This window comes from Streptomyces sp. GQ60, from assembly GCF_059758875.1.
This window is the reverse complement of the sequence record NZ_JCAXEG010000001.1, coordinates 848,111-905,781: the sequence shown is the minus strand read 5'-3', so window position 1 is coordinate 905,781 and position 57,671 is coordinate 848,111. Positions and strand designations below refer to the sequence as shown.

The following is a 57,671-nucleotide window of genomic DNA, read 5'->3' as shown; positions in this document are numbered from 1 at the left end:
GTCACCTCGACGCCGCCGAGCTTGTCGATGATCTCCTTGAAGCCCGTGAAGTCGACTTCGAGGTAGTGGTCCATGCGGATCCCCGAGAGCTTCTCCACGGTCGCGACGGCGCAGGCGGCCCCGCCGACGGTGTACGACTCGTTGAACATCCTGCGCGGGCCGCCCGGGTCGCTCTTGCCGTTCGAGAGCTTGCAGGAGGGCCTGGTCACGAGGGTGTCGCGGGGTATCGACACGACGGTGGCCTTGGTGTGGCCCTCGTTGAGGTGGACGATCATCGCCGTGTCGGAGCGTGCGGAGCCGCCGTCGTCCTGGCCGTACTCCCCGTTGGCGCCGCCGCGGGAGTCGGAGCCCAGGACGAGGATGTCCATCGAGCCGTTGTCCACGTTCTGCGGGCGGTCCTTGCCGAGGGCCGCGTCGATGTCGACCGTCTTGAGGTTGCCGTTGAACTTGAAGTAGAAGTAGCCGAGCCCCGCCCCGCCCAGGAGGACCACGCCGGCGGCGGTCCACGCGGCGATGACGACGGCCCTGCGGCGCGCGGCCGGCTTCCGTCGGCGTCGGCTCGCGCCGGCCCTGCGGCCGTGGCTCCTGTTGTCCTGGCTCATGCTCTGCTCTGCCCGCCTGTCTGTGCTCGGTATGCTCCCCGCTCCCTCAGACAAGGACGGGCGGAAGCCGTCTAGGGTTCCACGGCCCCGGGCGAGCGGAAACCGACCGCCCCGTCGGGCCGCACCGAACGAACACCGCGCGACCGCACCCCCCACCTGCGGTTTTCCCCCGGGAATGCGGGGTGACTCCGAGGGGTGACCGGTGTACGGAGTGTGGCAAAGGTCGCATCGGCGCACGAAGCGGCGTAGACCGCGCAAGGCCCCGCAGACCGCTGCGGGCACCGCAGACCGCGCAGGCCCCGTAGGCGCCGTAGGCCCCGTAGGCCCCGTAGGCCCGGGTATGACGCGACCGCCCCCGTCGCGGGTGCGGCGGGGGCGGTCGGCGGTCACGCAGGTGGTGCTACGGGGAGACGTCAGTCGTCGTTCTTGCCCGACGGGGTCGTCTTCGCGATCTGCATGAGGAACTCGGCGTTCGACTTCGTCTGCTTCATCTTGTCGAGGAGCAGCTCGATGGCCTGCTGCGAGTCGAGCGCGTGCAGCACCCGGCGCAGCTTCCAGACGATGGCGAGCTCCTCGCTGTTGAGGAGGATCTCCTCCTTGCGGGTGCCCGAGGGGTCCACGTCCACGGCCGGGAAGATGCGCTTGTCGGCGAGCTTCCGGTCGAGCTTGAGCTCCATGTTGCCGGTGCCCTTGAACTCCTCGAAGATCACCTCGTCCATGCGCGAGCCGGTGTCGACCAGCGCGGTGGCCAGGATGGTCAGCGAGCCGCCGTCCTCGATGTTGCGCGCGGCACCGAAGAAGCGCTTCGGCGGGTACAGCGCGGTCGAGTCGACACCACCGGACAGGATGCGGCCGGAGGCGGGGGCGGCGAGGTTGTACGCACGTCCCAGGCGGGTGATGGAGTCCAGCAGGACGACCACGTCGTGACCCAGCTCGACGAGGCGCTTCGCGCGCTCGATGGCCAGCTCGGCGACGGTGGTGTGGTCCTCGGCCGGGCGGTCGAAGGTCGAGGAGATGACCTCGCCCTTCACCGACCGCTGCATGTCGGTGACCTCTTCCGGACGCTCGTCGACCAGGACGACCATCAGGTGGCACTCGGGGTTGTTGACCGTGATCGCGTTGGCGATCGCCTGCATGATCATGGTCTTGCCGGTCTTCGGCGGGGCCACGATCAGACCGCGCTGGCCCTTGCCGATCGGCGACACGAGGTCGATGATGCGGGTGGTCAGCACGCCCGGGTCGGTCTCCAGGCGGAGCCGGTCCTGCGGGTACAGCGGGGTCAGCTTCTGGAACTCCGGGCGGCCGCGGCCGGATTCGGGCGCCATGCCGTTGACCGAGTCCAGGCGCACGAGCGCGTTGAACTTCTCGCGGCGCTCGCCGTCCTTGGGCTGGCGGACCGCACCGGTGGTGTGGTCGCCCTTGCGCAGACCGGCCTTGCGGACCTGGGCGAGGGAGACGTACACGTCGTTCGGGCCGGGCAGGTAGCCCGAGGTCCGGATGAACGCGTAGTTGTCGAGGATGTCCAGGATGCCCGCGACGGGGATCAGGACGTCGTCGTCGGCGACCGGCGTCTCGACCGGTGCGAACTCGTCGCGTCCGCGACGGCCACGGCGGTCGCGGTAGCGGCCGCGACGGCCGCGACGGCCGTCCTCGTCGAAGTCGTCCTGCGGGCCGTGGTCCTGACGGTCCCGGTCCTGGCGGCTGCCCTGCTGGCCCTGGCCGCCCTGGTTCGAGCCCTGGCCCTGGCCGCGGCCGCCCTGCTGGCGGTCCTGACGGTCGGTCCGGTCCTGGCGGCCGCCCTGCTGGCCCTGGCCGGCCTGACCGGCCTGGCCCTGACCCTGGGCGCCCTGGCCCTGGCCCTGGTCGTCGGCCTTGGCACCGCGCTCACGGCGCTCGCGGCGGCCGTCGGCGCGGTCGTTGCCCCGCTCGCGGCGGTCGCGACGGCCGCGGCCCTCGCCGTCCTGGCCCTGGGCCTGGCCGGCGGGAGCGGTGGCGGCCTCGGCCTTCGCTTCGGCCTGTGCGGCCGGAGCGACGGTCTCGGGCTTCTGCTCCACCTGTACGGCGGCGGGGGCCGAACCCTCGGGGCTGCCGGAGGGGGCGGTGGCACGCCGGCGGCGGCGCTCGCCGACCGGGGCGTCCTCTGCCCCGCGCTCTGCTTCGCTCGCGCGGGAGGGGCCCCCGGCGGGCTGGCCCGGGATGTCGATCTGGGCCTGCGCGGCGGTCTTCTCGGCGGGCGCCTCGGCGGCGGCCTCACCCGTACGGGCCTTGCTGGTGGCGCGGCGCTTCGGCTTGGTCTCGGTGCTGCCGGCGGGCGCGGCGGCCGGCGCGGAGGCCGCGGCCTTGGGGGCGCCGCTTCCCGCCTGCGCCTCCTTGATGACCTCGATCAGCTGGCCCTTGCGCATCCGCGCGGTGCCCCTGATGCCGAGGCCCGACGCGACCTGCTGGAGCTCGGCCAGGACCATGCCGTCAAGGCCGGTGCCGGAGCGGCGGCGCTTGGTCGGCGCGGCGCCCTCGGCGGGGGCACTGGTGTCGACGTTGGTGTCGGCAGCGCCCATCAGATCGGTGGTGTCGCTCACGAAGGGTCCTTCCCTGGAGCGGACGTCGGCCTGTCTGGCTCGGCGACCGGTTGTGCTGTCCGACGGCAGTCCGTGATGAGGTGCGGGCTGCAGCCGGGGCGGTGGTCCGCCGATAGAGATACGGCGGAGAGAAACGTGCGAACGTGCATGTGCGTGGGTGTTTCCGGCGAGAAGCCCCCGAGCTGGGAAGCGTGGGAATATCACGCCGATTCCGGAGCGTGCTCGAAACTGCTGGCAGCGATCAAAGCAGTCGGGGAGGCTCCCGGAAGAAAGGTGGTCCCTGATAGGGACACTGAGCACCAAGCCATGGCGGCTTCGGATGCGCACTTGAGACTAACACTACCGGATCCAACAGACATTCCCCCTCTCCATCACCGGCTATCGAGCCCATCCGCGCGGGTTTCGCGCGGGCTCCGCGCGGGCGGCCTGCCCTGGCCGCCCGCCCCTGGCCGGCTGTGTCCTCTACTGCACGGATCAGCCGCCCTGGGTTCCCAGCGGAAGTACGCTCGCGCCCGCGGCGTCGAGTGCGAGGCGGTTGGCCGCCCACCCCTCGCCCGCGAGCCGTGCGACCTTGTCGGCCGCACCGTTGTCGACCAGCGCGAGGACCGTGGGGCCCGCGCCGGAGATCACCGCGGGGATGCCGTCCGCCCGCAGTCTGGCCACGAGCGCCACGCTCTCGGGCATGGCCGGGGACCGGTACTCCTGGTGGAGACGGTCCTCGGTGGCCGGCAGCAGGAACTCGGGACGCCTGGTCAGGGCCTCTACGAGCAGACCCGCGCGGCCCGCGTTGACGGCCGCGTCCACATGCGGGACGGTGCGCGGCAGCAGGCCGCGCGCGGTCTCCGTCAGGACCGGCTTGGAGGGGACGAAGACCACCGGAACGATGGAATCGGCGGGCTCCATGCGGATCGCCTTGGCGCTGCCGCCGTCCATCCACGCGAGGGTGAAACCGCCGAGCAGACAGGCGGCGACGTTGTCGGGGTGGCCCTCGATCTCGGTGGCGAGCTCAAGCAGCGCCGTGTCGTCGAGCTTGGCCTCTCCGCCTATCGTCACCGCGCGGGCGGCCACGATGCCCGCGCAGATGGCGGCGGAGGAGGAGCCGAGACCACGGCCGTGCGGGATGCGGTTGGCGCAGACGACTTCGAGGCCGCGCGGCTGGCCGCCCAGCAGGTCGAAGGCGGTGCGCATGGAACGTACGAGGAGGTGGCTCTCGTCCCGCGGCAGGGTGTCGGCACCTTCGCCCGCGATGTCGATGTTCAGGCCTGAATCGGCCACGCGAACGACGACATCGTCATAGAGCCCCAAGGCCAGCCCGAAGGCGTCGAAGCCCGGGCCGAGGTTGGCACTGCTGGCGGGAACGCGCACCCGTACGGCGGCGGCGCGGAACGCTGGACCGGCCATCTTCCGATGACACTCCTTGTGACTGTGCGAGACGGGATCTTCGCTGGCTCGCTGTGAATGTACTGGAGAACGTACGACACCCGAAGGCCCTGTGGGCAGCACCGCGGACATATGCGCGGCGGCGGATGTAAGTACAGCCTATCGAAGGAAGGTTCTTCTCCGACATAGGGCGCACAGCAGGCGCACGATGCGTGTCGCGGGATCCGGCCGGATCCGGCCGGTTTTCTGCCGGCTTTCCGCCGGTTTTCGGGCCGTACGGCCCGAGTTGCCGGATTCCTCAGCCTTCGAAAGACTTCCGGAATCCGGCAACCCGGTTACTGCGGTACCGCTGGGAGCGACGGCCGGCCGCACTTCCTGGTCGGCCCTCCGCGGCTCCCGGTCAGACGAGACCGAGGCGGATGGCGGCGGCCTCGGCGTCGACCGGAATGGTGATCGGCTGCGGAGCGCCGGCGACCGCCCAGTCGGGGTCCTTCAGGCCGTTGCCGGTCACGGTGCACACGATCTTCTGGCCGGGGTCGACCAGACCGAGGTCGACGGCCTTGAGCAGGCCGGCCACCGACGCGGCCGAGGCGGGCTCGACGAAGACACCCTCCTGGGCGGCCAACAGGCGGTAGGCGGACAGGATCTGGCGGTCCGTCACCTCGTCGATGAAGCCGCCCGACTCCTCCCGGGCCTGCAGGGCGTAGTCCCACGAGGCCGGGTTGCCGATGCGGATCGCGGTGGCGATGGTGTGCGGCTCCTTGACGACCTCGCCGCGCACGATCGGCGCGGAACCGGAGGCCTGGAAACCCCACACACGGGGCGTACGGGAGGCCAGGCCGTCGGCCTTGTACTCCTTGAAGCCCTTCCAGTACGCGGTGATGTTGCCGGCGTTGCCGACGGGCAGCACGTGGATGTCGGGGGCGTCGCCGAGCGCGTCCACGATCTCGAAGGCCGCCGTCTTCTGGCCCTCGATGCGTACCGGGTTGACGGAATTGACCAGCGCCACCGGGTAGTTGTCGGACAGTGCGCGGGCCAGATCAAGACAGTCGTCGAAGTTGCCGTCGACCTGAAGGATCTTGGCGCCGTGGATCAGGGCCTGGCCCATCTTGCCGAGCGCGATCTTGCCGCGGGGCACGAGGACGGCGCAGACCATCCCGGCGCGCACCGCGTAGGCGGCGGCGGAGGCCGACGTGTTGCCCGTGGAGGCGCAGATGACGGCCTTGGCGCCGTCCTCCTTGGCCTTGGTGATCGCCATGGTCATGCCGCGGTCCTTGAAGGACCCGGTGGGGTTGGCCCCCTCGACCTTGAGGTGTACCTCGCAGCCGGTGCGCTCGGAGAGCACCTGGGCGGGGACGAGAGGAGTGCCGCCCTCGCGGAGCGTGACCACCGGAGTCGTGGCCGTGACCGGCAGGCGGTCCCGGTACTCCTCGATGATGCCGCGCCACTGGTGGGTGCGATTGCTGCTCATGGGTCCTTACTCCCCTTCAACACGCATGATGCTGGCGACACCGCGGACGGTGTCCAGCTTCCGCAGCGCCTCGACGGTCCCGGAGAGGGCCGCGTCGGGCGCACGGTGAGTGACGACGACGAGGGAGGCCTCGCCGTCCTTCCCCTGCTGGCGGACGGTGTCGATGGAGACACCGTGCTCCGCGAAGGTGGTCGCCACCTGGGCGAGGACGCCCGGCTTGTCCGCCACATCGAGGCTGATGTGGTAGCGGGTGACGACATCCCCCATGGGGCTGACCGGCAGCTGGGTGTACGCCGACTCGCCCGGCCCCTTTGCCTCGGCGAGCTTGTTGCGGCAGACGGCGACGAGGTCGCCGAGGACCGCGGACGCGGTCGGCGCACCGCCCGCGCCCGGACCGTAGAACATGAGCCGCCCGGCGGCCTCCGCCTCGACGAACACCGCGTTGTACGCCTCGCGGACGGAGGCGAGCGGGTGGGTCAGCGGGATCATCGCCGGGTGGACGCGGGCGGTGACGGACTCGCCGTCGGCGGCGCGCTCCAGGATGGCGAGGAGCTTGATGGTGCAGCCCATGCGCTTGGCGGACGCGAAGTCGGCGGAGCTGACCTCGGTCATGCCCTCGCGGTAGACGTCGTCGAGGCGGACCCGGGTGTGGAAGGCGATGCCGGCCAGGATCGCGGCCTTGGCGGCCGCGTCGTAGCCCTCCACGTCGGCGGTGGGGTCGGCCTCGGCGTACCCGAGCGCGGTGGCCTCGTCGAGGGCCTCCTGGTAGCCGGCGCCGGTGGAGTCCATCTTGTCGAGGATGAAGTTCGTCGTGCCGTTGACGATGCCCATCACCCGGTTGATCTTGTCGCCCGCGAGGGACTCGCGCATGGGGCGGACCAGCGGGATGGCTCCGGCGACGGCGGCCTCGTAGTACAGGTCCAGCCCGGCCGCCTCGGCGGCGGCGTGCAGCGCCGCGCCGTCCTGGGCGAGCAGCGCCTTGTTCGCCGAGACGACCGAGATGCCGTGCTCGAAGGCGGTGGTGATCAGCGTGCGGGCCGGCTCGATGCCGCCGATGACCTCGATCGCGACGTCGATGTCGCCGCGTTTGAGCAGCGCGGTCGCATCGGTGGTGACCAGGGCCGGGTCGATGCCCTCGCGCACCTTGGAGGGGCGGCGCACGGCGACGCCCGCGAGCTCGACGGGCGCGCCGATCCTGGCCGTCAGATCGTCGGCGTGCGTCGTCATGATGCGGGCAACTTCCGAGCCGACCACTCCACAGCCCAGCAGCGCCACCTTCAGCGGACGCGTACGCATCATTCGACCTACGCCTTTCGATCTTCACATCAGTACCTGTTGCGCGGTTTGCACCCAGGTGTGAACCAGTCTCACTCAATGGACAACAGTTTCCACCCTCGGTCCATTGAGTGAGACACCTATTCCGGGGTCCGGGGGGCCTCCCCCAGAAGAATGCGTATCAGCCGACGTCGAGACGCAGGAGATCCTCCTCCGTCTCCCGCCGGACGATGACACGCCCCTGGCCGTCGCGCACGGCGACGACGGGCGGGCGGAGCACGTGGTTGTAGTTGCTCGCCATCGAACGGCAGTACGCGCCGGTGGCCGGGACCGCCAGGAGGTCCCCGGGGGCCAGGTCGGCGGGCAGGAACGCGTCCTTGACCACGATGTCGCCGCTCTCGCAGTGCTTGCCCACGACGCGCACGAGCATGGGCTCGGCGTCGGAGGTCCGCGAGACGAGGGTGACCGAGTACTCGGCGTCGTAGAGGGCCGTCCGGATGTTGTCGGACATCCCGCCGTCGACGGAGACGTACGTCCGCAGGCCCTCCAGCGGCTTGATCGTCCCGACCTCGTAGAGGGTGAAGGCCGTCGGCCCCACGATCGCCCGTCCGGGTTCGACGGAGATCCGCGGGGCGCGCAGGCCGGCCGCCTCGCATTCGCGGGCGACGATCTCGTGCAGGGCCTTGGCGATCTCGTGCGGCTCGCGCGGGTCGTCGGCGGGGGTGTAGGCGATGCCCAGCCCGCCGCCGAGGTCGATCTCGGGCAGCTCCACCCCGTGCTCGTCGCGCACGGCGGCGAGGAGGCGTACGACGCGCTTGGCGGAGACCTCGAAGCCGGCCATGTCGAAGATCTGAGAACCGATGTGGGAGTGGACGCCGAGCAGCTCCAGGCTGTCGTGACCCAGCGCGCGCCGTACGGCCTCGGCGGCCGACCCGTCCGCGACGGCGATCCCGAACTTCTGGTCCTCGTGCGCGGTGGCGATGAACTCGTGGGTGTGCGCCTCCACGCCCACGGTGACGCGGATCTGCACCGGCTGGCGCACGCCGAACTCGCGGGCGATGTGCGCGACGCGGGCGATCTCCTGGAAGGAGTCGAGCACGATCCGGCCGACGCCGGCCTCGATGGCGCGGGTGATCTCCGAGGTGGACTTGTTGTTGCCGTGGAAGGCGATCCGCCCGGCCGGCATCCCGGCGGCGAGCGCGGTGGCCAACTCCCCTCCGGAGCACACGTCGAGGTTGAGCCCCTCCTCCTCGAGCCACTTCACGACGGCCTTGGAGAGGAACGCCTTGCCCGCGTAGAAGACGTCGGCGTCCGGCCCGAAGGCGTGCGCCCAGGCACGGCAGCGCGCCCGGAAGTCCTCCTCGTCGAGGAAGTAGGCGGGCGTCCCGAACTCCTCGGCGAGACGGGTCACTTCGACGCCGCCGACGGTGACGACCCCCTCGGCGTTGCGGCTGACCGTGCGCGCCCAGATCTTCTCGTCGAGCGCGTTCAGGTCGGCGGGCGGCGGGGAGTAGTGGCCCTCGGGCATGACGTCGGCGTGGCGGGGCCCAGCGGGGTGTGCGGAACGGCTCATCTCGACATTCTCTCTTCGCAAATCATCCGGAACGCAGGCGAATCACATCGGATCCCATCCGATCACATGCGGTTCGCGGCATCACAGGTGGTGGTCGGGCACGTCTATGCCGAGCAGGGCCAGGCCGCCGGCCAGCACCGTCCCGGCGGCTTCGGCAAGGGCCAGCCGGGCACGATGGGCGGCCGAGGGTTTCTCGTCCCCCTGGGGCAGGACGTGGTGCTGGAAATCGAGCAGGGCGTCGGCGATCACGACGAGCTGCCGGACGAGCCGCTCGGGCGCACGGTGGTGCGCGGCGGCTTCGAGCACGAGGGGGTGGTCACGGAGGGCGCCGAGCAGCGCACCGGCGATGGCGGCGGGCACCTGCGCGGGCGCACCGGGCTCAGCGCACTCGCCGGGCTCACCGATCTCGCCTCGGAACCCCAACTGCCCGGCATTACGGGTCAGCGCCTGCGCCCGGGAGTGGGCGTACCGCACCCGGAAGAACTCGCTCGACTCGTCCTGGACGAGCAGCGACGCGGAAAACACGGGGGTCTCGGCGGCGGGAACGCTGAGCATCGCCCAGGCGGCGGCGCCGGCCCCGTACGCCGCGACCACGTCCCCGTCCCGCTTGGCGACGGGTGCGACGCGGGCACCGGCGGCACGCTCTCCCCCCAGGCCCTGACTGCTCGCGATGCGCTGCACGGCCGCGTGCACGACGCGCTCGCGCAGGGCCGCGCCGGGGGCGTCGAGGAACTCGGGGGTCTCACGCCCCTGGGGGGCGAAGCCGTACAGCTCCCCACCGGCCCGAATGCCCCGCACCAGCTCTCCGACCGAACTCTCGGCGAGTACGAAGTTGAGGAACCCGGCGCCGGTGATCTCCACCCGCTCGATCCCGGGCAGGTCCGCCAGCCGCGGGGCCAGTACCTCGGCCACTCCACGGGGCGCGACTCCGGCACCCTTCGCCACCCCGAACGCGACGGGCGAGGCGTAGTCCCCCGCTCCCCCGGGCCGGGTCCGCTCGACGACGACCCGCTCGGGTACGACCACACCCGCGGGCAGCTCCCCGTCCGCGACGGCGCGGCGCAGGGCGCGCACGACGGAACGGGAGAGGTCAACGGGGGTCACGTGACCAGCCTAGGGGAGAACCCCCCACGTCACGCGAAGGGTTTCGCCATGTGAACAGCGGGCCCCGACGAAAGGGTCGGAAGGGCCGGAAGCACCTGCGGGGTCATCCCCTGCCCCTCCCGGCGGGAGCACCCTCCCTCTCCCTCCGGTCGCGGCGCTCGATGAGCCGGTGCACGACCCGCACGAGCTCGGCGGGCTCGAAGGGCTTGGCGAGGAAGGCGTCCACGCCGGCCGCGATCCCGGCCTCGACCTCGTTCTGCGTACAGGCACTCACGATCGCGACGGGCAGGTGCCGCGTCCTCGGGTCGGCCCGCAACTGCGCGGCAGCCCCGAACCCGTCCAGGCGGGGCATGACCACATCAAGGGTGATCACATCGGGGCGCACGTGATGAACGACGTCCAGGCACTCGGCACCATCGTTCGCGGTCACGACCTCGAAGCCCTCCAGCTCGAGATTGACCTTGATCAGCTGCCGGATGACCTTGTTGTCGTCGACAACAAGCACCCGGCCCGAGGCGCCCGACACAACTCGAGAGTAGGTCCGCCCCGGCCCCCGCGTCCGGGTTTTTGCCACTTCCACCCCCTCCGGGCGACCCACGTCCCCCTCCCCGTCAATCCGTTCCTGATCACCGTCCGGAAGCTGGTAGTGTTCAACCCGTCGCCGCAACACCAGCGACAGCGCCCCCGTAGCTCAGGGGATAGAGCAACGGCCTCCGGAGCCGTGTGCGCAGGTTCGAATCCTGCCGGGGGCACTTCGCAGGAAGTGCCCAAAGACCCCGCCATCAGCCCTAACGCTGAGAACGGGGTCTTCGCGTATGCGCAGGCAACTGGCCTGCTGCGCACCCGTATGACGACCTCTGCGGCCCATTCGTGGACAGGATCTTGGCGGTCGCCCCAGGTCAGCGTCGGGAACTCCGAAGGCCCCCGGACGGCTCCAAGAGCCTCGCAGCGTTTACTCGCTCACGCTCATTCGGGTCGCGGGAGACAGGTCCTCGATCCGGCGATTGGCCGCCTCCGGGCGCCCGTCGAGGCCCTTCGTGTATCGACTGAGCAGCACCTCCACGCTTTTGCCCGCGCGCTCGGCGATCTCGGTCGGGTCGACCTCGGCGTTGAGCCACGTCGGGAGCGGCGAGCGCCGAAGGCCGTAGAGCCCGAGGTGGCCGCGGCCGACGACAGGATCCGCGCCTCCTGCCACACCCCAGTGTTAGGTGGAAGTGGACGCTCCCCGGCCTCGCTGAAGAACAGCCTGCAGTCCTCGGCGGTCTCGAAGTTGCCGGGGGGCGCCTGGAGAATCACACGCGCTGCAGAGGGATCCGCACCCGGCGCACGTCCTCCGTGAGCCTGATCTTCAGCCCAGGGTCGTCCTGGCTCTCCCCCGAAGCGGTCCACTGCTTGGCCGAGTCCGGTGGAGGAGTCCCCTACCGCACCCGGCAACTGGAAGATCAGATCCAACCCGCACCCTGCGCTGGAACGGCGGTCGGTGCTTGCCTGTACGTGGCAGCCCTACGGGATCGCCGCGGGCGAGGATCCTTCCGGCGAGCCGACGGGGCAGGCCGTCTTGCCGCAGAGCATCCGGTGGTACTCCACGTACTTCTCGCCGATGGCGTGCTTGGGGTCTTGCCGCAGCCTGAAAATGACCTCGTCGCTACCTGTCTTGCGCACATCCCACTGCGTGTCGATGTAAATGGCCAGCCGGTCGAACTGCTTGTGGTGATTCGGGCACAGGCACAGCATGTTCTGGACGGTGTCCGGCCCGTCGTGCGGGCTACCGAGCCCCTGAATGTGGGCCGCTTCGCTGTAGTTGCCAGAGCGTAGTTCCACAGGTTCGGAGCAGACCTGGCAGATGTCCTCGTGGAGGTCTTTGACCGCCTTCACCCATTCCTGATTGCGTGCGATGCGGGTACCGCTCACCGGTCGACGCTCTGCCGGGCCGGCCACACCGTCGGCTTCGCCCGGCTCGCCGACTCCTGGCTCCTCATCGGATTCGCCGCTCGCCGTGAGGTAGCCACCGAGTCCGGCTCTGGCCAGGAGCCGGGCACGGTCCATGTCGGCGAAGTACGTTTCGCAGAGGACGTTCACCGCTTCCGCGCGGACCCGTGCCTGCGCAAGCAGACGAGCCGCCTCGCTGGTAAAGCCGGCCATCACCCCAGCGTCGCGCAGAGCGCCGGGGGGCGGCGTGGAGCCTCCCGTCTCGATACCGTGCACCTCCCAGATCCCACTGGTGCGCAGGTGCCAGAACGGGTACTCGGGACTCACTTGCGAGCCTGGGCGGCCGAATTCACCGAGCAGCGGTCCGACCCCCTCCTTGAAGAGGCCCCAGTCCGCAAGGCGGTGCTCCTTCGCCGTCGCCCGACCGATGGCCCAGAGCAGCGCCAGCGGCTTGTGCAGGGAGGGCCCCTGCGACTGGGTGGCCGTCCGCAGGCTCCTGAGGGCGCGTATGAGCTCCCTGCTCCCCAGCTTCGTAGGCGGCACAGGCGGCCGAGTCTTCGACTCCCGAGGGTTGGGCAGGACGATGGGTTCGGCTTCCGCAGCGGACCATGGCTCGCCATTGCTCCCGATGTACCGAAGCCGATCGGGGGCAGTGACCAGGGTGAGGCTGCGGAGTGGTGACTGGACGCCGAGATCCTCGAGTACCGGGCCCGCCTCTGCCTTGAACTCGACCACATCGCCGAGAGCAATGATGTGCTCCCAGGTAGCCCCGGTCTCCTCGTCCTTCCCCCACAGGGCTTCGGCCAGAGGTGCGTGCCGGAGCCGCGCCAGAATCGTGGCCCTGGCGATGAAATTCCAGCTGGAGTAGAAGAGCACCTGGTCGCCGACGCGGTGCTCGCGAATCGCCCTGGCCTTGTCATTGCCTTGCACCGCGGCGGGAGTCGCCCCCCAGAACTTCGCGGGGCCGTCCGAGAAGATCTCTCGCAGTACGGCGGCGTGCTCGCCGAGCACGTGCTCGTACTCGGCGAGCTTCACCCCCGTCTGCACCGTCTTCCGGAAGTGCGTTGGTCCCCCGTTCCTGCTGCCACGGGGCTGCAAGAGCCACTGCACCCCACCCGCACCAGCCACTCCATCGTCGGGCCGCCCCACCTCATGAATCGACATGATGATCAGATTATGTGGCGGGTCTGACGGAGCAGCCCGCCTTGATCGAATTCCCCCGACAGGCACCCCTCCCGAACCTCACCCGTTACGATTTGAGTCGAGGCTTACACCCCCGAACAGCGAGAAAACCACCAAATCGACACAAAGAGGGAATCGCATATGCGGGACGGCCGGTGGGTGACGGTCACCGAATCCGAGTTTCCGCATGAGCGTCGGGGCCTGGAGGCCATCCGCGAGCAGCTCCGGGACCATGACCCGTGGCGTGCCTGGTCGAACTTCACCTTCACTGCCGCCAGCGGGCACGTCCGCGAAGTGGATCTCCTCGTCGTCGCCCCCGGCGGCGTCTATCTGATCGAGCTGAAGGACTGGCACGGCTCGGTCGAGTCCCACAACGGCACCTGGCTGCAGACCCAGCCGGGCGGCCGTCAGCTCGCCCACAGCAATCCCCTGCACCTGGCCAACAAGAAGGCCAAGGAGCTCGCCGGCCTGCTCCGGCCCCAGGTCGACCGGGTGTGGGTCTCGGAAGCGGTCTGCTTCACCGACTCCTCCCTACGCAACCGGCTGCCCGCGCACGACCAGCACGGCGTGCACACCGTGCCCCAGCTCATCCAGATGCTGGAGAAGCCTCCGGCCGAGGAACGCCGCCGCATCGACGCCCCCAAATCGCGCGAAATCGCGGCCGCCCTCGAGCGCATCGGCATCGCGCGCAGTGACGCCGAGTTCAAGGTCGGCCCCTACCTGTTGAACCGGAAGTCCTTCGACTCGGGTCCCACCTGGGCCGACTACCTGGCCCGGCACACCGACCTGCCGGAGGCCGCCCGGATCCGGGTGTACCTGCGCGAGCGCGGCTCCGGCTCCGAGCTCCGTGCCTCCGTGGAGCGGGCGGCCCGGCGTGAGGCGGCCGTACTGCGCCGCTTCCGCCACCCCGGCGTCGTCCAGCTCAAGCAGTACGACCCCACCGGCCACTCGGCCGGCCCGGCACTGATCTTCGACTACGACCCGCGCACCCTGCGCCTGGACGAGTACCTGATCCAGTACGGCGACAAACTGGACGTCCTGACGCGCATCGCCCTTGTTCGCCAGCTCGCCGAGACCCTGCGCTCAGCGCACGGCCGCAAGCTCTACCACCGCACGCTGGCCGCCCGTGCGATCCACGTGATGCCCGGCGGACGCGCGCCCCGCAAGGACGCCGAGGAGTCCGGCTGGCTCACCCCCCACCTGCAGATCTCGGACTGGCAGGTCGCTGTCCAGCGCAGCCGCGAGCAGAGCGGTGGAAGCGGCGGTGGCGCAGAGCGGTTCGCCCCTACGACGTTCTCCCTGGCCGGCGGGCACATCGCCGAGGGTGCCGACCCCTATCTGGCGCCCGAGCTGACCGCCCCCAAGGCCGACCCCGTCGCGCTCGATGTGTACGGCCTCGGCGTGCTCACGTACCTGCTCGTCACCGGGAAGGCCCCGGCGGCAAGCCAGGCCGAACTGATGGCGCGCTTCGAGGCGGGCGAGGGCCTGCGCCCCAGCGCGGTGGCGGACGGGCTCTCGGAGTACATCGACGAGCTGGTGCAGGCAGCGACCGCGTACAAGGCCACCGTCCGGCTACCCTCCGTTGACGACTTCCTGGAGATGCTGGAGGTCGTCGAGGAGTCCCTCACCGGGCCCTCTCCGAGCACCCAGCCGGTCCTCGTACGGCCTGCCGTACCAGCGGAGCCCGAGAAGGACCCGCTGGAAGCCGTGGCCGGAGATGTACTGGCCGGACGCTGGCGGGTCCACCGCCGCCTCGGTACGGGCTCCACCAGCCGCGCCTTCCTCGTACTCGATCTCACCGCGGACCCCGATATCCGCTTCGCCAAGAAGCTGGCCGTACTCAAGGTCGCCGTGTCGGAGCGCAGCAATGCGGTGCTCCGGCGCGAAGCCGAGGTCATGTCGAGCCTGCGCCCCGATTCCCGGGTCATCCGGCTGATCGACCCGGAACCGCAGGAGATCGGCGGCCGGACGGTCCTCGTCATGGAGTACGTGGGTGATGAGCGTGAGGTCGGAAGCGCCCCGGCGGAGCCCGGCGCGTCCAAGAACCGCCGCCGCGAGGAGACCGTCGCCCGCCAGCTGCGCGAGTTCGGCCGCCTGTCGGTGGACCAGCTCGAGGCCTACGGCGACTACCTGTTCGGGGCGGTCGACTTCCTCGAGGGCGAGGGCGTCTGGCACCGCGACATCAAGCCGGACAACATCGCGATCCGCGTCCGGCCCAACCGCACGCGTGAGCTCGTACTGATCGACTTCTCGCTCGCCGGGTACCCGGTGAAGGAGACCGAAGCAGGTACGGACGGCTACCTGGACCCCTTCATCGGCACGCTCACCGACCGCTCGGTGTACGACGCGCACGCCGAGCGGTACGCGGTGGCCGTCACCCTGCACGAGATGGCCTCGCGCGAGCTCCCTGTCTGGGGCGGGGGCAAGCTCCTCGCCCGGCAGACCGATGCGGAAGAGGAGCCGTACCCGACGATCGCTGCGGACGCCTTCGACCCGGCGGTCAAGGACGGCCTGGTGGCCTTCTTCCGCAAGTCCCTGCACCGGGATGCGGCGGAACGCTTCAGCGACCTCAAGCCGATGCGGGACGCCTGGAAGAAGATCTTCCTGGCGATGGACGAGGCGAAGCCCTCGACCAAGCGGTCACGGCATGAGACAACCGGGGCGGGTGCCTCCGCCGATGCCACGATCGCCGAGGCCGAGGACGAGACGGCGGAGGAGCAGCGCGAGCGGCTTGCCTCCCAGGTCGAGCGCGGCACCTTGATCTCCGGTGCCGGGCTGAGTCCGGCCGCCGAGTCCTTCGTGTACAACAGCCTGCAGGTGAACACGGTCGGCGAGCTGGTCGACTACAGCCAGCGGACCCTGGTCAACGCGCCGGGCCTCGGCGCGAAGACCCGCAAGGAGGTCCTCGGCCGGATCAAGCAGTGGCGGCAGAAGCTGACCGCCCAACCGGCCGCGCCGCTCACCCCCGAGGGCCGCAAGGCGGCGAGGGAAGAGCTGTCGGCCGCGGAGGCCGCGGTCGCCGTGGCGGCCGCGGAGGGCGGGGCCGCGAACGAGCTCACCACGCGCGCACTGCGGACGGTCAGTCTCGACACGCTCGCCACCCTCTTCGTACCGGAGCTGAAGAAGGACGGCTCGAACCGCAACGAGTGCGACATGGTGCGCCTGCTGCTGCGGCTGCCGGACGAGCGGGGCTCGATGCCCGAGATCGGGGTCTGGCCCAAGCAGAAGGACGTCGCGGAGGCCCTGCACCTCTCGCCGGGCCGTATCCCGCAGATGCTGAAGGTTCAGCGGGGCCGCTGGAAGCGCCACCCTGCCGTGCAGGCGCTGCGCGGCGAGATTCTGGAGCTGCTGGGCGAGCGCGGCCGGATCGCCTCGACCGCCGAGATCGCGGACGCGCTGGCAGTTCGGCGTGGCACGGAGTTCCAGGAGCGCGAGCTGCGCCGGGCGATGGGACTGGCGGCGGTGCGCGCCGTGGTCGAGGTCGAGCAGCTCATCCCGGACGAGAGCCACTTCCGCAATTCCCCCAACCGGGATGCGACGGACAAGGGCATGCGCGGCGGCCTGCTGGCCCTGGAGGTCATGGACGAGGACGACCCGGAGACCCCGTCCGCCCCCGGTCTGCTGGACTACGCGCAGCGGCTGGGCAAGCAGGCCGACCGCCTGGCGAAGCTGGACACGCTGCCGACGGCGGCGACGGTGCTGGGCGCGCTGGGCGACGTACCACTGCCGAGCGGGCTGGTGGAGTGGGACGACCGCCGTACGGTGGAGCTGGCCGCGGCGGCTTCGACCGACGCGGCGGCAACCCCGCGCCTGGAGCTGTACCCGCGGCGGCTTCCTCTGGTACGGGCGCTGCGGCTGACCCAGGCGGGCCTGGTCCGGCTGATCTCGGGGGTTCCGTGGGAACGCCAGCCCGGCCTCACCGGCGACGAGATCCACGAACGGGTGCGGGCCCGGTTCCCGGAGCTGCTGGACGCGAAGGGCGGCCACTCGCTGCCGACGGCCGGCCCGCTGACGAAGGCGCTGCAGGGCGCAGGCTTTGACCTGGAGCTCTCCACCCGACAGGGCACCCGGACCCTGCGGTACCTGCCGAAACAGCGCAAGGACGCCACGACGTTCATCTCGGTGGGCGACCAGCGCCAGCCGACGGCTCTGCTGTCGGCCCACAAGTACGCCGACGACTTGCAGCTCGCGGAGGCCTTCGCGTCGGAGGAGCGGCTGCTTTCGTCGGCACAGCGGGACGGTTTCCGGGTGCTGACGGTCCGGATGAGCCGTACGCCGGATGCGGTGCGGTCCCTGATCGCGGAGCGGCTGGGCGCCGAGCCGGTCTCTGTGACCGAGTTCTTCCTGGATGCTCTGCACGAGCTGGTGGATCCGCGTCCGAAGCCCTCGTGGGAGACGATCCTGCGGGCGGATGCGGCGGAGCCTGGTTCGAAGGCGGCGCTGAAGTTCGCGGAGTACTCCCGTACGGCGTGGGGCACGGTCGAGCCGCGGCTGTCGGAGCGGCTGGCTGCCGATGTGCGGGTGCCGCTGCTGCTGACCGATGCGGGTGCGCTCGCGCGCTACGACGCGATGGCGGTACTGGACCGGCTGGCGGAGCGGGCGCGGGGCGGCGGGCGCGGGCTGTGGCTACTGTGCCCGCAGAGCGACCCGGCGCGGGCGCCGCGGCTGGGGACCACGTCCGTGCCGTATCAGGCCGGACTGGGTGAGTGGATCCCGCTTCCGGATGAGTGGGTGGACAACCTGCACAGGTCTGGGGCACGGTTTTCTGTTGGTGTTGGCGAAGGAGACGAGGCGCAGTGATCGACCGCAAGGCGTTGTTGGCTGACCTGATCAAGCAGGTCAAGGCGGTCGAGGCGGACCTCGCCGAGCAGGTCAAGGACGGCGAGGCCGTCCTGAAGCCGCTGAAGGCGGAGCACGCGAAGGCGGCGAAGGCCGACGCGGGGGGTACGCCTGCGTGGCCAGTCTGGCTGGAGTCGCGCGCCGCCGGCATGCAGGAGGACCAGGCGGACCGGGTCCGGCTGGCGGAGTCGGGTGCCGGGCGTCTGCGTGCCGAGTACGACCGCGCGCGGGAGCTGGAGCGCACGGCCGCGACCTGGAACGCGTGGCTGGACGAGCGGGTCACGCAGGTCGCGGTGGCGTGGGTGCTGGGCACCGTCTTCGTCCGCTTCTGCGAGGACAACCGGCTCATCCCGGACCCGTACCTGACAGGTGCGGAGCCGGAGCGGCGCGACCTGGCGGAGGCGCGGTACGCGCAGTACGTCGAGGAGGAGTCGAACCCGACGTTCCGTGGGTGGCTGGAGCGGGCCTTCGCGGAGCTGGGTGCGGGCGAGGCCGGCAAGCTGCTGTTCAACACGCGCCGGAACCCGCTGTACCAGATCCCGCTGTCGCACGACGGTGCGCGGAAGCTGGTGGAGTTCTGGCGCGAGCGGGACGACGCGGATGTGCTGGTGCACGACTTCACCGACCCGCTGAACGCGGACGGCACGGAGGGCTGGGACACCCGCTTCCTGGGTGACCTGTACCAGGACCTGTCGGAGGCGGCGCGAAAGACGTACGCGCTGCTGCAGACGCCGGAGTTCGTGGAGGAGTTCATCCTCGACCGGACGATGGACCCGGTCGTACGGGAGATGGGCGGCCGCCTCCCTGAGCTGAAGATGATCGACCCCACGTGCGGGTCGGGCCACTTCGTGCTGGGCGCGTTCCGCCGGATGGTGCGGCTCCTGGCGGAGAAGCAGCCGGGCATGGAGCTGCACAAGCGCGTACGGATCGCGTTGAACGCGGTGCACGGCGTCGACATCAACCCGTTCGCGGTGGCCATCGCGCGGTTCCGCCTGCTGATGGCGGCGATGGCAGCGGCGAACATCCGCACGCTGGCGGAGGCTGGGCGTTACGACTGGCCGGTGCACTTGGCGGTGGGCGACTCGCTGATCAAGGCTCGGCAGCTTGAGTTCGGGCTGCGGGGCGGGACTGGGCAGGGCGAGCTGGAGCTCGTTGCGGAGCAAAAGGACGAGCTTGCAGAGTTCTCGTACACAACAGAAGACATACACGAACATAAAGGAGTTCTCAGCCCAGGGCGATACGATGTAGTGGTCGGTAACCCTCCTTACATCACAGTGAAGGATCGGAAGCTGAACGCCCTCTACCGGGATCTCTACAAGTCCTGTGCGGGGAAATATGCACTATCCGTGCCATTTGCTGAACGATTCTTCCAGCTAGCCAAGGTGGGCGACCCGAACGGCCAGGGGTACGGGATGGTCGGACAGATCACATCCAACTCGTTCATGAAGAGGGAGTTCGGAGCCAAGCTAATCGAAGAATACTTCGCCCACAAAGTGGAACTGGCCGAAGTTATCGACACATCCGGCGCCTACATCCCCGGTCATGGCACACCCACGGTAATCCTCGTGGGTCGACGACGATCTGGCCGCGAGCGCACGGAGACAATTCGCACAGTCAGGAGCGTCCGCGGCGAGCCTTCCGCGCCGACCAGCGGCGAGAAAGGGCTGGTATGGCAGAGCATCGTCAAGCAGGTGGATTCTCCGGGGGCGGTCAACCAATGGGTATCGGTTGACGACCTGGCAAGGGATCGCTACTTCGGGAAGCAGCCCTGGATTGTCACAGATGGCGGCTTGGAGCTCTACGAAGAGATTACAAAGAATAGCGCAACCAAGCTATCCGGACTACTCTCTCGAGATATTGGATTCGCCAGCTTTCCCGGGCAAGACGATGCATTTATCAGCACTCCGGGGGCACTTCAGAGGCTTCAAATCGTCAGCCCCGTCGCCAAGCAGATCATCATCGGTGAAGTAGTTCGCGATTGGGATAGTCACTGCGTCGAGAGCGCGATCACTCCCTACGGAAACGACCTCAAACCCCTACCCTTCGATCCCCAAAGTGCTTGGGGACGCGTTCTGTGGACGACAAAGAGTTTGCTCCGCTCAACCGTCGACTTCGATGGCCAGTCACAGCAAGCTCTCGGAAAGGCTTGGTGGACTTGGTATCGCTGGGTAGCCGAGCGATACGAAACGCCACTATCGATCACGTTCGCTTTTGTGGCATCCCACAATCATTTCACCCTGGACCGCGGCGGAAAAGTATTCAATCGCTCCGCTCCCGTAATTAAGCTGCAAAACCCCGCCCAGGAGGATCATCTCCGGCTAGTCGGCCTTCTGAATTCCTCAACCGTCTGCTTCTGGATGAAGCAGGTTAACTATGCCAATGGCGGGGATCCCATGGGGGGCGACGGGGCACGCGTCAGCGCGCAGCCCTGGTCTGAGCGCTACCAATTCAATTCTAATCCACTTAAAGAATTGCCTCTCCCTGGCACATTTCCTCAAAAGCTCGCAACAGAACTCGACGGCCTCGCGCAAGAGCTTGCAAGTAGCAGCCCGCTGGCCCTTGGTTCAGCCATCAGCCCAACTGCCGCCAAACTCCGTGAAGCCCGAGCTAATTGGAAGTCCACACGCAGTCGGATGATCGCATTGCAGGAGGAGCTGGACTGGCAGGTGTACTCGCTGTACAAGCTGCACTCCGAGGATCTGCGCGCGCCCGAGGCGGACGTGCCCGAGCTGGCGCTTGGGGAGCGGGCGTTTGAGATTGTGCTCGGGCGACGGGTTGAGGCTGGCGAGGCTTCCTGTGAGTGGTTCAAGCGGCATGGGTCGACGCCCATCACTGAAATCCCCTCCCACTGGCCGGACTCCTACAAGGCCGTGGTGCAGAGGCGAATCGACCTCATCGAGAGCAGCCGCGCCATTGGCATGGTCGAGCGGCCCGAGTACAAGCGTCGTTGGGCGACCGAGGGCTGGAACGTGCTCCAGGAGCGCGCCCTGAAGTCCTGGCTGCTTGACCGGATCGAGAACCGGGACCATTGGTTCGACGAGAACGGTCAGCCGGCCATCCTCGCCCTGCACCAGCTCACCGATGTCCTCTCCCGCGACGAGGACTTCGTATCGGTCGCCGAGATCTACGCTCCCCGCAAGGAGCTGGCGACCGTCGTCTCCGAACTCCTCGCCGACGAGCACGTCCCCTTCCTCGCCGCTCTGCGCTACAAGCCCGCCGCGCTCAAGAAGCGTGCGGACTGGGAGCACGTCTGGGATCTTCAGCGGCAGGAGGACAACGCCACAGAGGAGTCCGAGAAGCGGAAGATCCGGGACTCGATTCCGGTGCCTCCGAAGTACACCTCGGCCGACTTCCTCAAGGCTTCCTACTGGAAGGCCCGCGGCAAACTCGACGTGCCCAAGGAGCGCTTCATCTCCTACGCGACCGGCGCGATTTCTGGCACGCCCACCCTCTTCGGCTGGGCCGGCTGGGATCACCGTGAGCAGGCTCAGGCGCTATCGACGTACTTCACTAACCACGACGAGTTGTCCACCGAGGAACTCACCCCGCTCCTCGCTGGCCTCCTCGAGCTCCAGCCCTGGCTCACCCAGTGGCACGACGAGTTCGACGGCCTCTACGGCGGCTCGCCCGCAGCTTTCTTCGAGGGCTACCGATCCGCAAAACAGGGCGAGCACGGGCTGACCGACGACGACCTGCGCGTATGGCGGCCCCCGGCCGCCGTACGCCGGACTCGCAAGGCCGCCAAGGGTTGATCAATCCGGTGCGTCCTCCCCGCTGCTCCTCGGGGAGGACGCACCGCAGCCCCGCACCGTCAACGGTTCCGCGGCAGGCACCCTGAGCGATGGGCCCTCGTCCAGGCCGAGTACGACCGCCAGTCCGCCCGTTGCATACCGCTCCGCGCGCACGCTCCGTACCGTGCGCCACTCGCCCCACACGCGGACCGACTGTCCCGTTCGGACCGTGACGGCCGCCATCTGCGTCACCTCCGGTCCGGCTCTGAGGTCCGGCGCCTTCAGCTCCGCCCAGATCGTCTTCCCGATTCCGCCCGGGCGAGGGCTGACACCCCAGCGATGCGTGAGTGCGTCCACGATCAGCAGGCCTCGTCCGTCTGTGTCGTTCGGGTCCGGTGAGCGGATTTCGGGCCGTCCCTCCCCTGCGTCGCTCACCTCCAGCCGGAGCAAGCCGTCCGCCGTGGAGTGCGCGATTCGAACGCCCACCTGCCGGTCACTTGGCACACGCACGCGCAGCGCGTTGGTCAGCAGTTCCGAGAGGACAAGCTCCGCGGTCTGCAAAGCCTCCTCGCCCGCGCCCCAATCCAGCAGCACCGCATGCAGCGCTGCTCGCGCTCTCGGCACGCTGCGCGGACGCCGGGACAACCGGAATGCAACTTCGTTGAATGTGGCCATGGTGCAACCCCCTGAGGGTCGGCGAGCCACCGGCGCCCAACGGCCGGTGCCATGGCTAGCAGAATGGACGAGCACCTCACGAATCTGCAACGTTGCAGAGCGACTTCACATCAATCTTCGCCCTTTCGAGTTAAGCGCACTCCCTGGAGGCGGCAACTCTGCTAGACGTGTTGCCATGCTGACGAAGAGCACGACCACCAGCCCCTCGACCGTCCTCGGGCGCCAACTCGGCGACGAGTTGCGTCGTTTGCGCGAGGCAGCCGGACTGACGACTGCGGAGGCCGCAGAGGCACTCGACTGCACCAAGGGCAAGATCAGCCGTATCGAGAACGGCCGAGTGGCCGTGCGGCTGCCCGATCTGACCGCGATGCTGCACGCGTATCGGGTCTCGGATGCAGACACGCAGACCAGGCTCAGCACGCTGGCCCGAAAGGCCAACCGTCGGCGCAGGGAAGGCTGGTGGAACCAGTACGGACCCGTCCTTGCCGACACCTATCGCGACTACATCGCGCTGGAAGCAATGGCAGGATCAATTCGGACCTTCCAGGCGCAGCTCATCCCTGGCCTTCTGCAGACACCCGACTACATCCGCGCAGTCACTGTCGCCTCCCAGCAATGGCAGACCGGGGACGAGATCGAGCAGTTCGTCCAGGTGCGGCTCGCCCGCCAGGAGCGTCTCGGCGGAGACTCCCCGCTACACCTGTGGGCCGTGCTGTCGGAGGGCGTACTCCTGCAGCAGGTTGGCGGAGGAGCGGTCATGCGCGCACAACTGGAGCGCGTACTCGCCGCATCCGAGGCGCCCAACGTGACCGTCCAGGTACTGCCGTTCGCACGCGGGGCCCATGCGAGTATGTTCGGCCCATACGTAGTGCTGGGCTTCCGCGAGGAAGGTGCGCTGGACGTAGTGCTGGCGGACAACCCAACCGGATCCATCTGGCTGGAGCGGGAAGCTGAGGTCTCTCGCTATCAGGACCTGTTCGACGCCGCACGCACCTCCGCACTCTCGCCCTCGGAATCCCGTGCTGTCATCGAGCGCAGGGCCAAGGAGCACAGAACATGATCAACGGACGCCACAAGACGCCCGATCTGACAGTCGCGAACTGGCGCACGAGCACGTTCAGCGGCGGCAACAACGAGTGCGTCCAGGTCGCCGACAACGTCCCTCACCTCATCCCCGTCCGCGACAGCAAGCGTCCCGCCGGCCCCGTGATCGGCTTCGCGCCCGCCGCCTGGTGCGCCTTCGTCGCGCACCTCCGCGACTGAGCCGCCTACAGAACCCGGCTTCACACCACCCACCGGTTACGATCGAGGGTGGGCCGCAGGCCGTCACCGCGTCAACACCGGTCGACCGACACTCCCCGATGTCCCGTGCACACCGCACGTGACATCTCGCGTGCTGCCGCCCGCACGAGGACGACGTAGGCACCGGATAACAGGAGACGCGAGACAGACATGGCTTCGACCGCCCCCACGGCCCCCATGCTCCGCGACGTCATCGACATCAAGACGTCCATCTCGACCTCCGACTTCGTCCTGAAGCTGGCCGAGGCGGTTACCGATGAGGGCACCGAGAGCGCGCTGCGCGACTACGTGGTCACCGAGCGGCTCCTCGAGAACTTCGACGACGCCCTGGGGCTGATCAAGGCCGCCCTCGACGGGCATACCTCGAAGGCTGCCTACCTCCACGGTTCCTTCGGTTCCGGTAAGTCGCACTTCATGGCCGTCCTGCACGCCCTCCTCCGTCGTGCCCCGGCCGCTCTCTCCCGGACCGACTTCGATCCGATACTGGCCAAGCACGAGTGGCTGAGCGTCGACCGCAAGCAGTTCCTGCTCGTCCCGTACCACATGCTCGGCGCGAAGTCCCTGGAGCAGCGCGTTCTCGGTGGGTACGTCACCCACCTCAAGCGGCTGCACCCGGAAGCCCCCGCTCCGCAGGTCTACCGGACCGACTCGCTCTTCGCCGACATCCGCTCCCACCGGGTACGAATGGGCGACGAAGCCTTCATCAAGGGCCTGGCCGGCGCCGACGGGGACAGTACAGCGGTAGCTGCCGACGACGACGGGGACGACTGGGGCGACGCCTTCGCCTGGACACCCGAGCTCCTCGACACTGCCCTCGATGCCGAGGAGTTCGACGGCAGCGAGGAGGGTCTCAACCTCGTCAGCCCCTCCACCCCCACCGAGCTGCGCGCGAAGCTGGTCCACGACGCGAGCGTCACCTGGTTCCCCGGCTTCACCCAGAACGCCGGCGAGGACGAGCACGGGTTCATTTCCCTCGACGCAGGTCTCGCCGTGATCGCCGAGCACGCGAAGTCGCTCGGCTACGACGGCCTGATCCTCTTCATGGACGAGCTGATCCTCTGGCTCGCCAACCGCATCCACGACGAGAAGTTCATCTCCCGCGAAGTCGACAAGATCACCAACTTCGTGGAGGGTGCGGACGCCCGCCGGGCCATCCCGATCGTGTCCTTCATCGCCCGCCAGCGCGACCTGCGCGAGCTGGTCGGCGAGGAGACCTCCGGCGTCGCCGAAGCCGCGATCCAGGCCAGCCTGAACCTGGCCTCCGGCCGGTTCGACAAGATCACGCTGGAGGACCGAAACCTCCCGCAGATCGCGAACGCCCGCCTCCTAAAGCCCAAGGACGCCGAGGCGGCCGCCAAGCTTGACGCGGCCTTCGCGAAGATCAAGCGGGTCGGACCGCAGGTGTGGGACGTCCTGCTCGGCTCCGACGAAGGGACCACCGGGGCGGACGAGGACTCGTTCCGGCTGACGTACCCCTTCTCCCCCGCCTTCATGGACACCCTCGTCCACATCTCCTCAGCTCTCCAGCGCTCCCGTACCGGTCTGAAGCTGATGGGCCAGCTCCTCGCCGATCACAAGGACGACGCGACCCTCGACCAGCTCATCCCCCTCGGTGACCTCTACCCGGTGATCGCTGACGGCGGCGACAAGCCGTTCGTGGACAGTCTGAAGGCCGAGTTCAAGGCGGCCGACAAGCTGTACCGCAGCAAGCTCCGTCCGCACCTGCTCGCCACGTACGACGTCACCGAAGAGGACATCGAGCGTTACCGGCACCGGCCGACGAGCTTCACCGACCAGCAGCTGATCAGCCGCTGCAAGGGCTTCATCGGGGACGACCGGCTGGTCTGTACGCTGCTGCTGTCCTCCCTCGCCCCCAGCGTCCCCGCCCTGCGCGATCTGACCATTCGCCGCCTCGGCGCGCTCAACCACGGCTCCGTGGTGTCTCCCATCCCGGGTGCCGAGGTCGGAGTCATCAAGGCCAAGGTCGACGAGTGGGCTGCCCGCTTCGCCGAGATCACGGCCACCGGAACCAAGGCCAACCCCGGCGTACGGCTCGAGCTGGCCGGCGTCGACGTCGACTCGGTCATCGCCAACGCCAACATCAACAACAACCGGTCCAACCGCCAGGCCCTCGCCAAGCGGCTCCTGGCGGAAGAACTCGGCCTGAACCGCCTGGACCAAATGGGCGCGGACGAGCTCCGGCTGATCTGGCGCGGCTCGAACCGGACAGCCGAGGTGGTCTTCCTCAACCTCGCGGACCCCGAAACGCCGGATCACGAGTTCGCCCCCGGTCAGGAAGGCCAGTGGCGGTTCGTCATCGACCTTCCCTACGACGAGGGCACCTACCGGCCGCGCGACGATTCCAACCGCATGCAGAAGCTCCGAGAGCGGCCCGGCGTACCGGCGCGCACGGTCGCCTGGATCCCCACCCACCTCTCGAACGCGCGGTACCAGGACTTCCAGCGCCTGGTCACCATCGACTACGCACTTGCCGACCAGCGGCGCTTCGACCAGTACGCCCAGCACCTCAACGCCGACAACCGGGCCCGCGCCAAGGGCCTGCTCGAAGGCCAGCGGGAGGCCCTCAGCAAGACGGTGAAGGCCGCCTTCAAGCAGGCGTACGGCTGCGCGCAGAAGACTTCCGCCGATGTCGACGTGTCCTTCAACGACCACTTCGAGTCGCTGATCGAGATCCCCGAGCTGCGCGTCTCCATCGGTCAGTCCCTCGGCGACGGCGCCCGCCACATCGCCGCGAAGCTGCTGGCCCAGCAGTACCCGGCTCACCCCGACCTCGACCCCGACGGCACCGGCACCGCCGTGAAGCCCTCCGACGCGAAGACCGTCTTCGGCTACATCCGCGCCGCCGTCGAGGCAGGCGACCGACAGGCCGAGATTCCCGCCAAGGACCGCACCGCGATGCGGCGCATCGGCGTGCCGCTGAACCTCGGGCAGCAGAAGGAGGCGTACTTCCGGCTGTCCACCCGCTGGGTCGAGCACTTCGCGCTCCAGGCCAAGACCAGCGGCGGTCCCGGGGACCTGAGCGTCGTCCAGCTCACCGACTGGATCGACCGGCCCGAGGCGATGGGGCTGGACACCTTCCTGGCCAACCTCATCATCGCGTCCTACGCGGAGATGGACGACCGGGTGTGGGTCCGGGGCGGATCTCCGCTCGACCCCTCCCCCGGCCCCCTGGAGATCAAGCCGGTCGACGGCCTTCGGTCCCAGCCGCTGCCGGATGTGGAGACCTGGGAAGAGGCCGGGCGCCGGTACTGGGAGATCTTCGGCGAGAAGCCTCCGACCTTGCGGCGAGGCCGGATCGTCAGCCAGTTCTCCCGGCAGATCAACGCACAGGTGCGCCGCTTCGGGGAGCATGCGGCAGCGCTCGTCGACGAGCTGGAGAAGCACTCCGTGCTGCTCGGGCTGGACGCTACCGACGAGTCCGGCCGACTGGCCATCGCCCGGCGCTCGCGCGATCTGCTCGACCAGCTGAAGAGCCTGGACATCGGGGCGGCCGGCGGTACGGCCCAGGCGAAGAAGATCATCACGGCCTTCGCCACCTTCGAACTCGGCCAGGTGACGGCCAGCCGCTACGGCGCCTCCATCAAGCAGGCCGAGTCGGTGGCCGACGCCCTGGCCCGGGCCGCCTGGGACATGCTGAAACTGGCCCCCAAGTACGGTGCCCAGGGCGAGGCCGTCCTCGAAGCGCTGCGCGGAGCCGCGCAGGCCGACCAGCGCACCTCGAACCTCAAGGACGCCCTGCTAGAGGCGCGCCGCGCGATCGTGAGCGTGATCGACCGCAGCGAGACCGCCAACGCTCCGGCCCGCCAGCCCCAGGCTCCGGTAGAGCCCTCGCCTGGGTTCCCGGCCAGCCCCAACGAGATCGACCTCAACACCGAGACCAGCCACCCGCCGGTCCCGACCTCGCACCCCGAGCCCGGCAAGGCCTCCCGGCGCTCCGGTGGTGGCCGTACCAAGGCTGCCCAGGCCGCCGCCCAGCTGCGCGCCGAGCTGGCCGAGCTGCTCGCCGCCGAGCCGGACGCCACCGTAGAGATCACCTGGCGGGTGGTGGAGTGACCCCGCCGGGCGACACCACCAGTGCGGTACGCCTCAACAGCGCCACCATCACCCAGTACCTGGCCTCCCAGGCCACCCGCCTCAGGCCCGGCAAGCGCCGGAGCGTGCTCCTGCGCGCCGCTGCCGTGTGGGACGGCCCTGCGGTGCTGACCTGGGCGGATACGCGCAAGGCTCAGGTCCGGACCGCCCCCTCCGCGCTCGCCGTGTACGAGCTGGTCCTCGGGCACGTCGCCCCGGAAGCCGCCGGGCCCGAGGTGCTCGTCGTCCTGACCGACCGCGAGGAGGCCGAGCTCGGTCCCGACCTACTGGCCAAGGTGCACCGGCAGCGGGTCAACGCGGTCGACACCTGGGACGTCGTACGCGAATCCTTCGCCGCCCGCGGCACGGACACGCGACTGCTCGAGGACAACTGGGCGGCCGAATCCCTGCTGGACGCCACACCGCCAGGCGGTTGGCCGGCGCTGCGCGGAGGCATGCTCTCCCGGCGCGACGCACTGACCTCGCTCGCCCTGCGCAGGCTCGGCATCGGCCGGTACGACCCCGACCTGGACCTCGACACCTCAGGATCGGTGGGCAACGACGACACCCTGGACGTACCGGCCCTGCTCACCTGGTCCCTCGTACCTGGCGGGCCGGACCGCTTCCTTGCTCTCCGTCCGCCCGAGCGTGACGGCCTGAAGCGCTTCCTCGGCGGCGACGACCAGGCCGGCGAGGCCGGACAGGCGCTGTTCGCGCTGGTCTCGGCCGAGCACGGTGCTGACGCGGTCGCCTTCGGTCTGCTGTGCGCGGCGCTGTGGGAACATGCCGACGCGGCCGCGGACGCCGATGTCTACCGGGCCCGCGGCCGTGCCGAGCGCTGGTTCGGCGAGGACTTCGCCGTACGCGAGGACGCCTTCGACTCGCTCGCGATGAAGTTCGGGCGGGCCTGCGAGGCCTTCGTGTCCGGACTGCTGATCGCCGGTCGCACGGGCACCCCGGAGGGCGACGCGTCTGCGGCCCGGGCGCGCCGGCTGCACACCATCGTCCTGGACCGGGCTGCGGCCCTGGTCCAGCAGTTCGGCGCCGAGATGGCGGAGCGCAGGAGTCCGCTCTTGCGAGCCGGGCTGGAAGCCCGGTTCGCAGCGGTCGGCGAGGCGCTGCTCTCCGGTTCGCCGGAGCAGACGAGCACGGCGCTGGACGCACTCGACGCCCACCGCCTGGCTCCCGGCACGGACGAGCAGATCCGCATCGGCCGGGCCCGGATGGCGCTCCGGCTGATGCAGTGGCTTGCCATGGCTCCGAAGAGCACGGCGCCGACCGTCTCGGCCGCGGTGAGCCGTCACATGGCCGAGACCGGCTGGGTGGACATGGCGCTGGAGCACGTCCAGGCCGGCGGGGATCCGGATCCGGTGCTGAAGTCCTCGTACGACCGGCTGTGTGCCTCGGTGCGCACCGCGCGGCGCGAGATCGACCGGGAATTCGCCCTCGCGCTGTCCGAATGGACCGCGAGCGGCCGGGATCCCGGTGCGATGCTCACGGTGGAGACCTTCCTCCCGCGCGTGGTGGCGCCGGTGGCCAAGACCGGGAAGCAGCGCGTGCTCCTGCTCGTCCTCGACGGCATGAGCGCGGCCATCGCAGCCGAGCTGGGTGAGGAGCTGCGCAAGCACTGGTCGGAGTACGACCCGCTGCCCGGCACCCACGACGAACCCCAGCGCCGCGCGATGGCGGCCGCGCTGCCCACCGTCACCGCGGTGTCCCGGACCTCGCTGTTCGCGGCCCGGCTGATGCGAGGCACCCAGGCCCAGGAGAAGCAGCTCTTCCCGGCGCACCGGTTCTGGGGCGACGGCGACGCCGCGGTGTTCCACAAGGACGACCTCCGGGCGGACACGGGGGGCGAGTGGCTGGGGCCTGAGCTGCTCGAATCGCTGTCGAGCGAGCGGACCCATGTGGCCGTCGTCCTGAACACGGTCGATGACCGGCTGTCGAGCGAACAGAAGCTGGGCGACGGTGCCTGGAGGCTGTCCGACATAGGGGCTCTGCGGGCCCTGTTGCGACACGCGGCCGCCCAGGGACTTGCCGTGATCCTCACCAGCGACCACGGGCATGTCATCGACCGGTACGGCGTACGGATCCACGCGACCGGTGTGGAATCGGCACGGCACCGCGCACCCGGAGAGCCGGTGTCCGACGTCGAGGTGCGGCTGGCCGGGCCCAGGGTGGTGGCGCCGGAGTCGGGCGGTGAGATCGTCGCACTGTGGGATCCGGATGCGCGTTACAGCGCTCAGCGGGCGGGGTACCACGGTGGCGCGGCGCTGGCCGAGTTCACGATTCCCGTGCTGGCGTTCCTACCGTTCGGGGCGACCCCGCCCAAGGACTGGCGGGAGCTCGGCAACCAGCAGCCGCCCTGGTGGCAGCTGGGTGCACAGCCCCCCGCGCTGCAGCAGCCGACGATGGTTGCCCCTGCCCAAGCAGCGGCAAAGAGGCCGACGAAGCGCACGAAGGGCGAGGCCGAGCTCGCCAAGAGCCACGACTCGCTGTTCGATATGGCGCCGGTGCCGGACACGACGGGCGAAGCACTGTTCGGTGTCGCGCCCGTCTCCCCGGACGATGCGCTGGTGGCCGCGCTGCTGACATCCGAGGTCTTCGGGTCGCAGGTGGAAATGCTGGCCCGCAAACCAGATCTCGGACGCGTGGAGCAGGCGGTACGGACGCTGCTCGACGCAGGCGGCACGCTGCCGATGACGGCGCTGGCGCAGCGGGTGAATCTTCCGTCTTCGCGCCGGGTGGAGGGCTTCGCGGCGGTGCTTCGGCAGCTGCTCAACTACGACGGTGTGCAGGTACTGGAGACGCTGCCGGACGGACGGACCCTGCGACTGAGTACTGCCCGACTGCGGGAGCAGTTCGAGCTGAAGTGACGGGGTGGGGTCACCAGTGATCTGGCGACCCCACCCGCCTCAGATGTCCTGCACGTAGTGGCGGAGCAGCTGGCAGAACTTCCGCAGTTCCTCGTGGTGATGATCAGGCAGTGGCTGCGGGTCGAAGTGCGCAATCTTGTTCCGGATCGCTCGCACCCGGTCGAGCTTTCGAACGAACTGAACGCGGTCCTCACCGGGCCACTGGAGGGCGTGCCAGTTGAGGTCTGCCTGCGGGCGGAGCGACTCCTTCTGCTGCTGTCCGTCGAGCAGTTTCACATAGTCGCCGAACATCAGGTCCGAGATCTGTCCGGTCTTCCGGTTGTTCGGCTGGATGGCTCGGATGGCATCGGGGTCGATGGCCTTCCCGAGGCATTTGCGCAGCCGCATCTCGATCTCGCCGATGAGGAAGAACGGCCTCGCAGTCGCGGCGAAGCGCTCGGTGATGTCCGCGGCCGTGACGATCCCGCGGATCGCGCCGTCGTTCCCGCGGATCAGGGCATACCCATGCTCACTGATCATGGGCAGCAGAGAGAAGAAGTCCTGGTTGTCCTGGGCGACGGACCAGTCACCGGGAGCCTCGGACGCATTGGCCACGGTCGGCGGCAGGCCGAACTCGTACATCCTGGCCACCGACCTCCAAGTGACCACTCCGTGGAGAACGTTCTGCCCCTCGATGATGGGCACCTGCGAGAAGTTGTTGTGCCGCATCAAGTGCGTGACGGTTTCCAGCGAAGCGCTTGGGGGCTGGGCCATCAGCCCGCCGCCGGGCGGGAGCACGTCGCCGATGTTCAGAGGGCGCTGCGGCAGCAGGCCCTCCGCGGTGTCGTCCAGATCGGCGTCGGTGTCCGACTCGTCACTGTCCTGGACCACGGTCACCGGGGTGCCCAAGGCCTGGACGAACACCTCGGCGTGATGGCCGCAGGTCGCGAAGTACGGGACGGTCGACAGACCTGCCGCGTTCAGCGCCGCCTCGACGGCCAGCACGGTGGACGGGTCACGGCGACGGGCACCGAACAGTGCGAGGAGATCCAGGACCGGAAGCTCCTTGCCCTTGAGATCCCGGAGCTGCTGCTCGGAAGGGGTGCTGGGCATATCAGTTCTCACCGTCCCAGCCGCCGCGGAAGACCGTCCCCTTGCCCATGGCCTGCCGGACCAGGTCCAGCAGCTGCTTAGCCCGGTTCTCGTAGAACAGGTCGAAGTCCATCTTGTGCAGGGTGGCAGGGTCGATCAGGTGGGTGGCGATGACATCGTCGAACCACTCCTCGCGGAGCCCGGACTCAAGCTGCAGTGCAGTGAGGTACGAAGCCGGCGGTCCGATCATGCTGCGACTGGCCCGGAAGGACAACGGCGTCTTGTTGACGATGGAGTTGGTCTTCTTGCCGTGCTGGCCGGTCGCCCACGCCTTGGGGAAGATCTGCCGGACGTCGACGCTCTGGGCCACGATCTTGTCAGCGTTCAGCGGTGCTTCGGTGAAACACCAGTCCACCGCACCCTGCTTGATCAGGAGCGCGTAGATCCCCTTGTAGGCAGCACTGTTGCGGGTGGTAAGGCTGTCGAGCCGCTCGTTGAGGAACGCGGCCTCCCTGACCGTGTCGGGGATGATGCCCGGTTCCCGGCGGATCCACCCGACGAGCTGTTCCACGTCCCGGGTCATGCGCCGCTCGATGGACGCGCCGTACATCTCGCCCAGGACGCCGTTCCAGTACCACTGGGCGATCTTCTCTTCGCCGTCCGCGGTATCCGTGCTTTCTCCGACGATGGCGCGTACCGCGGCCAGCGGCACGAGCTGCGGGCGGTACGGCAGGTCGCCGCCCCGCACGATGCACTGGCCCTGCAGGAACGAGCCGACCCAGGCGAAGGCCTCGGCGATCCGCGGCGCCAGCCGCCTGAAGTCGGCCAGCGGCAGTTCCAGGAGGTCGCGTCGCTTACAGGAGAGGGAGGAGCCCAGACCGGCCTGCTTCCGCTCCCAGGTACGCAGCAGAGCCACCGCCTGCAGGAAGTCGCTGCTGCTCAGACCATCGTCCAGGCCTGCTTCGAGGCTGCCGAGCACCGGATGGCGCGAGGCGAGGTCTGTCTTGATCCGCAGCCATTCCGCGGGCAGCTGGTAGTAGTCGTTGAACTCCTCCACGTGGGCCTGGTCGCCCGCGTAAGTGGCGGTGAGCAGCTCGAACACGTTCAGAGGGATACCACCCGTGTTCACCCGCTCGAACACGGCGCAGACCGCACCCATGGTGGTCGTGGCCGGCAGGTTGATCATCGGAACGTTGAAGGCCTGGACGTGGTTGAGGACGAGGTCCTCGAACTGCGACCAGTGGTCCCAGTTGGAGCCGTCCAGCTGAACGTACGCCCGGTGCCACGCATTGACGCGCTTCGTGTCGAAGACCACGTTCAGCGGGAAGTATCCCGCCTGGCACTCCTTCTCCGTCGTACTCAGATCGAGTACACCGCGGCCGAGGCCGTCTGCCTTGAGGATGCGGTCCTCCGGGACGGAGACGATCGCCTCATCGCGCTCCGAGGGCACGCCGATCGCCTTCGCGATGTCGATGTAGTACCAGCGCTTCAGCGGCTTGTTGCGGTCGTCGACGGTCTCCACCGGCGCATCGCGGTAGAGCGCCTGGAAGAGCGAGGTGAGTCGCTGCTGCCCGTCCAACAGGAGTAGATCGGGCGTACTCGAATCCTCGCCGACGCCATCAAGCGTGCGGGTCCGGAATTGCGGTGCGCCCCCCGTCTGCAGCGTCATCGCGACGCCCAACGGGTAGTCGAGCGTCACCGTGGCGATGAGCGCTTTGATGCGCTCGTCCTCCCATTTCCACTCGCGCTGAAAATCCGGAAGCTGCAGGGCTCCGGACGCGATCTTCTTCAGAAGATCCTTGAGTGTAGGACTGTCAAGCGACACGCTGATCTTCCCCCACCTGGTGCATTAGTCGTGCAGTCCGCAATTGCACCAACGTGATCACGCCACCGTCAACCGACATTCCGGACTCCATCAGAACGGCAGGGATGGATTCCAGCCACCCTCCCGCCACCCACTCTGCGGGCTCCGTCCCCTGCTCCCCCGTGCCCAATGAAACACTGGTCAGGTGAGCACCGACCAGCCGATCCGCCCAGCCGCCGTGAGCGCCGCCCGCCGCCGGGACGTCATCGACGCCCTGCGCCGCGGCGCCGTACCCGAGAGCGGGCTCGACCTGCTGGCGACCGGACTGGACCGGTTCGAGTCCGCCCTCGACGGCGAGCTCGACGCCGTGGCCGACGGCGCCTCCGTCTTCAAGGCGGTGCGCGGCGAGTACGGGTCCGGAAAGACCTTCTTCACCCGATGGCTGGGCGAGCGGGCCAAGCGGCGCAATTTCGCAGTCGCCGAGATCCAGGTCTCCGAGACCGAGACTCCGCTGCACAAACTGGAAACGGTGTACCGGCGGCTGACTGAGCGGCTGGCCACACCCGGTTTTCCGCCCAGCGCCCTGCGCCCCGTCGTAGACGCGTGGTTCTACGCGCTCGAGGAGGATGCACTCGCCGCAGGCGTGTCCGACGAGGAGCTCTCCGCCGCGGTGGACCAGCTCACCACAGCGCGGCTCGCCGAGGTGTCCCGGCACGCGCCCTCCTTTGCCGCAGCACTACGCGGCTATCGTCAGGCTCAGGACGAGGGCGACGAGGCCACTGCCGCGGCGGTGATGGCGTGGCTGGGCGGCCAGCCGCACGTTGCCGCATCTGCCCGTCGGGCGGCCAGCGTACGCGGCGACCTCGACCACTTCGGCGCATTCGGCTTCCTGCAGGGGCTGCTGACCGTGCTGCGCGATTCCGGCCACGCGGGGCTTTTCCTCGTACTGGACGAAGTGGAAACGCTCCAGCGGGTCCGCTCCGATGCCCGCGACAAGGCGCTCAACGCGCTGCGTCAGCTCATCGACGAAGTCCACTCGGGACGCTTCCCCGGTCTCTACCTCGTCATCACCGGCACTCCCGCCTTCTACGACGGCCAGCAGGGCGCACAACGCCTGGCTCCCCTCGCCCAGCGGCTCGCCACCGACTTCACCACCGATCCCCGGTTCGACAATCCACGCGCCGTGCAGATCCGGCTGCCAGGCTTCACCCTGGAATCCCTGATCTCCCTCGGGATCACCATCCGCGACCTGTACGCGAACGGCTCCACGGTGCCCGCGCGAGTCGCCTCCCACGCCGACGACGCCTACGTGGCGGATCTCGCCCGTGCGGTGGGCGGAGCGCTCGGCGGGAAGGTCGGCGTGGCTCCCCGGCTCTTCCTCAAGAAGCTCGTGGGCGACGTACTGGACCGCATCGACCAGTTCGAGGACTTCGACCCGCGCAAGCACTACGCCCTCACCGTCAACGCATCGGAGATGAGCCCAGTGGAGCGCAACGCTGCAGCCGCCCGGGCCGACGATGTCGAGCTGGACCTGTCGTGACCGACGGTACCCAGGGCCACGACCCGCTTGACGCATTGCACTCCGGCCTGGTCCACCACATCGTCAACTCTCTTAACTGGCCGGGCCTGCGACCTCTCCAGGAAGAGTCGATCACGCCGCTCATGGAAGGCGCCGACGCCGTACTGCTCGCGCCCACGGCCGGCGGCAAGACGGAGGCCGCCGTCTTTCCGCTGCTGTCCCGGATGGAACTGCAGGGCTGGACCGGCACGTCGGTGCTCTACGTCTGCCCCCTCAAGGCACTTCTGAACAATCTGCTCCCGCGACTCGAGACCTACACCACCTGGCTGGGACGCAGCGCTGCCCTCTGGCACGGTGACGTAGCGCAATCACGGCGTCAGCGCATCCTGCGGGAGCGGCCGGATGTCCTGCTGACGACCCCCGAATCGCTCGAAGGAATGCTGGTCAGCGCGAACGTCGACCATCGGGCTTTCTTCTCGGGCCTTCAGGCGATCGTGGTCGACGAGGTCCACGCCTTTGCCGGCGATGACCGCGGCTGGCACCTGCTGGCCGTGCTGGAACGGCTGGAGCGCGTCGTCGGGCGTCCGATCCAACGCGTCGGCTTGTCGGCCACCGTGGGGAACCCCGAGGAGCTGTTGAACTGGCTTCAGGGGTCGGCGTCCGGCAAACGGCCTGCTCGGGTGGTTGCACCGCATCTGCGGGAGAAGACACCCGCATTGCCGCCGCCTGGTGACGTGCAGCTCGACTACGTAGGGTCGCTGGCCAATGCGGCAACGGTCATCACGGCGTTGCACCGAGGCGAGAAGCGGCTCGTGTTCTGCGAATCCCGGCGCCAGGTGGAGGAACTCGGATCCAGCCTGCGGGCAAAGGGGGTGACCACCTTCCTCTCCCATGCGTCACTGTCCGCAGACGAGCGGCGACGCGCCGAGGAAGCCTTCGCCGAAGCACGCGACTGCGTGATCGTCTCCACCAGCACCCTGGAGCTCGGCATCGACGTCGGAGACCTGGACCGGGTCATCCAGATCGACGCCCCCGGCTCAGTTGCCTCCTTCCTGCAGCGGATCGGCCGTACCGGCCGCCGGCCCGGCTCCTTGCGCAACTGCCTCTTCCTCGCCACCGACAGCAGCGGACTGCTGTCCGCGGCCGCCCTGCTGCTCCTATGGAGCCGCGGCTGGGTCGAGCCGGTCACCGCGCCCCCCGAGCCCCGGCACATCGCCGCACAACAAATCCTCGCCCTATGCTTGCAGGAGCATCGCATCGGCGACCGGCTGTGGCAGGAGTGGTGGGGCGGACTCGGCCCCTTCGGTCCGTCCGCCGAACCGATCGTGCGCCACCTGGTTTCCGAGGGCTACCTCGACCAGGACGGCGGCATGCTCTTCATCGGGCCCGAGGCGGAGAAGCGGTTCGGATACCGCCACTTCATGGACCTCACCGCGGTGTTCACGGCTGCCCCCGAGTTCACCGTGCTGGCCGGCCGCACGGAGATCGGTACGACCGATCCGGTGCTGCTGACCGAGGAGGTCGCAGGTCCGCGCCGGCTCCTGCTCGCCGGCCGCAGTTGGCAGGTGACGTACATCGACTGGTCGAGGCGCCGCTGCTTCGTGGAGCCGGTGGACGGCGGGGGACGAGCCCGCTGGGGTGGCCTGGGTATGGCCCGCACCACCTCGTACGAACTCACGCGCGCGGTACGCGAAGTGCTGCTCGGGGAAACTCCTCCCGTCGTGCTCACGCGTCGCGCACTGGGGGCGCTCACCCAAGCCCGGGAGGAGAACGGCGAACTCGTCCACGCCGAGGGAACAGTGATCGTCCGGGGAGGCCGCGACACCAACGTCCGCTGGTGGACATGGGCCGGATACCGGGCCAATGCCACCCTCGCCGCCAGCCTTGGTCCGGTCACCGATCCACTGCAGCGCCCGACCGCCGCGTACCTGCGACTTCGCGAGGACATCACGCCGGATGAATGGGTGAAGGCCACGACTGATGCCTCCGAGCAACTGTGCTTGCCCGCGGTGGACTCCCGGGCGCTGACCGGCCTCAAGTTCAGCGCGGCGCTACCGCCCCGGCTTGCGGAGGCCACACTCGCTGCCCGCCTGGCAGATCTCGGCGGCGCTGCCGCCGTGCTACGAGAACCGGCCAGGATCGTTATTCGTACGCACCCGTAGAAGGTCGCCCGACCGTAGCCGGGCCCGTCTCGACATGCACTCCCGGCGTGGGCGCCGAGGGCTGCGGCGCGACGTCTGGCCCCCTGCCTCCTATCCGGTCGTGGTCAGCGCTGCGGCGAGCGTGCGGGCGCTGGCCGGGCCACCGCGGCGCTCTTCGCCGTACGGCGGGTGGGCCTGGTCCAGAGTCGGGAGGAGGCTCGGTGCGCGGTCGGTGGGGGCGCGGTCGAGGAGCGTGGTGCCCGTCTCGGCTTCCTGGGTGGGGGCGTAGCCAGCCGTGCGGAGGGCTGACAGCGTCTCCTCCGGCGGGGCTGTGGAGATCAGGACCGTGGGGGCGATCCGGCGTAGGCGGAGTTTGGTCAGGGCTCGGGACTGGGCTACCTCGGCGATCAGGGCGGTGTCGTCCGAGCGGATGCAGCAGGCCGAGCGGACCACCTTGAGTCGTCCGTGGGTGCGGGCGGTGTCCTTGATCGTGTAGGCCAGTGGTTGGGGAAGGGGGGTGTCGCGCTCGCTTGCCGCCGTGAGGCGGTCGAGGAGTTCGTCCGCGCTCCAGCCGGCGTCCAGGGACCGGCGGATGGAGGTTGCCGTGATGCGCCAGACCACCGCGTGGCCCTCGGACTCGATGTCTCCGACAGCGGAGAGCAGGTCTGCCAGGGCGGGCGCGGGTGCGCCGGTGACCGTGGCGGTCAGGTCGCTCTGGAACCGGGCCGTGTAGCTGGGCTCGGGCAGCGCTGCGTACAGCTCCTCGCGGAGGGTGGCCACCGCCTTCGCCAGGGCGGGCCGGAGGGCGAGGTCTTCGCCCAGGCCCTCCGAGCCGCGGGCGGACGGGTCGGCGCCCGCGCCGGGCACTGCCGGGTAATGGTGGGCGGCTCCTGCCTCCAGCAGCCGGCACAGGGCCCGCCCGGCGGGGGTGAGCGCGCCGTGGGCCACCACGCCGAGCAGGGCCGCCTCTGTCAGGGTGGCCGCCATGCGGTCGAGGACTCCGTCCAGGCCGGTCAGCTCCCCCGTGGCGTCTGCGGCCAGGTGAGCGCGCAGGGCGGGCTGGAACCATGCGGCCAGGGAGAGCAGTTCGGTGTATCCGCGCGCGTTCGCGGTCAGCCCGTGTCCGTCGGGGAGGACGGCGAGCGCTCGTAGGACCCCGGTGCGGAGGGTCACGGCGTCCTCGTCCTGCGGACTGACGAGCGCGACTGGGGTCTCGTCGGGGTCCGGCCAGTGGCTGAGTACTGCGGGGACCACGGCCCAGGCGGCGAGGAGCGACAGCAGTTTGCCCGCGGGCGGAGCGGCGGCCCAGGCGTCGTAGCGGTCGCTCGGCAACAGCCGGGCGGAGGGCTTGGGGGCCTTGGGGTTCCGGCGGCCGCGGGAAGAGGGGGCCGGTTCGTCGTCACGGGGCGCGGCCAGTCCGGCGTTCACCGCGAGATCCAGCCACAGCCGGGTGCCGGCCTCATCGGCCCCGGCCGCCTTGGCCAGCCGCCGGGTGTCCCGTACGGCGATCCCGCCCGCCTTGCGGATCGCGACCGGCTGGGTGGCCAGCGCCCGCAGGACCAGTTCGGCCCGCCAGGCGGCCGCCGCGGCGGCCGTGCCGCCCTCGCCCTGCCAGCCGGACGGCAGCGGCGCGGTGGCGGTGAACTGCTCCGGTTCCAGCCGGGGGCTGGGTGCCGCGCCCCCTCGCGGAGCGCGCGGGCGACCTCGTACGGAAGTTCCACGAGGTCTAGCCCGGAGGGGATCAGTAGTCCGCGCCCGGCCAGCCAGTCGGTGCCCTCGTCGCCACTGCCGCCCTCCCGGAAGACGTACCTGGCGTCCGGGCCCGCGTACTGCGACCCGTACCGGCCGACGAAGCAGTGGGTCCGCAGCAGCGGCGGGCCGGGTACCAGGTGGTCCAGCAGCTCCAGCGCCCGGACCGGGGCGTCCGCCACCAGTGCCCGCACGCGGGCGGGATCGGCGAGCAGAGCGGTGATCAGCTCCTGGGCCTGGTCGCGGGTACGGCCCGCGCCCTCGCCGAAGAGGGTTGCGGCGATCCGCTTGATCTCGGGGGCGTTGTAGGCGGTGGTCAGCAGCCGGTCGGCTGTGCGCCCGTAACCGTCGAACCCGGCGGCGCGGACGTGCAGCAGTGGTGGGAGTGCCAGTTGGCCCTTGGGCGCGGGAAGCAACAGCGCGCGCTCCCGGAGCCGGGCGAGCGTGCGTTCGGCCCGCTGCCGCTTCTCCCCCGGCTCGAACCAGGACGCTACGTCCCGCTCGGGCACCCATCGGTCCGCGGGTTCCACCGGGTAAACGGGCTTCCGCTGTTGCCAGGGATACCGGGACCCGTCCTCGACCTCGCCACCTGCTACAGGGCCGTGCCGCTCCAGGGCAAAGGCGGCGATGGAAGCGAGCAATTCGAGTTCTCCGGCCGTGCCCGCCATCAGGCCCTGGCCCACCGACTCGTCGGTGAGCAGGTGTTCGCCGAGCTCGCGGAAGGTGGTGATCCGTCGGTGCCCGGCGGCGAGCGGCAGATCCCGCTCCTCCAGCAACGCGGTCAGCCGCTGAGGATCCAGGGTTCCCAGCCATTTCACAAGGGCGGTACGCGCATTCACCCGGCCAGGTTAGCGCCGTCCGGTTACCCCGCGGGAGTGAACCGGACCCGTCACCTCGCCGCCGCGCAGACGGGCTTCGACGTCCGGAAGGTTCTGAGAATGCAGGCGATGTCTTCCGCCCCTGGCCGCGTGTCCGGCTCGGCACCGGGCACGGCGAGCGTGTCTCGTACCAGGACGTCGTACTCACGTCGGCCGAACGGCTGCGACTCCAGCCACTTCATCGAGCCGTTGAAGTGAACCGGCCCTGCCACGGGTTCGCGGTCGGCTCCGATCAGGTCGATGTCCGGGTTGTTCTACCGGTTCCACCAGCCGCCGACCGCCTCCGTCTGCGGCCACATCTCGTCGGGCAGCAGCCGCAGCAGCGACGCGCGGACGACCGGCTCGACGGCCCGGCCCCGCCATGTCGTCCACGACCGCTCGATGCGCTCCAGCGCCAGATCACCGCGACCGCGCTCGATGAGCGGGATCCGCGTTGCAGAAAAGCCAGCCGGAACCGCAGGTACGGATCGGCGATGCGATAGCGCTTGTTCTTGCTGTCCGCCCTGACCGAGAGCGGCAGGTCAGCGGCCAGTACTCGCTTGGCCAGCAGCGTGTTCAGCAGGAGAGACAGCGTGCCCGAGGGCAGCGCGCCCGCACCGCCGGCCTGTGCCGCAATGGTGGAGAAGGTCCGCTCGCCACTGCCGACCGCTTCCAGGATTGCCCGCGAGTGGGACGCCTCGGGAAACTCCCCCAGCAGCAACAGTTCGCCCGCCACCAACAGCGGGGCAAGCGGGTTGGACACAGCCTCGCGCAGAAACTCTCGGCGGCCCATCCCCGGCCGCCACGACTGAACGATCTCCGGGAACCCTCCAGTGATCAGCAGCGCGTCCACCGCTTCCGCCGCGTCAAGGCCGGTCATCGCCTGCACATCCCGCACCTCCACACCCCGAGCAACCAGCCAGCGGCGGGGCTCGGGAGGTGGCCCCGCATCAGCACGCAACTGCGGACGGTCATGTAAGGGGCGGCGCCGGATGCGATGCCAACGTGGGGCGCAGCCCAGCCGCACCGCTATCCCCCTGCCCGCCGGAGCATCGCTTATCAGTGCGCCCCACGGGGTCCGCCAGCTCTGGTCAGCTCAGGACGTTCGGACATCGGGCACGGCTTTTCGGCGGGGGCGCCCGGGCATGGTTCAACTTTCAGTAACGTCGATGGTTGAATTTGAAATGCCTCCACCGGGTGCGGCCTCATTAATCACAGAGGATACTAATCGAGGGGCGCCGCTCACGGGAGGCGCGAAATGAGCAGTGAACCGGGCGTACGGGGAAGCAAGCTGCGAAGCCACGTCGCTTGGTGGCTCGGAGTATCGTCGGCGATTGTCGGAATATTGGCGTTCTTTTTGACACAGTGCGCCAACAAGTCTCCATCTTTCAATGAATGGAGGAACAAGGCAATCGCTGCATGCAACCAGGAAGTGCCCGGAATAGTCGAGGCCGACTGGAAGTCCATAAACGCATTTGGGCGATTGGAGCCCGAGCACCCAGTAGGCTCGGTCGAGCGCGAACAAGCAGCATCAGCTGCACGCCAATTCGGTACGGCCGTTTCGCACCTTGTGGGGACGTGGCGAGCACTAGAACAACCCGATGAGCGCCAAGAGGAAATTAACACCATGTACGACAACGCCCTGGCGCTGGCAATCACCTATGGAAGTTCGGCGGAAGCGATTCGATCTAACACATACAAAGATGAGCTGTATCAAGACGAAGAGAGTGCAAGAGTTGACCTGAGGGGTAGCATAAAGAATCTCGATCTGGAGAATGGGTGCTCAAGCATGGCTGCATGAGACCCAGCCGCACGTTCGTGAACAGCCGGCCGTCCTCGGCGTGCAGAGGCGGCGGGATCGGCACCGGCCGGTCTCCTTGGCCTAACTGGACTCCAGCCCTCGCTTGTCGTGGCGCTCCCCGCTGTCCGTCCACTGGCGGACACGGGGTGCGGGTCCCGGAGGGTGAGAGTCCGCCATCCTTTCTCGGGTAGGTGACACTCCGAGTTCCTCATCCCCACCCCTCGCTCGGGCAGAGGGCTGCGAAGTACATCACCGCATAGAAGGCCACCAGTCTGCGCCCCTTCTTTCGGTCCTGGGGAAGACCGGCAGGGCCCCGCATGATGTGAACGGCGGGGGATCGAACCCAAGCTGCTCCCCCAGGCACTCGATCACCACGTGCGGGGAGTTGTCGGCAGCGAAATGGGCGCCTGGTACCGCGGGGTCGATGCCGGCGACGATCGCGATCCGGTCCACGGAAGCAGGTACGGCGGGAAGGTCCGCGGTGATGGTTCGACCGCTGAGGACGACACCGTCCTGCGCGGGGTGGTTGTAGAAGACCAAGTCATCGTCGTTTCGAACCTTGCCGTCCTGCGACAGGAGCACAGCACAGACGTCGATCGCGGCTCCGGGTGCGGTGATCGTGACTCCGCAACGCCCGTTGCGAAGAGGGGCATTGCCGCCCTTGGGGAGTGTGACTGGCATGGGCAGCCTCCTGATGGCGAGCCGCTCAGAGCTCAGTCGATCCGTTCGGGGCAGTCTTGCCGAGGCAGAAGGGCTCCCGGGGCCAAACCGGTAAAGCCAGGGGCGGAGTGCTGTGCGGCATGGTGAACCTGTGGGTCGTCGAGGTGCTTCGCCGGCGAACGGGGACCGTCCTCTTCTCGTGGCTGCCGGGGTCGCGCCCTCCTCTGGTTCCGGTGGTCCGTACGAAGGACGTGGGGCTGGGTCTGTGGGTTTTGGGGGGTGGGGGGCGGGGATGCGCGTGCGTAGGTTGGAGGTGAGGCCACTTCGGGTTGCCGGTCTGGGGCCCTGTGGCGTGCTCTCACGGTGAGGATGGGGCAGCGCGGATGCGTGACTTGGTGGAGACGGCGCGGCAGTGGGTGGCCGAGGGGCGGGTCGGGTTCCTGGCCCGGCCCGTGACCGAGCAGGGGTTCGGGCCGCGGGATCCGGCCGGGGCCGTGCTCGTGGATGCGCGCGGGGAGTGCGTCGGGGCCCTGTACCGCGGGGTGTTCGACGCCGAGCTCGTTGCCGAGGCGGCGGCCATGGGGGCCGGGGAGACCGCGCGGGTGTGCGAGGTTTCCGTGGGGGCCGGCGAGGCTGTTGAGGCCAAGCTGACGTGTGGTGGGCAGGCGGAGGTGCTGTTGCAGCCGCTGAGCTCGGTTCCCGGTGAGTGGTGGGAACTGCTCGGGCAGGGGGTCGGCGTCGCGCTCGTGACCCAGCTCAACGAGCGGGCCGATCAGGCCGTCAGTGTCGTGGTGCGGGGGGCCGATCAGCCTTCCGGTGACGCCGAGCGGCGGGCCGGCGAGCTGCTGCGGACGCGGCGGCCCGGCCGGGACGCGCTGTACGCGGGGTCCGGGCTGGTGCTCGTGGAGGCGTACCCCTCGGCTCCGTACGTGGTGATCGGCGGGGCCGGGGAGCTGGCCGAGGTCATCGAGGCGCAGGCCCGGCTGCTCGGGTGGGAGGTGAGCGTCGTCGTGTCCGCGGGCGAGGCCGAGAAGCTGCTCGAGGCGCGGAGGGACGCCGCGTGTCTGGCGATGCTGAGCCATGATCCGGACTTCGACGTGCCGACGCTGCGCACCGCGCTCGCGCTCGGGATTCCGTACGTCGGCGCGCTCGGCTCCCGCAAGACGACCGCGCGGCGCCGCGAGGGGCTGCTGGCGGCCGGGGTGAGCGAGGAGCGGCTGCGGACGGTGCACGGGCCGATCGGGCTGGATCTGGGCGGGCAGACCCCGGCGGAGACGGCCCTTGCCATCTGTGCGGAGATCCTGGCGGTGCTCGGGGGGCGCGAGGTGCGTGGGATGCGGGACGCGGACGGACCGCTCAAGGGATAGCCGGGGGCGCGCTCCGGACCCATTCGCCCGTCGGCCGAGTGAAAAGGGGTGGATGGGGGGAAACTGGTAGGTATGGACACGACTCTGACCTACATCGCGGTGGAAGGCGCCACGCTGACCGACATCGTCTGGTTCCTGGCCGTCGGACTCATCGTGGTCGGCGTTCTGCTCGGCGGCTTCAGACTCGGCCAGCGGGTCCGGGCCAAGGAGCCCCCGCCCCCCAGTCCCGCGAGCCAGCCCCAGCTGCCGGACGGCGGCGCCGTCCACGAGGTGCGCGAGGAGCGGGACTACGTCGACTTCCCCGAGAGCGGGCTGCGCCCGCACGACATGCAGGGCTACGGAAACTTCGGCTCCACCACCTCGCTCCATCCGGAGGAGTCCCGCGCCCGGCGGGAATCGGGCCACCGGCACGTCGAAGGGCCGGGCCCGCACCCGCAGCCCGGATCTCCGCCCAATTCGGGGCGGGGCGCTCACGACTGATCCGCGGCACGGACGACTGACCCGCTGACCCGTGGCGAACCCCGCCGCGGGTCACAGGTCTGTGCGCAGGCGCAGTACCTCCGGGGGCGGGTGGCGGGTCGAGGCGTGGCGGACCTCGGCCGTCAGGGGCGGATCCAGGGGGTGGAAGGGGACCTCGCCCAGGCCGATGGCCGTGACGGTGGCGCCCTGAGAGGTGCGCGGGGTGCGCCCGGCCACCGCCGCCGCCACCTCGGCGCGTAGCGCCGCCGTCAGCGGGCTCGACACCAGCGGGGTCTCGTCCCCGACCGGCAGGACCAGGACGAGGGCGAGCGGGCGGCGGGCGGTGCCCGTGTAGCCGACCACCGCCGCGTCGCGGACGTTGGTGTGGCGGAGCTTCTGCCAGCCCCGGCGGCCGGCGGGGTAGGGCTGGTCCAGCCGTTTGACGACCAGGCCCTCGATGCCGCTGGCGGGCAGGGTCTCGTACCAGGTCTCCGCCAGCTCCGGGTCCGTGGTCATCGGGACCGGCTGGAGCGGCGGGCCCAGGGGCAGCAGGAGGTCTACGAGGAGGGCGCGCCGGCGTTCGTAGGGGCGGGCGCGCAGGTCCAGTCCGGCGAGTTCGAGTACGTCGAAGGCCGCGTACGAGGCCGGCAGCGTCTGGGCCAGCACGGCGGCCCGCGCGGCCGAGGCGGCGGCCGCCCGGCGCTGTACGAGCGCGAAGTCGGTGCGGCCCGCGTGCCAGACCACCACCTCGCCGTCGAGCACCGTCCCGGCGGGCAGCTGGTGCGCGGCCGCCGCCAGGTCGGGGAAGGCCGCGGTGACGATGCGGCCGGAGCGGGCCTGGAGGGCCACCCCGTCGGCGGTGCGGATGACGACGAGGCGGTGGCCGTCGAACTTGGGCTCGTACGCGAGACCGGGCGCGCGCGGCAGGGAGCGTACGGCCACGGCGAGCGCGACGGTGATCACGGGAGTCGCCCGGCCAGGGCGGGGTCGAGGAGCGGGGCGAAGAGGTCGCCTTCGCGGGCCAGCCGGGGGGCGATGTCGTCGGCGAGGAAGACCAGGTCGGAGGGGTTGCGGCAGGACTCGACCTCCGCCCAGGAAACGGGGGCGGAGACGGTGGGCAGGGTGCGGGCGCGCAGGGTGTAGGGGGCGGCCGTGGTCTTCGCGGCGGCGTTCTGGCTGTGGTCGACGAAGACCTTCCCGGCGCGCAGCGCCTTGGTCATCCGGTGCACGACGAGGTCGGGGAGCTCGCGCTCGGCCTCCTGGGCGAGTGTTTTGGCGTACGCCGACACGCGCTCGGAGGGGGTCGGTTCGAGGGGTACCGCCAGATGGAGGCCCTTGGAGCCGGAACTCTTGGGGTAGGCGTGGAGGCCGTCGGCGGCCAGCCGGTCCCGGAGCCACAGGGCGGCGGCGGAGCATTCGACGACGGTGGCGGGGGGACCCGGGTCGAGGTCGAGGATCAGGCGGTCGGCGAGGGCGGGGGCGCCGGCCGGCCACTGGGGGGTGTGGAATTCGACGACGAGGTTGGCGGCCCACATGAGGGTGGGCAGGTCTGCGACGACGACCTGTTCGGCCCGGAGGTCCTCGGAACGCGGAACCGGGGTGGTCTTCACCCAGCCGGGGGTACCGGGCGGCGGGTTCTTCGTGAAGAAGAGCTGTCCGTCCGGGCCGTCGGGATAGCGCAGGAAGGACACCGGGCGGTCGTGGATGTGGGCGAGCAGGGTGCCCGCGACCGTGGCGTAGTAGTGGAGGACCTCGCCCTTGGTGAAGCCGGTCTCCGGATAGAGGACCTTGTCGAGGTTGCTGAGCGAAATGCGACGGCCCTCGACCATGGTGATCGGCGTCATACGACGAGATTGCCACGAAACGGGAGAAACCGTGCGATCGAGTCACTGCCGGTTCGGCATGGACCGCCGGTTCGGCATGGACCGCCGGTTCAGGCGGAGGCCCGCTTGGTGGTCTTCTTGGCCGCGGTCTTCTTCGCGGTGGCCTTCGCCGTGCTCTTCGTGGCGGCGGTGGTCTTCTTCCCACCGGATTCCTTCGGTGATGCGGCGGCCTTCTTGGCCGCCGCGGAGCCCGTCGCCTTCCTGGCCGGCGCCGCCTTCTTCGCCGGGGCCTTCTTCGCGGTCTTGCGGACGGGCAGGGTCCGGACCTCGGCCTCCGTCTCCTCGGTGGCGCCCCGCTCCCCGCGCGACTCCTTGGCCGCGCGGACGCTGTTCTCCAGAGCGGCCATGAGGTCGATGACCTTGCCGCCCGTCGGGGCGGCCTGCTCCTCGTGCGGTAGCTCGACCCCCTGGAGCCTGGCTTCGATCACCTGCTGGAGGGCTTCCTGGTAGTCGTCGTGGAGCGCGGACAGGTCGAAGTCCTGGGACAGCATGTCCATGAGGGACCTGGCCATCTGCAGTTCCTGGGGCCGGATCGTGACCTCGCCCTCCGGCGCGACGCCGGCCGCGGGCCGGACCTCGTCGGGCCAGAGGCACGTCTGGAGCACCAGCGTGTCCTCGTGCACCCGCAGCACGGCGAGCGACTCCCTCGACCGGATGGCGATCTTCGTGACGGCGATCTGCCCGGCATCGGTCAGGGCCTGCTTGAGCAGGGCATACGGCTTGGCGGCCGCGCGGTCGGAGGTGCCGACGTAGTAGGCCTTGGAGAACATCAGCGGATCGATGGTCTCGGCATCGACGAAGGCCAGCACGTCGATGAGCTTCTTGCTGGGGAGGGGGAGGTCGGCGAGGTCTTCGTCGGACAGCATGATCATGCTGCCGTCCGGGGCCTCGTAGCCCTTGCCGATCTCGGCGTACGGAATCTCGACGTCCTCGGCTTCGCACACCCGCCGCAGCCGCACCCTGGAGCCGTCCTTCTCGTGCACCTGCCGGAGCGGGATGTCGTGCTCCTCGGTGGCCGTGAAGAGCTGGACCGGGATCGTGACCAGCCCGAACGATATGGCCCCCTTCCAGGTCGCTCTCATACCGGCACTCCTTCCCTGGGGTCCTCAGGCTAAGTCGAGGCCGGGCGACGCGACACTCGGCGGACGGCCACCCGGCCACCCGGCCGCCCGGCGGTCTCAGCGCCAGTCGGCAGGCCCTCGTACACGGCCCCGGTGAGTGCGCGGCAGGCACCGCGGCAGGCGGACGGGATCGGGGCCGTGCGAGAAGGTGAACAGGCCAGGGCGGCGGTTGCCCCCTAGGTGTCGAAGCAGTCCATGACCGGGTCCATGAGGCGTGCTCTCCTTCTCGGCCTTTCCGTTTCATCACACCACGGGCGGCACCGCATGGCGAAGCGAGCGGTCCGCGGGCCCCGGAGTCCCGTCCTTCGCCCGTTCCCCGGGCTCCGCCCGGCTGAAGGGCAGCGGGGGCGGCGTGCGTCAGTGCCAGGTCCGGCGGTCTCTGGCCGTGGTGAAGAGGGCTTCTACGTCAGGGGGTTTGAGGGTGGTGGGGGCGTTCCTCAGGAAGGGGGGTGTGGTGGTCGGGGTGAGGACGCGGACGTCTCGGAGGGTGGGGGTCACGTCCAGGCGGGTCGCGTCCACCACGGCCAGGACCGGGGTCACCGGGGTCGACAGGGCGCGGGCCGCGTACGTCGCCGCGCGGCGGGTCTCGCGGGGGTCCGGGGTGGGGTCGGCGCGGCCCACCGTGAGGAGGAGGTCGCCGATCGCCGCGCGCTGGCGGCGGCCCTGGACCGTGCGGATGCAGAAGACTCCGGGCGGGCCGATGAGCAAATGGTCCGCGACGGAGTGGATGGAGTGCAGGACCTGCCAGTCCTCCGACTCGGCCATCGCGTCCAGTACGTCGCCCATCCGCTGCCTCACCGTGAGGTGCTGGCGGAGCCGGTGCCGGGCGCGGGTGCCCGCGGGGCCGTACGTGAGGGCGCCGAGCAGGGCCTCCCCCGGGCGGTTCGGGGCCAGGTCCTCGTCCGGCGGGAGGGACAGGCGGCGCAGGTCCTCGGCCGTGGGGACGGGTGGCGGGCCGATGGCGACGGTTCCGGTGAGGTAGGGCCGTAATGCCGTCAGGATCTCCTCGCGGCGCTCGTCCGCCAGCACGCTGATCCGGTTGGCCCGCCGGTCGTACCAGGCCACGGCCCGGCCGTCGGGCAGGTTCACGTACAGCCGGCCGCGGCCCGGCCGGCCGCTCGGCAGTACCTTCAGTCCCCTCGGCGCCATCGCCCTCACCCCCGCCGTCCATGGGAGCAGCCCGGGCGCCCCGCGGCAATCCCCCGGTGGGGTCCGGGCTGCGGCGCCCCTCGTGCCGCGGGTGCCGTGTAACGACTCCGTCGGGTCGCTGAGGCTTGGCTGTTACAGAAGCAACGGGTTACCGCAACGGCCGGTGCATACGTTTGTCCCACCTGGACGCACCAGGGCCTGACCTGCACCGAAGGACGTCCCGTGAACCCCGTGAGCCGCAGCCGCCGCACTCTCGTACGCGCCGCCGCCGTGGCCGTGGGTGCCGGCACCCTGCTGGCGTTCCCCGCGGCGGCCGCGCTCGCCGACGGGGTGCCGTCCGCTTCCTCCGCGCAGGGCGTGACCGCCCCGCGGACCCTGGTCAAGACCCTGTCCCTCGCGGACGGGGTCTCCACCGCGAAGGTGTACCGCGTGGCCAAGGACGCCTACCAGGCCGAGGTCCTCAACCCCGACGGCTCCATCGCCGCCACCCTGACCAGCCGTGACGGCAGCACCGGCTTCGGCGACGCGGGGCGGATGCACCTCGCGCTGCGGTCCGACGGCCGGCTCAGCTCCTGGGCCGGGGGCGAAAGCGGGGGCGGGGGCGGGAGCGAAAGCGGGAGCGGGAGCGATACGGAGGACTCCGGCGGCTTCCCCGGTACGGCGAGCCCGGCCGGGCACAAGACCGCGCACCGTGACGGCCGGGTCGTCTCCGCGGCCGCGCCCCTGCGCTCCGGTACCGGGACCGTCGAGGCACTGGGCCTGAACACGCTGGCCGACGGTCCGGGCGACGGCATGCTGCTGCTCGCCGCGGGCGGCGGCATCGCGGCGGTCGGCGCCGCCGGCCTGGGCTTCGCGATGCTGCGCCGCGGGCGTACGGACGCGTAGGCCCCGCCTTCCCGCAGCACGGGGCGCGGCGGCGCCCCCGCCCGTGCGCACGGGCGGAATCGATGCGCTCTGCCTACGGTGGACAGGCACATGCTCATGGGAGAGGAGGGTCGACGGGTGATCGGATCCGTTCCCTCCCGCAGTCCCGGACACCGGGGGCGGAGCCGGCGCCGGGGCGTCCGGGCCGCTCTGCTGGCCGCCCTGCTGCTGCCGACGGCGAGCGCCTGCGGTGACACCGGCGGGCTGGCCGGTGCCGGGGCGACCCCGACCGCGAGCGGGCCCGTACACCTGTGGCCCGGGCGCGCGGGGGCCGTCGTACCGCCTGCCGATCCCGGGGGCGCGCCGCCCGAGTACGTACCCGGGGTCGCGCCCGTCCAGGACCAGAACGTGCACGGGATCGACCCGGTGACCCTGGTGCAGGCCGAGCTGCGGGCTCACCCGAACGTGCGGACCGGGCCGGACGGGATGCCTCCGGAGACCATGGCCGCCATCGAGGAGTGCGGGGCGGACGGGTCCGATCCGAAGAAGTGTCCGGTGCTGACGCCGTACTACCGGGACCTCACCGGCAACGGCAAGGACGAGCTGATCGTCGGCATCGAGTACCCCGAGCAGCAGATGTCCGTACGCGTGTACACGGCGGACGCCGAGGGCCGGCTCAACCGGATCATGGCCACCACCGACACGGTCATCAGCGTCGAGCTCGCCGGACGGGACGTCATCCTGCGCGTCCCGAGCGGCAACGCCGGCTACGAGGTGAACACCACCTGGTCCTGGGACGAGACGCAGCGCTCGATGCTGCCGACGTGGGAGCAGGTCGTACGGGCACCCGGGCACCACGCGAACCCCACGCAGGGCCCCGGCTCGGGAGTCTCCTCGTGAGGCTCCGGCTGCCCGCGTGGACGGCCACGCTGACCTGGAAGTCGGCCTGTTTCATCGTGGTGATGTGCTGCTCGCTCGCGGCGGTGCTGGGCGTGCTGGTCCACGTGGAAGTGACCCGGCAGACCGTCGCGACGGCCCGGGAGAAGGCGCTCGGCAAGCTGAACGACGCCTCGCGCGCCTACGAGGCGGGCGAAGTCCTGCCGCCCGGGTCCGGGCTGGATCCGGCCGGGCTGCCGGAACGGCTGCGGGCGCTGGCCCTGTCCGGGCAGCGCGGAACGCTCGTGGCCGACTACGAGGGCCGGCAACTGATGTGGGCGGCGGCCCCCGCCGACGGGAAGGCGCTGGCCACCGCCGTCGACTACGGGCAGAGCGCGCGGACGATCAGCGGGCTGGACAACGCGATCATCGGGTCCTCGGTGCTGGCGATCGGCGGAACCCTGCTGGTGGGCGCCTTCGCCGTGACCCGGGTGACGCGGCGGCTGCACCAGACGGCGACGGTGGCCCGCCGGATCACCCAGGGCGACCTGGACGCGCGGGTCGGACCCCCCAGACGCATCCGGACGAAGGACGCCTCGCGGCACCAGGACGAGGTGGCGACGGTGGCGGCGGCCCTGGACACGATGGCGGCCAGCCTGCAGGCGAAGCTCCAGCGGGAGCAGCGGTTCACGGCGGACGTCGCGCACGAGCTGCGCACCCCGCTCACCGGTCTGCAGGCGGCGTCGGAGCTGCTGCCGGAGGGGCGGGCGACGGAGCTGGTGCAGGAGCGGGTGCGCACGATGCGGCAGCTCACGGAGGACCTGTTGGAGATCTCCCGGCTCGACTCGGGCAGCGAGGTGGTGGAGACGGACCTGCACCAGCTCGGGCGCCTCGCGCGGCGGGTGGTGCGGGCGTCGGGCACCGATACGGAGGTGGTCGTGACGCGGGACGCCCACGTGGAGACGGACCGGCGGCGGCTGGAGCGGGTGCTGGGGAACCTGGTCGCCAATGCCCACAAGCACGGGCGGGCCCCGGTGGTGGTGACGGTGGACGGGCCGGTGGTGACGGTACGGGACCACGGTGACGGCTATCCCGAGTACCTCGTGTCCCACGGGCCCCAGCGCTTCCGTACCGGCGACGGGAGCAAGGGGCACGGGCTGGGGCTGACGATCGCGGTGGGACAGGCGGAGGTCATCGGGGCCGGGCTGGTGTTCCGGCAGGCGGCGCCCGCCGAGGACGGGGCGGGCGGGGCGGAGGCCGTACTCACCCTGGTCGAGGCCCGGCTGCCGTGACGTGACGCCCGGCCGCCGCTCCCCCGGCTGCGCCCGGCCGGGCCCCCGGTCCCTCATTCCCCCGGCGGGGTCGGCTTCGTCCAGGGCCAGCGGAGCTTCGGCTTCTGGCCGCCCGGGGCGTAGACGTACTTCCAGCCCTTCTGGAGGCCCAGGCGCTTGGAGTACCCCGCCGGGACCCGCTCGTAGAGGAGCACCGTGGGGGCGCCGCCGTCCGGGGCGGGGACCGGGATCTCGTACCACTTCGACGGATGGCCGGTCGGGCCGAGGAGGATCGGGAGGGTCCGGCCGTCCATCGGGCCGCCCTCGAAGGGGGTGTGTTGGCTTCTCACCCCTCCAGTCTCACAGCTTCTCGGAAATCACAGCAGGTGGGCCGCCTCGGAGACCACGGGGATCACCCGGCGGGCCAGGACCCCGACCGGACCGTCGGCCGATTCGAGCGCGAGGGCGGCGCGGGCCGCCGCGGCCGTTTCCGGGTCGGTGGCGGCCGTGGCCGTGAGGAGGGCGATGAACTGGTCCACCAGCCAGTCCCGGAGCGAGTCGATCTCCGGCTGCTTGCCCTCGTCGATCCAGATCAGCGAGGCGGCCTCGACGGCCGTGATCCACGTGCGCACCATCATCCGCAGGCGGGGGCCGGGCGCCGGCACGCCCAGGTGGAAGAGGATGGCCTCGGCGGCCGCCCGGCGGATGCCGTCGACGGTGGCGGTGGTGCGGGAGGTTTCGACCACGCTGCCGCCCTGGAGGAGGGCGGAGAAACCGGCGTCGTGCTCGTCGACGAAGGCCAAGTACCGGTCCAGGGCCCGGGAGAGCCGCTGGGTCAGGGGGCCGGCCTGGGGTTCGGCGAAGCAGAGCCGCAGGACGTCGGCGGCCGAGCGCAGGGCGGCCTCGTAGAGCTGCTGCTTCCCGCCGGGGAAGTAGCGGTAGACGAGGGGGCGCGAGACGCCGGCGGCCTCGGCCACGTCGTCCAGCGAGACCTCCTCCGGCGCCCGGTGTGCGAACAGCGTCAGGGCCGCGTCGAGGAGCTGGGCCCGGCGCTCCTCGACGCTCAACCTGCGGTACGCCCGTACGGCTGTCATGTCCGCAGGGTAGCCGCACGCCGGGGCCTTGGGGCGAGGGGTGTTCAGGCGAGGAGGCCGGAGCTCTTCCAGAGCTTGCGGCCGACTCCGCGCATCACGCCGATGTCGTCCAGGAAGTCGGTGAGCCGCTTGGCTCCGGTCTGCATGACCTCGCGGCGGTGGCCGCTCGCCTTGACCTGGGCGAGCGCCTCGCGCCGGTCGAGGCCGATGTTGTCGTAGACCCCGGGGTTGACGAAGGCCTGCGAGAAGACGCGGGCGGCCTGGCCGCAGCTCACGCGGGTGAGTTCCTGCTCCCAGCGCGGGGCGGTGAGCATCTGGCGGCGCAGTTCCTCGCGGGCGTAGCGGACGTGGCGCGCCTCTTCGATGACGTGGATGCGGGTGACTCCGCGCACGAGGGGCTGGACGCGCTCGTCCGGGAAGGTCAGGCGCTGCATCCAGTCGAGGACCTCCTCGCCGAGGAGGGTGCAGGCGAAGGAACCGGGGGTGGTGGAGACGGTCTTCAGGACGCGGGCGAGGTTGTGGTTGGCGCGGGAGACCGGGTACGCGGGGGCTCCGTCCGTCTTGATCATGCGGGCGAACATCATCGAGTGGCGGCACTCGTCGGCGATCTCGGTGAGTGCGTACCGGACGTGATTGCTGGTCAGGGACTTGTCGTAGATGTGCCGGACCAGGAGCTGCATGAGGATGATCTCGAACCAGATGCCGATCGAACCGAGGGCCGCCGCCTCGTGGCGGGAGAGTTCGATGCGCTGCTCCTCGCCCATCTTCTTCCAGAGCGGGGTGTCGTAGAGGGAGAGCAGCTCGGGCGGCCAGTAGTACTTGCCGTCGATGGGCGGGGCGTCCCAGTCGAGTTCCTTGTCCGGGTCGAAGGAGTGCTTCGCCGAGGATTCGAGCAGCCGCTCGGCGATCTGCTCGCGTTCCTTGAGCACGCCGAGGGCGTCGCGCAGCTCGGCTCGTTCGGTCACGGTGGTCATGGCTTCGGACACCTCGTCGTCGAGTTACCGGCGGTCACTTCTTATGAGACTGCCTGTCAGCAAGACCGTCAATCCCTCGCACACGACTTGTTGACCGCGCGTCTACCAACGTGTGACGCTGCCAACTGTCCTGTCCCGTACGGAAGTACGCGGTTACGTGAGACGAGGGGGCGTCAGTGTCGACGCACGAGCTCTACACCAACGATCCGGGCGAGACCGTCTGGCCGGTCCCCGCCTCCGGCAATGCCCGATTCAGCTGGGAGTACGACGGCGGCCGCGAGCGGCTGCTGGCCCTCTACCAGAAGGGCAAGGACAAGCAGTGGGACGGCGCCAAGCGCATCGACTGGGACATCGAGGTCGACCCGTACGATCCCCTGGGCACCCCGGACGAGGCACTTCCGCTGCACGGCACCCGGCACTGGGCCAAGCTCACGGAACGGGACCGCGGCGAGCTGCGCCGGCACTACAGCGCATGGAACTTCAGCCAGTTCCTGCACGGCGAGCAGGGCGCGATGGTGTGCGCGGCGCGCATCGTCGAGTCGGTGCCGGACCTGGACGCGAAGTTCTACTCCGCCACGCAGACCATGGACGAGGCCCGGCACGCGGAGATCTTCGGGCGGTTCCTGCACGAGAAGATAGGGATGCTCTACCCGATCAACGACAGCCTGCAGGGGCTGCTCGGCGACACCCTGCGCGATTCCCGCTGGGACATGCCGTACCTGGGCATGCAGGTGCTCATCGAGGGACTGGCGCTGGCCGCCTTCGGGATGATCCGCGACACCACGAACAAGCCGCTGCCCAAGCAGATCCTGGCCTACGTGATGCAGGACGAGGCACGGCACGTGGCGTTCGGGCGGATGGCCCTGCGCGACTACTACAAGCAGCTGTCGGACGCCGAACTGCGCGAGCGCGAGGAGTTCGTGATCGAGGGCTGCTACCTGATGCGGGACCGGCTGCGCGGGGTGGAGGTGCTGGAGAACTTCGGCATATCGCGCGTCGAGGCGGAGGAGTTCAGCGAGCGGTCGGAGTTCCTGGCGCTCTTCCGCAAGCTGCTGTTCAGCCGGATCGTGCCGTGCGTGAAGGACATAGGGCTGTGGGGTGAGCGGCTGCAGAAGGCGTACCTGGACATGGGCGTCTTCGAGATGGGCAACTCCAACCTGGACCTGCTGATGAGCCAGGACGAGGAGATCGCCGAGGCCATCGACCGGGAGCGGTTCGCGGCCGAGGAGGAGCACCGGGTGGCGGAGGTGGCCGAGGCCATCGCGGAGGGGGCGGCGGGCTAGGCGGCTTCGCGCCGGGCGGCCGGCGGTCGGGCGGCCGGCGGTCGGGCGGCCGGCACGCTAGGCGGTCGGCGGGGCGTCCGGGGCGGGGCCCAGTTCGGGGTCGCGGGTTTCGTGGACCTCCCAGCGGCCCGTCCGGTGCGAGAGTTCCTGCCGTCGCCGCGCGAGCACCACGAAGGCGGCCACGGCCACGGCCGCCGCGAGTACGACCGTCCCCAGCGTGGCGCCCCAGGGCATCGGGGTCACCAACACGAAGACGACGAGGCCGTAGGACGCCAGCAGACCGCCGAGCCAGGGCCAGTGGGCCCCGGGCACCACGGCGGTGGGCGCGGGCGAGAGCACCGTACGGCGCTCCGGGTCCGGCTGTACGGCAACGGCCGGAGCGAGGACCCGCTCGAAATCCTCGCGGCCCATCGTCAGCCACGTCGCCTCGCCCTCGTCGGTGACGAAGACGACCGGCTGGTCGTTCCTGATCAGCCGCCAGTTCCGGGCGCCGCACAACCAGCCCGGCCGTTCCCCCGCGCGGGCCGCGAGGAAGGCGAGCGCGCGGGGCGCGTCCCCCCGGGCGCCCACCAGCACCTGCGAACCGTCCTCCAGTGCGAAGCGCAGCGTGTGGTCCGACGTCACGCGGACCGTGCCGTCCACGTCTCCGAGCGACACGCGGTCGTCGCGCCGGGCCGCGGTGATCCGCGCCCGCACCGCCGGCAGCGCCGCCCCGCCGATCGCGTCCGCGCGGAGGGTCCGGGCGGCGGCGTCGTCCCGTCGGCGCGAGATGAGGGCCAGGCCCAAAACGGCCAGCACGAGCACCCCGCAGGCCAGGACGGCCTGGGCACCCGCGGCCGGCACCGAGAACGCGAACGGGGAGTCCGACTTCACGTACCGGTCGAGGTGGCGGTCGCGCGTGTCCACGAAACCGCCGAGTTCGGGCGCGGTCGGGGCGTACAGCACCGGAACGGGCGTGGTGGCGGGTCCGGTGGGACCGTCGAGCGCCCAGCCCAGGCGGAGCGCCATGCCCAGGTCGTCCTGACGCCCCAGGTATCCGTCCACCACCTCGACCCGCCCGGTACCCACGATGCCGCCGCCCCGGGAGCGGAGGGGCACCTCGAGCGCCACGTCACCGCTCAACCGCGGAATCCTGGGATCCGACGCCTCCAGCCGGTGGACCTCGACGATCCTGCCCTTGGCCACCTCGGCGCCGGCTTCCTGTATCGCCGCTATCCGCCTCAGGTCGCTGCCGTCCGTCCGGGTCGCCAACGCGGCGAGCACGGCAACGGCGGGAAGGAGCACGGTCGCTCCCACCAGCAAGGGCACGAAGGGGGAGTTCCGCTTCCAGGGCAGCCTCGCGGGCGGCGCAGGCACCGGATCGACTTCCCGGGGCGGCGCGATCCGGACCGGCCGGGAACCCGACCACACCCACCCTGCGGCCAGCACCAGGGCCGCCGCCCCGAGGACGATCACCTCCGGCCGGTACACCGAGGTGCTCGCACCGAGCAGCATCCACCACAGCGCGGCCGCCGCGCACAGGAGCGCGGCCCCACCCGAGTACCTGGTCGACCAGGCGTCTCTCCCCATGATCGCGGACAGTACCAATCCGGCCGCAAGCCGGTCGACGGGTAACGCGTTGCGCGGTCACGCCAGACGGATGCGGTGATGACGAGCCGCTCAGGGACTGGACAGCGCCGCCTCCATCACCGCGCGGGCGATCGGGGCGGCCGCGCCGTTGCCGCTGATGTCCCCGCGGACGGCCGACGCGTCCTCGACGACCACCGCGACCGCCACGGCCGGCGGCCGGCCGCCCTCCGGCTTGGCCCAGGAGATGAACCAGGCGTACGGGGTGCCCGCATTGCCGACTCCGTGCTGGGCCGTGCCGGTCTTGCCGCCGACCACGGCGCCGGGGATCGCCGCGTTGCGGCCGGTGCCGTGCTCCACCACCTTCACCATGAGCTCCTGCATCCGCATCGCGGTCAGCGGGGTCATGGCCCGGCCCAGGCTGTGCTGGTCGGCGCGGCGGACCGGGTCGCCGTCGTCCTGCGTCGTGCGGTCCACCAGGTAGGGCGACTTGCCCTCCCCGCCGTTGGCGACGGCCGCCGCCACCATCGCCATCTGCAGCGGGGTGGCCTTGGTGTTGAACTGGCCGATCGAGGACAGGGCCAACTGGTCGGGGCTCATGTCGGTGTCGAAGTTCGACCGCGACACCCAGGCCGGCACCCGCAGCCCCGCGTCGTTGAAGCCGAACCGCCGCGCCGCCTCCGTCATCCCGCGCAGCCCGACCCGCACCCCGATCTTCGCCATCACCGTGTTGCACGACCACTGCACCGCGTCCGCCATCGAGGCGTCGGCGCAGCCCGTGCCGGCGTTCGGCAGCAGGGTGCTGGTGCCGGGCAGGGGGTAGGGGTCCGGGGTCTCGGTCGGCGCGTCCACGTCGGTGACCACGCCCGCGTCGAGTGCGGCCGCCGCGGTCACGATCTTGAACGTGGAGCCGGGCGGGTACGTCTCGCGCAGGGCGCGGTTGAGCATCGGCTTGGCGGGGTCCGCGTTGAGCTTCTCCCAGGCCTCCTTGACCCGCGGGCCCGTGCCGGAGAGCACCGCGGGGTCGTAGGAGGGGCTGCTGACCAGCGCGAGGATCTTGCCCGTGGCCGGCTCCACGGCGGCGACCGCGCCCCGCTTGCCCGCGAGCCCGGTGTACGCGGCCAGCTGCATGTTCGCCCGGATCGTGGTGGCGGCATCGCCTCCGCCCGGGCGGCCGCGCGAGAGCTCGTACCAGAGCGGGAAGGCCGAGAGCCCGGGGTCGGTACCGGAGAGGACCGGGTCCTCGGCGCGTTCCAGGAAGCTGGTCCCGTAGGTCTGGGAGGCGAACCCGGTGACGGGCGCGTAGAGCGGGCCGTTCTTGTACGTGCGCTCGTAGCGCAGCAGTTGGCGGCTGTCCCGGGAGCCGGTGACGGGACGGCCGTCGACGGTGATGTCCCCGCGCGGTTCGGCGTACCGCTCGATGGCGGGGCGTTTGTTGGCCGGGTTGGCGCCGTAGCCCGCGGCCTCCCAGACCTGTACGCGGGTGACGTTGACCAGCAGGGCGACGAGCAGCAGGGCGCAGAAGTACGCGCACCAGCGGATGTAGCGGATCACG

The 57,671-nt window shown here is 70.1% G+C and carries 42 protein-coding genes and 1 tRNA gene (2 of these 43 running past the window's edge); 16 read left to right on the top strand and 27 right to left on the bottom strand.

The genetic code is table 11. The features are described from left to right. From AC6CKD_RS04175 to AC6CKD_RS04140, 8 genes are all read right to left on the bottom strand, one after another. On the bottom strand, nucleotides 1-602 hold the 5' portion of the coding sequence (locus tag AC6CKD_RS04175; protein WP_498325183.1) for an LCP family protein. The gene continues 502 nt to the left of window position 1, outside the view; only the first 602 of its 1,104 coding nucleotides appear in the window; the start codon lies at nucleotides 600-602; its stop codon lies beyond the left edge, outside the window. A gap of 413 nt (nucleotides 603-1,015) precedes the next feature. After that, nucleotides 1,016-3,178, bottom strand: a complete 2,163-nt coding sequence (gene rho, locus AC6CKD_RS04170; protein ID WP_498325182.1) for a transcription termination factor Rho — start codon at nucleotides 3,176-3,178, stop codon at nucleotides 1,016-1,018. Between the two features lie 474 nt (nucleotides 3,179-3,652). Further along, complete coding sequence (gene thrB / locus AC6CKD_RS04165; RefSeq protein ID WP_243336217.1) at nucleotides 3,653-4,579, bottom strand: homoserine kinase; 927 nt, start codon at nucleotides 4,577-4,579, stop codon at nucleotides 3,653-3,655. 379 nt (nucleotides 4,580-4,958) lie between these two features. Then, nucleotides 4,959-6,029, bottom strand: a complete 1,071-nt coding sequence (thrC, locus tag AC6CKD_RS04160; RefSeq protein WP_498325181.1) for a threonine synthase — start codon at nucleotides 6,027-6,029, stop codon at nucleotides 4,959-4,961. Nucleotides 6,030-6,035: 6 nt separating this feature from the next. Continuing rightward, nucleotides 6,036-7,325 carry a homoserine dehydrogenase gene (locus tag AC6CKD_RS04155; protein ID WP_498325439.1) on the bottom strand — a complete coding sequence of 430 codons (1,290 nt, stop codon included), beginning with the start codon at nucleotides 7,323-7,325 and terminating at the stop codon, nucleotides 6,036-6,038. A gap of 160 nt (nucleotides 7,326-7,485) precedes the next feature. After that, the gene (gene lysA / locus AC6CKD_RS04150; protein WP_498325180.1) at nucleotides 7,486-8,877 is read right to left on the bottom strand and encodes a diaminopimelate decarboxylase; all 1,392 of its coding nucleotides are present in this window, start codon (nucleotides 8,875-8,877) and stop codon (nucleotides 7,486-7,488) included. Between the two features lie 81 nt (nucleotides 8,878-8,958). After that, nucleotides 8,959-9,981 (bottom strand): ArgS-related anticodon-binding protein NrtL, encoded by a 1,023-nt coding sequence (gene nrtL, locus AC6CKD_RS04145; protein WP_498325179.1) that lies wholly within the window; start codon nucleotides 9,979-9,981, stop codon nucleotides 8,959-8,961. 103 nt (nucleotides 9,982-10,084) lie between these two features. Then, entirely contained in the window at nucleotides 10,085-10,555 is a 471-nt protein-coding gene (locus tag AC6CKD_RS04140; protein ID WP_498325438.1) for a response regulator, read from the bottom strand. Nucleotides 10,556-10,661: 106 nt separating this feature from the next. Here AC6CKD_RS04140 and AC6CKD_RS04135 point away from each other — a divergent pair. Then, nucleotides 10,662-10,733, top strand: a tRNA-Arg gene (locus AC6CKD_RS04135). A 200-nt stretch (nucleotides 10,734-10,933) separates the two neighbouring features. On the opposite strand, the gene AC6CKD_RS04130 is transcribed toward AC6CKD_RS04135, so the two are convergent. Both AC6CKD_RS04130 and AC6CKD_RS04125 read right to left on the bottom strand, forming a co-directional pair. Further along, nucleotides 10,934-11,176, bottom strand: coding sequence for a hypothetical protein (locus AC6CKD_RS04130; RefSeq protein WP_498325178.1), 243 nt, complete (start codon nucleotides 11,174-11,176; stop codon nucleotides 10,934-10,936). A 308-nt stretch (nucleotides 11,177-11,484) separates the two neighbouring features. Beyond that, a complete protein-coding gene (locus tag AC6CKD_RS04125) occupies nucleotides 11,485-12,945 on the bottom strand; it encodes an HNH endonuclease (protein WP_498325177.1) in 1,461 nt (486 codons plus the stop codon). 288 nt (nucleotides 12,946-13,233) lie between these two features. Between AC6CKD_RS04125 and pglW the strand changes: the two genes are divergently transcribed. Next, on the top strand, nucleotides 13,234-17,892 hold the full coding sequence (gene pglW / locus AC6CKD_RS04120; protein ID WP_498325176.1) for a BREX system serine/threonine kinase PglW: 4,659 nt from the start codon (nucleotides 13,234-13,236) through the stop codon (nucleotides 17,890-17,892). Then, the gene (gene pglX / locus AC6CKD_RS04115; RefSeq protein WP_498325175.1) at nucleotides 17,889-21,683 is read left to right on the top strand and encodes a BREX-2 system adenine-specific DNA-methyltransferase PglX; all 3,795 of its coding nucleotides are present in this window, start codon (nucleotides 17,889-17,891) and stop codon (nucleotides 21,681-21,683) included. The genes pglW and pglX overlap by 4 nt, the downstream gene beginning before the upstream one ends. On the opposite strand, the gene AC6CKD_RS04110 is transcribed toward pglX, so the two are convergent. Then, complete coding sequence (locus tag AC6CKD_RS04110; protein WP_498325174.1) at nucleotides 21,684-22,337, bottom strand: ATP-binding protein; 654 nt, start codon at nucleotides 22,335-22,337, stop codon at nucleotides 21,684-21,686. 175 nt (nucleotides 22,338-22,512) lie between these two features. On the opposite strand from AC6CKD_RS04110, the gene AC6CKD_RS04105 reads away from it, so the two are divergent. The 4 genes from AC6CKD_RS04105 (at nucleotide 22,513) to pglZ (ending at nucleotide 30,607) form a co-directional block, all read left to right on the top strand. After that, nucleotides 22,513-23,397: a helix-turn-helix domain-containing protein gene (locus AC6CKD_RS04105; protein ID WP_498325173.1), complete on the top strand. Its 885-nt coding sequence runs from the start codon at nucleotides 22,513-22,515 to the stop codon at nucleotides 23,395-23,397. Next, the gene (locus AC6CKD_RS04100; protein ID WP_498325172.1) at nucleotides 23,394-23,600 is read left to right on the top strand and encodes a DUF397 domain-containing protein; all 207 of its coding nucleotides are present in this window, start codon (nucleotides 23,394-23,396) and stop codon (nucleotides 23,598-23,600) included. The genes AC6CKD_RS04105 and AC6CKD_RS04100 overlap by 4 nt, the downstream gene beginning before the upstream one ends. 189 nt (nucleotides 23,601-23,789) lie before the next feature. Continuing rightward, complete coding sequence (gene pglY, locus AC6CKD_RS04095; RefSeq protein WP_498325171.1) at nucleotides 23,790-27,713, top strand: BREX-2 system ATPase PglY; 3,924 nt, start codon at nucleotides 23,790-23,792, stop codon at nucleotides 27,711-27,713. Beyond that, entirely contained in the window at nucleotides 27,710-30,607 is a 2,898-nt protein-coding gene (gene pglZ, locus AC6CKD_RS04090) for a BREX-2 system phosphatase PglZ (protein ID WP_498325170.1), read from the top strand. The genes pglY and pglZ overlap by 4 nt, the downstream gene beginning before the upstream one ends. Before the next feature lie 39 nt (nucleotides 30,608-30,646). On the opposite strand, the gene AC6CKD_RS04085 is transcribed toward pglZ, so the two are convergent. Together AC6CKD_RS04085 and AC6CKD_RS04080 are read right to left on the bottom strand one after the other, a co-directional pair. Continuing rightward, nucleotides 30,647-31,699, bottom strand: coding sequence for a CBS domain-containing protein (locus AC6CKD_RS04085; protein ID WP_498325168.1), 1,053 nt, complete (start codon nucleotides 31,697-31,699; stop codon nucleotides 30,647-30,649). Nucleotide 31,700: 1 nt separating this feature from the next. Further along, the gene (locus AC6CKD_RS04080) at nucleotides 31,701-33,503 is read right to left on the bottom strand and encodes a GmrSD restriction endonuclease domain-containing protein (protein WP_498325166.1); all 1,803 of its coding nucleotides are present in this window, start codon (nucleotides 33,501-33,503) and stop codon (nucleotides 31,701-31,703) included. A 184-nt stretch (nucleotides 33,504-33,687) separates the two neighbouring features. Between AC6CKD_RS04080 and brxD the strand changes: the two genes are divergently transcribed. Next, the gene (brxD, locus tag AC6CKD_RS04075) at nucleotides 33,688-35,022 is read left to right on the top strand and encodes a BREX system ATP-binding protein BrxD (protein ID WP_498325164.1); all 1,335 of its coding nucleotides are present in this window, start codon (nucleotides 33,688-33,690) and stop codon (nucleotides 35,020-35,022) included. Continuing rightward, a complete protein-coding gene (locus AC6CKD_RS04070; RefSeq protein ID WP_498325163.1) occupies nucleotides 35,019-37,163 on the top strand; it encodes a DEAD/DEAH box helicase in 2,145 nt (714 codons plus the stop codon). The genes brxD and AC6CKD_RS04070 overlap by 4 nt, the downstream gene beginning before the upstream one ends. Nucleotides 37,164-37,253: 90 nt before the next feature. On the opposite strand, the gene AC6CKD_RS04065 is transcribed toward AC6CKD_RS04070, so the two are convergent. From AC6CKD_RS04065 to AC6CKD_RS04055, 3 genes are all read right to left on the bottom strand, one after another. Next, nucleotides 37,254-38,570: a helicase-associated domain-containing protein gene (locus AC6CKD_RS04065; RefSeq protein WP_498325162.1), complete on the bottom strand. Its 1,317-nt coding sequence runs from the start codon at nucleotides 38,568-38,570 to the stop codon at nucleotides 37,254-37,256. Then, nucleotides 38,567-39,730, bottom strand: a complete 1,164-nt coding sequence (locus AC6CKD_RS04060; protein WP_498325161.1) for a hypothetical protein — start codon at nucleotides 39,728-39,730, stop codon at nucleotides 38,567-38,569. Before AC6CKD_RS04060 ends, AC6CKD_RS04065 begins: the two co-directional genes overlap by 4 nt. A gap of 271 nt (nucleotides 39,731-40,001) precedes the next feature. Further along, nucleotides 40,002-40,637, bottom strand: coding sequence for an ATP-binding protein (locus tag AC6CKD_RS04055; protein ID WP_498325159.1), 636 nt, complete (start codon nucleotides 40,635-40,637; stop codon nucleotides 40,002-40,004). A 369-nt stretch (nucleotides 40,638-41,006) separates the two neighbouring features. On the opposite strand from AC6CKD_RS04055, the gene AC6CKD_RS04050 reads away from it, so the two are divergent. Next, the gene (locus tag AC6CKD_RS04050; RefSeq protein WP_498325158.1) at nucleotides 41,007-41,549 is read left to right on the top strand and encodes a hypothetical protein; all 543 of its coding nucleotides are present in this window, start codon (nucleotides 41,007-41,009) and stop codon (nucleotides 41,547-41,549) included. A 249-nt stretch (nucleotides 41,550-41,798) separates the two neighbouring features. On the opposite strand, the gene AC6CKD_RS04045 is transcribed toward AC6CKD_RS04050, so the two are convergent. Further along, complete coding sequence (locus AC6CKD_RS04045; RefSeq protein WP_498325156.1) at nucleotides 41,799-42,230, bottom strand: TerD family protein; 432 nt, start codon at nucleotides 42,228-42,230, stop codon at nucleotides 41,799-41,801. Between the two features lie 362 nt (nucleotides 42,231-42,592). Here AC6CKD_RS04045 and AC6CKD_RS04040 point away from each other — a divergent pair, with 362 nt between their 5' ends. Continuing rightward, a complete protein-coding gene (locus AC6CKD_RS04040; protein ID WP_498325155.1) occupies nucleotides 42,593-43,576 on the top strand; it encodes an XdhC family protein in 984 nt (327 codons plus the stop codon). Nucleotides 43,577-43,648: 72 nt separating this feature from the next. Beyond that, nucleotides 43,649-44,056, top strand: a complete 408-nt coding sequence (locus AC6CKD_RS04035; RefSeq protein WP_498325153.1) for a DUF6479 family protein — start codon at nucleotides 43,649-43,651, stop codon at nucleotides 44,054-44,056. 51 nt (nucleotides 44,057-44,107) lie between these two features. Here the strand turns inward: AC6CKD_RS04035 and AC6CKD_RS04030 are convergent, their stop codons facing one another. From AC6CKD_RS04030 to AC6CKD_RS04015, 4 genes are all read right to left on the bottom strand, one after another. Then, a complete protein-coding gene (locus AC6CKD_RS04030) occupies nucleotides 44,108-44,995 on the bottom strand; it encodes an ATP-dependent DNA ligase (protein WP_498325437.1) in 888 nt (295 codons plus the stop codon). Beyond that, a complete protein-coding gene (gene ligD / locus AC6CKD_RS04025; protein ID WP_498325152.1) occupies nucleotides 44,995-45,879 on the bottom strand; it encodes a non-homologous end-joining DNA ligase in 885 nt (294 codons plus the stop codon). The genes AC6CKD_RS04030 and ligD overlap by 1 nt, the downstream gene beginning before the upstream one ends. Nucleotides 45,880-45,968: 89 nt before the next feature. Further along, the gene (ku, locus tag AC6CKD_RS04020) at nucleotides 45,969-47,000 is read right to left on the bottom strand and encodes a non-homologous end joining protein Ku (RefSeq protein WP_498325151.1); all 1,032 of its coding nucleotides are present in this window, start codon (nucleotides 46,998-47,000) and stop codon (nucleotides 45,969-45,971) included. A gap of 396 nt (nucleotides 47,001-47,396) precedes the next feature. Then, nucleotides 47,397-48,188 carry an NERD domain-containing protein gene (locus AC6CKD_RS04015; RefSeq protein WP_498325150.1) on the bottom strand — a complete coding sequence of 264 codons (792 nt, stop codon included), beginning with the start codon at nucleotides 48,186-48,188 and terminating at the stop codon, nucleotides 47,397-47,399. Nucleotides 48,189-48,410: 222 nt separating this feature from the next. Between AC6CKD_RS04015 and AC6CKD_RS04010 the strand changes: the two genes are divergently transcribed. The 3 genes from AC6CKD_RS04010 (at nucleotide 48,411) to AC6CKD_RS04000 (ending at nucleotide 51,220) form a co-directional block, all read left to right on the top strand. Further along, nucleotides 48,411-49,073: a hypothetical protein gene (locus AC6CKD_RS04010; RefSeq protein ID WP_498325148.1), complete on the top strand. Its 663-nt coding sequence runs from the start codon at nucleotides 48,411-48,413 to the stop codon at nucleotides 49,071-49,073. Between the two features lie 117 nt (nucleotides 49,074-49,190). Then, nucleotides 49,191-49,952 (top strand): hypothetical protein, encoded by a 762-nt coding sequence (locus AC6CKD_RS04005; RefSeq protein ID WP_498325147.1) that lies wholly within the window; start codon nucleotides 49,191-49,193, stop codon nucleotides 49,950-49,952. Next, complete coding sequence (locus AC6CKD_RS04000; protein ID WP_498325146.1) at nucleotides 49,949-51,220, top strand: histidine kinase dimerization/phospho-acceptor domain-containing protein; 1,272 nt, start codon at nucleotides 49,949-49,951, stop codon at nucleotides 51,218-51,220. Before AC6CKD_RS04005 ends, AC6CKD_RS04000 begins: the two co-directional genes overlap by 4 nt. A 53-nt stretch (nucleotides 51,221-51,273) precedes the next feature. Here the strand turns inward: AC6CKD_RS04000 and AC6CKD_RS03995 are convergent, their stop codons facing one another. Genes AC6CKD_RS03995 through AC6CKD_RS03985 form a run of 3 tightly spaced genes read right to left on the bottom strand, consistent with a single transcriptional unit; the run spans nucleotide 51,274 to nucleotide 53,267 of the window. Next, nucleotides 51,274-51,549: a DUF8847 domain-containing protein gene (locus AC6CKD_RS03995; RefSeq protein ID WP_498325144.1), complete on the bottom strand. Its 276-nt coding sequence runs from the start codon at nucleotides 51,547-51,549 to the stop codon at nucleotides 51,274-51,276. A gap of 27 nt (nucleotides 51,550-51,576) precedes the next feature. Next, nucleotides 51,577-52,293, bottom strand: coding sequence for a TetR/AcrR family transcriptional regulator (locus tag AC6CKD_RS03990; RefSeq protein ID WP_385369286.1), 717 nt, complete (start codon nucleotides 52,291-52,293; stop codon nucleotides 51,577-51,579). A 44-nt stretch (nucleotides 52,294-52,337) separates the two neighbouring features. Beyond that, on the bottom strand, nucleotides 52,338-53,267 hold the full coding sequence (locus AC6CKD_RS03985) for an AurF N-oxygenase family protein (protein WP_498325143.1): 930 nt from the start codon (nucleotides 53,265-53,267) through the stop codon (nucleotides 52,338-52,340). 176 nt (nucleotides 53,268-53,443) lie between these two features. Between AC6CKD_RS03985 and AC6CKD_RS03980 the strand changes: the two genes are divergently transcribed. Then, the gene (locus tag AC6CKD_RS03980; protein WP_498325141.1) at nucleotides 53,444-54,550 is read left to right on the top strand and encodes a ferritin-like domain-containing protein; all 1,107 of its coding nucleotides are present in this window, start codon (nucleotides 53,444-53,446) and stop codon (nucleotides 54,548-54,550) included. Between the two features lie 57 nt (nucleotides 54,551-54,607). Here AC6CKD_RS03980 and AC6CKD_RS03975 read toward each other — a convergent pair whose 3' ends face one another. The 3 genes from AC6CKD_RS03975 to AC6CKD_RS03965 form a co-directional block, all read right to left on the bottom strand. Then, complete coding sequence (locus AC6CKD_RS03975) at nucleotides 54,608-56,119, bottom strand: hypothetical protein (protein ID WP_498325140.1); 1,512 nt, start codon at nucleotides 56,117-56,119, stop codon at nucleotides 54,608-54,610. A gap of 90 nt (nucleotides 56,120-56,209) precedes the next feature. Beyond that, on the bottom strand, nucleotides 56,210-57,670 hold the full coding sequence (locus AC6CKD_RS03970; RefSeq protein WP_498325139.1) for a penicillin-binding transpeptidase domain-containing protein: 1,461 nt from the start codon (nucleotides 57,668-57,670) through the stop codon (nucleotides 56,210-56,212). Beyond that, on the bottom strand, nucleotides 57,667-57,671 hold the 3' end of the coding sequence (locus AC6CKD_RS03965) for an FtsW/RodA/SpoVE family cell cycle protein (RefSeq protein ID WP_498325137.1). It continues 1,366 nt past the right edge of the window; 5 of the gene's 1,371 nt are visible here — the last part of the coding sequence; the start codon falls outside the window, past its right edge — the gene reads right to left on this strand; the stop codon is at nucleotides 57,667-57,669. Before AC6CKD_RS03965 ends, AC6CKD_RS03970 begins: the two co-directional genes overlap by 4 nt.

Excerpts from the sequence above, each read along its gene's own strand:
- thrB (WP_243336217.1), bottom strand. The coding sequence starts at position 4,579 with ATGGCCGGTCCAGCGTTCCGCGCCGCCGCCGTACGGGTGCGCGTTCCC.
- thrC (WP_498325181.1), bottom strand. The coding sequence starts at position 6,029 with ATGAGCAGCAATCGCACCCACCAGTGGCGCGGCATCATCGAGGAGTAC.
- AC6CKD_RS04155 (WP_498325439.1), bottom strand. The coding sequence starts at position 7,325 with ATGCGTACGCGTCCGCTGAAGGTGGCGCTGCTGGGCTGTGGAGTGGTC.
- lysA (WP_498325180.1), bottom strand. The coding sequence starts at position 8,877 with ATGAGCCGTTCCGCACACCCCGCTGGGCCCCGCCACGCCGACGTCATG.
- pglW (WP_498325176.1), top strand. The coding sequence starts at position 13,234 with ATGCGGGACGGCCGGTGGGTGACGGTCACCGAATCCGAGTTTCCGCAT.
- AC6CKD_RS04110 (WP_498325174.1), bottom strand. The coding sequence starts at position 22,337 with ATGGCCACATTCAACGAAGTTGCATTCCGGTTGTCCCGGCGTCCGCGC.
- AC6CKD_RS04105 (WP_498325173.1), top strand. The coding sequence starts at position 22,513 with ATGCTGACGAAGAGCACGACCACCAGCCCCTCGACCGTCCTCGGGCGC.
- AC6CKD_RS04100 (WP_498325172.1), top strand. The coding sequence starts at position 23,394 with ATGATCAACGGACGCCACAAGACGCCCGATCTGACAGTCGCGAACTGG.
- pglY (WP_498325171.1), top strand. The coding sequence starts at position 23,790 with ATGGCTTCGACCGCCCCCACGGCCCCCATGCTCCGCGACGTCATCGAC.
- AC6CKD_RS04085 (WP_498325168.1), bottom strand. The coding sequence starts at position 31,699 with ATGCCCAGCACCCCTTCCGAGCAGCAGCTCCGGGATCTCAAGGGCAAG.
- AC6CKD_RS04050 (WP_498325158.1), top strand. The coding sequence starts at position 41,007 with ATGAGCAGTGAACCGGGCGTACGGGGAAGCAAGCTGCGAAGCCACGTC.
- AC6CKD_RS04045 (WP_498325156.1), bottom strand. The coding sequence starts at position 42,230 with ATGCCAGTCACACTCCCCAAGGGCGGCAATGCCCCTCTTCGCAACGGG.
- AC6CKD_RS04040 (WP_498325155.1), top strand. The coding sequence starts at position 42,593 with ATGCGTGACTTGGTGGAGACGGCGCGGCAGTGGGTGGCCGAGGGGCGG.
- AC6CKD_RS04035 (WP_498325153.1), top strand. The coding sequence starts at position 43,649 with ATGGACACGACTCTGACCTACATCGCGGTGGAAGGCGCCACGCTGACC.
- ligD (WP_498325152.1), bottom strand. The coding sequence starts at position 45,879 with ATGACGCCGATCACCATGGTCGAGGGCCGTCGCATTTCGCTCAGCAAC.
- ku (WP_498325151.1), bottom strand. The coding sequence starts at position 47,000 with ATGAGAGCGACCTGGAAGGGGGCCATATCGTTCGGGCTGGTCACGATC.
- AC6CKD_RS04015 (WP_498325150.1), bottom strand. The coding sequence starts at position 48,188 with ATGGCGCCGAGGGGACTGAAGGTACTGCCGAGCGGCCGGCCGGGCCGC.
- AC6CKD_RS03990 (WP_385369286.1), bottom strand. The coding sequence starts at position 52,293 with ATGACAGCCGTACGGGCGTACCGCAGGTTGAGCGTCGAGGAGCGCCGG.
- AC6CKD_RS03985 (WP_498325143.1), bottom strand. The coding sequence starts at position 53,267 with ATGACCACCGTGACCGAACGAGCCGAGCTGCGCGACGCCCTCGGCGTG.
- AC6CKD_RS03975 (WP_498325140.1), bottom strand. The coding sequence starts at position 56,119 with ATGGGGAGAGACGCCTGGTCGACCAGGTACTCGGGTGGGGCCGCGCTC.